Below are 57671 nucleotides of genomic sequence, written 5' to 3' on the forward strand. Positions count from 1 at the left end.
CGTCGACACGCCGTCCGCCGCTGACGAGACCTCACCCATAGAACAGCTTCTCGAAGACGCGGCGTGCCCGTCGGGACGTGCCCAGCCAGTCCTCGTCCACGGCGGTCGCGGAGCGTGGCGGATACTCCAGCAGGCGCCCGATACCGTCGAGGCGCCGCCGGTCCGTCGGAAGGACGTCGCTCGTCTGGCCGGACAGCAGCGTGTTGGCGGATCTCAGACGGCTGGCGAGGCGCCACGCTTCGGCGAGGCGGGCCGCCTGGGCATCCGGGATCAGTCCGGCCTCGACGGCAGCACCGAGCGCCTCGAGCGTCGACGTCGTGCGCAGTGCCGGGACGTCGCGGGCATGCGCAAGCTGCGTGATCTGCACGAGCCACTCGACGTCGCTCAGGCCGCCGGGCCCGAGCTTCAGATGGCGGTGGCGGTCGACGCCCTGCGGCAGGCGCTCGTTCTCCACGCGGGCCTTGATGCGCTTGATCTCGCGGAGCGCCTGGATGCCCACATCCGCCGGATACCGCACCGCGTCTGCGAGCTTCATGAACTCGCCGATGAGCTTCACGCTGCCCGCCACCCCGCGGGCGCGCAGCAGCGCCTGCGCCTCCCACGACACCGACCACCTGCGGTAGTACTCGGTGTACGCGTCAAGGGAACGCACGATCGGTCCGTTGCGCCCCTCCGGCCGCAGATCGGCGTCGAGATCGAGCGGGACGCGGTGGTCCTCCGAGTGCCGGCGCAGGGCGGCCACGAGCTGCAGCGCGAGCTCGTGCGCGCGCTGCTCGTCGACGCCGTTCGGACGGTAGACGTACAGGACATCGGCATCCGAGCCGAATCCGAGTTCCGCCCCGCCGAACCGTCCCATCGCGATCACCGAGAAGTCGAGGGCCTCGTCCTGCGGCGGAACGACCTCCCGGCGCACGGCGCGCAGCGTCGCCTGGATGGTCACCTCGGTGATCGTAGTGAGCGCCTCGGCGAGCTCTTCGAGCGACAGGATGCCGAGCACCGTCGCCATCGCGATGCGCAGGAGCTCACGGCGGCGAAGTCCGCGCACCGACCTCATGGCGTCGTCCACGGTCTGGTGACGCGTCTGGATCGCGCGGGCCTCGTCCTGCAGCGCGACGCCCGTGCGCGGCCGCAGCTGCTCCTCCGAGTCGAGCCAGGCGACAGACTCGGGGATCCACTCCATCAGCTCGCCGATGAACCGGGAGCTCGACAGCACGCGGGTGAGGCTCTCCGCCGCGCCGGACGAGTCGCGCAGCATCCGGAGGAACCATGGAGTGTCACCCAGCCGCTCGCTGATGCGGCGGAACGCCAGCAGACCGTAGTCCGGGTCGACGCCGTCGGCGAACCAGCGGATCATCACGGGCATCAGGTGGCGCTGGATCGTCGCCGTGCGGCTGAGGCCGCTCGTGAGCGCCCCGATGTGACGAAGCGCGCCGGCCGGGTCGGTGAATCCGATCGCCGCGAGACGATCGTGCGCCTGAGTCGCCGACAGCGTCCGCTCCTCCTCCGGAAGCGCGGCGACGGCGGAGAGGAGCGGCCGGTAGAAGAGCCGGACGTGGATCTCACGCACCTCGCGCTTGATCGACTCCCACAGTGCCCACACCGCCGCACCGTTCTCGGCGAGGCCGGACGCGCGCGCGAGCACGCGCTGCTCCTCGGGCCGCGACGGCATCAGGTGCGTCCGGCGCAGGGCGCTCAGCTGCATGCGATGCTCGAGGACGCGCAGCATCCGGTAGTCGCGCGCGAAGGTGCCGGCATCCGCCCGCCCGATATATCCCTCCGTGACGAGCGCGTCGAGGGCCTCGAGCGTGCCGCGTTGTCGGATGCGGTCGTCCGAGAGTCCGTGGACGAGCTGCAGCAGCTGCACGGTGAACTCGACGTCCCGGATCCCGCCGGGGCCGAGCTTGATCTGGAACGGGACCTCGGCTGCCGGAATGTGCTCGGTCACGCGCTCGCGCATGCGCTGCACGCTGTCGACGAAGTTCTCCCGCGCCGCACTGGTCCACACCTTCGGCTGCACGGCGGCGACATAGCGGTGGCCGAGCTCGGGGTCTCCCGCGATGGGCCTCGCCTTCAGCAGCGCCTGGAACTCCCAGCTGCGCGCCCAGCGGTCGTAGTAGGACAGGTGGGACTCGAGCGTGCGCACGAGCGCGCCCTGTTTGCCCTCGGGCCTCAGATTGGCGTCGACCTCCCACAGCGGGGGCTCTCGCTCGACGCCCGAGATGCCGCGCATCGTGTGGGACGCCAGCTTCGTGGCGATGTCGATGATGCGGCTCTCGCCGACTTCCGCGAGCGTCTCTTCGTCGGCACCGCCCACGAAGATGACGTCCACGTCGCTCACATAGTTCAGCTCACGGGCACCGGTCTTGCCCATGCCGATGATCGCCAACCGCGTGGCCGCGACCTGCTCTCGGGGGAACTTCGCCCCCGGGGCACCGCCCGAGATGCGGGTGCGCGCGACGCAGAGGGATGCTTCGAGCGCCGCGCCCGCCGCATCCGCGAGTCTCGCCGAGACAGCCGGCAGAACCTCGACAGGATCCTCGCTGAGGAGGTCGAACGCGGCGATCCGGGCGAGCAGTCCCCGGTAGCGGACCCGCAGGGCGACCCAGGCGTTCTCGCTGCCGTCGGCAGCGAAGTCGTCCTTCGCCCCGACGGCGTCCAGGAGCTCGGCGGTCAGAGTCTGCGCGCTCGGCAGCGAACCGCCAGCCGTCGTGAGATCGGCGAGCTCGTCGGGATGGCGCAGGTAGAAATCCGCGAAGCCCTGCGACGCGCCGAGGAGCGCCCACACCGCGGGTCGCCCGCGATCGTCCGCGAGCACCGTCCGCAGCGGCTCGGTGCGTCGCCGCGCGATCCGCAGCAGCGCGTCGAGCGCGGCGTCGGGGTCGGCGGCACGCGCGGCGCCCGTGAGGAGGATGCCGCGGCTCACACCGAGGGTGGACTCCAGCTCTGCCAGGGCGACTTCAGCCGCCTCCAGCCCGCTGAAGCCGAGGCGGGCGAGGCCGGTCAGCCCGCTGGTTCGATCACCCGTCGTCATCCGCCGGTCAGAGCATCTCGAGGTTGCGCTTGAGCTCGAACGGCGTCACCTGTGCGCGGTACTCCTGCCACTCCTGCCGCTTGTTGAGCAGCACATAACTGAACACCTGCTCGCCGAGCGTCTCGGCGACGAGCTCCGACTCCTCCATGTACTCGAGGGCGTGATCGAGGCTCGCCGGCAGCGGCTCGTACCCCAGGGCGCGGCGCTCCGCATCCGTCAGCGACCAGACGTTGTCCTCCGCCTCCGGAGGAAGCTCGTAGCCCTCCTCGATGCCCTTCAACCCGGCCGCGAGGATGAGCGCGTACGAGAGGTACGGGTTGGCGGCGGAGTCGAGCGCGCGGTACTCGACGCGCGAGGACTGGCCTTTGCTCGGCTTGTAGAGCGGGACGCGCACGAGCGCCGAGCGGTTGTTGTGACCCCAGCAGACGAAGCTCGGCGCCTCGTCACCGCCCCACAGGCGCTTGTACGAGTTGACGAACTGGTTCGTCACTCCCGCGATCTCATTGGCGTGGCGCAGCAGCCCGGCGATGAACTGGCGGCCGACCGTGGAGAGCTGATACTGGGCACCCTCCTCGTAGAAGGCGTTCGTCTCACCCTCGAACAGCGACATGTGCGTGTGCATGCCGCTGCCCGGATGTCCGCCGAGGGGCTTCGGCATGAACGTCGCATACACGCCCTGCTCGATCGCCACCTCCTTGATGACCGTGCGGAAGGTCATGATGTTGTCGGCCGTCGACAGCGCGTCGGCGTACCGCAGATCGATCTCGTTCTGGCCCGGGCCGCCCTCGTGGTGGCTGTACTCGACCGAGATCCCGAGATCCTCGAGCATGCGCACCGAGCGCCGGCGGAAGTCGTGCGCCGTGCCACCGGGGACGTTGTCGAAGTACCCCGCGGAGTCGACGGGCTCGGGGCCGTCGGGGCCGTACTGCGAGGACTTCAGGAGATAGAACTCGATCTCCGGGTGGGTGTAGAACGTGAACCCCGCGTCGCTCGCCTTCGCGAGGGTGCGCTTCAGGACATGCCGCGGATCGGCGACAGCCGGTTCGCCGTCGGGCGTCGTGATGTCGCAGAACATGCGCGCCGTCGGGTCGACCTCCCCGCGCCACGGCAGGATCTGGAACGTCGTCGGATCCGGATGCGCCAGCAGGTCGGATTCGTACGAGCGGGTGAGGCCTTCGATGGCCGATCCGTCGAAGCCGAGGCCCTCGCTGAAGGCTCCCTCGACCTCGGCGGGTGCGATGGCGACCGACTTCAGGGTGCCGACGACGTCGGTGAACCACAGGCGGACGAACTTCACCCCCCGCTCTTCGATCGTACGCAGGACGAAGTCGCGCTGTTTGTCCATGTATGCCCTCTCCCGGGGTGCGGTCGGCCGTCGCCGATCCAGCGGTCAGTCGTCCTCGTCGGCCCAGTCCTGCGAGCGCCGCTTGATGATCTCGGGTGCTCGAGCGGCTTCCTCCGCCGTGTCGAACGGACCCGCCCGGTCGGGCGCGGGGGTCTTGTATCCGAACTCGACGTCACCGGTCTTGAGGTTGTACCAGTACTTCTCGTCGCCGTCGAACGTTCCGCTGGTCATGACGTCCTCCCTCGTGGACCGTGTCCGTGTGGTCGATCCTAGCGACCCCGAGCCGCTGGATAGGCTGAGGCCATGGCAGCGAAGGCGACTCTCGCAGTGGGCGTTGACATCGGCGGAACGGGGATCAAGGCCGGTCTCGTCGATCTCGACAAGGGGGAGCTGGTCAGCGACCGCGTGCGCGTGTCGACGCCGGAGGGCGCCCGACCGGACGATGTGCTCGCCGCCGTTCGCGAGGTCGTCACGACACTGGGAGTGGTCGACTCGTCCGTGCCGCTCGGCGTGGCCTTCCCGGCGATCATCAAAGAGGGGCGAACCCTCTCGGCCGCGAACGTCTCGCACGAGTGGATCGGCTTCGAGGCGGAGGACTTCTTCGAGAAAGGTCTGGGGCGCAGCATCCACTTCGCCAACGACGCCGACGTCGCCGGGATCGCCGAGGTCCGATACGGCGCCGCGAAGGGCGCGAAGGGGCTGACGATCCTCACGACGCTCGGCACCGGAATCGGCTCGGCCATGATCTACAACGGCCTGCTCGTTCCGAACTCCGAACTCGGACACCTCCAGCGTGCCGGGCACGACGGCGATGCGGAGAGCTACGCCTCCGTCTCGGCAAGGGAGCGCTCCGACCTGTCGTGGGAGGACTGGGCGGAGCGCCTGCAGTGGTACTACGACTACCTGGAGTTCCTGTTCAGCCCCGACTTGTTCGTCGTGGGCGGCGGCGTGTCGAAGAACCCCGAACGGTTTCTCCCCCTGCTCACGCTGAAGACCCCGATCGTCCCGGCGAAGCATCGGAACAATGCGGGGATCATCGGGGCCGCTGCCTTGGCCGCCGACTGAACTCCGGATGCGCGATTCGCGGGGGAACCCCGCGACAGACGAACACCGGGCGGCCGCCTTGGCCGCCGACTGAGGCGAATGGGCCGGCCTGTACGCCGGGTTCTGTTCCGGGGCCGGAGCCCCTTCGACGGTCATCTCTCTCGGCGACACGTTGCCGTGCCGCTCCAGCGGCCTACCCGGGGACTCGGCGGGCCGCGTCGTCATCCCCTGTCTGGCCTTGCTCCGGGCGAGGTTTGCCGTGCGGATCGTGTCACCACGATCCCGGTGGTCTCTTACACCGCCCTTTCACCCTTACCCCGGCACAGCCGGGGCGGTCTGCTCTCTGTGGCACTGTCTCGCGGATCGCTCCGGGTGGGTGTTACCCACCGCCCTGCCCTGTGGAGCCCGGACGTTCCTCGGCGCGGAATCCCGCGACGCGACCGTCCGGCCGACCCATTCGCCCTTCGATTCTACGGGGCGGGTCCGTCAGTCCTTGGCCGCGGTCTGCGAGATGCGCAGGTCGAGCGGAAAATCGACGGGAAACCGCCCGAACAGCAGGCGCGCGGCGGAGGCCGCCGCATCCCGCACCGCCGCGGCCACCTCGTCCGCCCGCTCGAGAGGTGTGTGGACGATGATCTCGTCGTGCAGGAAGAAGGCCAGGTGCGGCCGGGTGGAGAAGACGGCTCCGGATGCGGGCGCGCCGCGATCCTCGTCGACCGGGTCGATCGCGGCGAGGCGCGTGCGGAGGTCGGCGAGCCAAGCCAGCGCCCATTCGGCCGCGGTCCCCTGCACGACGAAGTTCCGCGTGAAGCGTCCGCGATCCGCAGCGCGCCGCCGCGCACGGGCCTCGTCGGCCCCGGATGCTTCGGGCTCGGCGGCCGCGGCCTGGACGTCGCGCCAGCCGGAGGAGGTCGTGGGAGAGGTTCGCCCCAGCCACGTGGACACCACCCCGCCCTGCTCCCCCACCCGGGCTGCGTCGTCGACGAGCGCCATGGCCCGTGGGTACGTGCGCCGCAGCGCGGGCAGGAGCCGTCCGCTGTCTCCCGTCGTCGCTCCGTACATGGCGCCGAGCATCGCCACTTTGGCCTCGGCCCGCGTCGGCACGGCGCCACTGTCGACGATCCCCGCGTAGAGGTCCTGCCCGCGGGCCGCGCGGGCGAGCGCCGTGTCTCCCGACATCGCCGCGAGAACGCGAGGCTCCAGCTGCGCCACATCCGCCACGACGAGGGCCCATCCCGGGTCTGCGCGCACGGCGGGACGCAGCTGCCGTGGGATCTGCAGAGCTCCCCCGCCGGATGAGGCCCAGCGGCCCGTGATGACTCCCGCGGGGACGTACACCGGCCGGAACCGCCCCTCGTGCACCCACTCGGCGAGCCACCCCCAGCCGTTCGCGGCATGCAGGCGCGCGAGCCGCTTGTACTGGATCAGCGGCTCGATGACGGGGTGGTCGTAGCGCGCGAGTTCCCAGCGGCTGGTGGAGTCGGCCAGGATGCCCACGCGGTGGAGAGAGCGCAGCAGCTTCGGCTGCGAATCGAGGCTCGCGGCCGGGTCGCGCAGTTCGGCGCGCACCTCGGCAGCCAGCTGCTGCATCCGGAGCGGCATCCCGCCGCCCGCGGGACGCGAGCCGAGGACCTCGCTGAGGAGGCGGTCGTGCGCGTCCGAGTCCCAGGGGAGGCCCGCCGCGCGCATCTCGACGGCGACGAGAGCGCCCGCCGACTCGGCCGCGAGGAGCAGGCGCAGGCGCCCGGGATCGTCCGACGCGTCGAGTGCGGCGCGCTGGCGGGCGAATTCGGCGAGGACGGATGCGACGTCGTCCGGAGGCCCCGCGACTCCCGCATCGAGTTCGAACAAAGCGGCCTGGGCCGGTTCGACGACGGCCGCCGCATCCCAGTCCGAAGCCGCGCGAAGCCCGTGGTCATCGGCCACGAGCGCACTGTCGCGCAGGATCGCATGACACAGCCGGAGATCGTGGATGCGGGCGACGCGCACGCCGGCATCCAGCAGCTGCGGGTACCAGGTCGGCGTGTCGTGCCAGACCCAGCGTGATCCGGCGTCCTCCTCCGCGATGAGCGACGGCAACTCGCCGGTCGGCAACGACGTGCGCGACAACTCGTCGCCGTGGGCGTCGAGCCGGACGGCGACGATGTGCGCGTCCTCGCGTCCGACGACGATCCAGGCCGCCGGCAGCGGGTCCGCGCGCGGGCTCAGAGCCCCGATTCCTCGGTGCGCACGAGGATGCAGCCGCATTCCGGGCAGGTGGCCACGACATCCTCGGCGGTCTGCCTCAGGGCGGCGAGATCGGTGCCCGAGAGCACCATCCGGCAGCCCTCGCAGGTCTGACGACGCAGCAGGGCCGCACCCGCATTGCGCGTGACGAGCTTGTCGTAGAGCGCGACGAGCTCGGCGGGAATGGTCGCGACGACCGCCGACCGGTCCCTGGTGGATGCCTCGACCCGCGCAGTCGCCTCGGCGACGTGCTGCTTCGCCGCTGCGGACAGCGCCGCGCCCTCCGCGTTCGTCTCGGCGATGAGCGCCTCCTGCTCGGCGACGGCGACGTTCGCCGTCTCCAGCCGCTCCATCACCTCGAGCTCGGTGTCCTCGAGATCGCTCTTGCGGCGAGCGAGCGAGGCGAGCTCGCTCTCCAGCCCCTGCGCATCCTTCGGATTCGAGACCGTGCGCAGCCGCTCGGTGTCGCGGGCGGCGCGAGCATCGACCACCGCCACGTCCGCTTCGATCCGCTTCAGCTCCGCCGTGGCGTCGTCGCGGAGGCCGAGACGGGTGGACAGCTCCTGCGAGAGCGTCTGCCGCTGCGCGATCAGCTCCTGCACGCGGGCGGCCTGCGGTGGCGACGTCCGCGCGGTCTCCGCCTGGCGGATGCGGACGTCGAGCTCCGCGAGCTCGAGGAGACGGCGCTGGTCGGCGGGGCTGGCGTTCACGTGGACCCGGCCGGGCTCGAACCGACGACATCCACGGTGTAAACGTGGCGCTCTACCAACTGAGCTACAAGTCCTCGCTGCCAGTCTATGGGGCGAGATCCGGGTGGCATCGGTACTGGGTAGGCTGATCAGCGCGGTGTTTGTCGAGACCGTACAACCCGGACCCGCCGCAAAGATCACCCCCTGGCATGATCTGCCAGTCGACGAAAGGTCACCCGTGACTGTCCACGATCAGGATCCCTACTCCCAGGAGCCCCTCGACAGCGACCCCGAGGAGACGTCGGAGTGGCAGGAGTCGCTCCAGCAGCTCGTCGCGGCCAAGGGCCACGAGCGCGGGCGCGAGATCATGCTGAGCCTGCTGTCCACGTCGCGCGAGCTCCACCTGGGCGTTCCGATGGTTCCGACCACGGACTACATCAACACGATCGCGCCGGAGAACGAGCCCGAGTTCCCGGGCGACGAGGAGATCGAGCGCCGCTACCGCGCGTGGATCCGCTGGAACGCCGCCATCACGGTGCACCGTGCGCAGCGCCCGGGGATCGGGGTCGGTGGGCACATCTCGACCTACGCGTCGTCAGCCGCGCTCTACGAGGTCGGCTTCAACCACTTCTTCCGCGGCCAGGACCACCCGTCGGGCGGCGACCAGGTGTTCATCCAGGGTCACGCCTCCCCCGGCATCTACGCCCGATCCTTCCTCGAGGGGCGTCTCACGGAGGCGCAGCTCGACGGCTTCCGTCAGGAGAAGTCGCAGGCGCCGAACGGCCTCCCGTCGTACCCGCACCCCCGGCTCATGCCCGACTACTGGCAGTTCCCGACGGTGTCGATGGGCCTCGGCCCGATCAACGCCATCTACCAGGCGATGTCGAACAAGTACCTCACCAACCGCGGCATCAAGGACGTCTCCGACGCCCACGTCTGGGCGTTTCTCGGTGACGGCGAGATGGACGAGGTCGAGAGCCGCGGTCAGCTGCAGGTGGCGGCGAACGAAGGGCTCGACAACCTCACCTTCGTCATCAACGCGAACCTGCAGCGCCTCGACGGGCCTGTCCGCGGCAACGGCAAGATCATCCAGGAGCTCGAGAGCTTCTTCCGCGGCGCGGGCTGGAACGTCATCAAGGTCGTGTGGGGCCGCGAGTGGGACGAACTGCTCGCTCGCGACACCGACGGCGCGCTCCTGAACCTCATGAACGTCACGCCGGATGGCGACTACCAGACGTACAAGGCCGAGAACGGCGCGTACGTCCGGCAGAACTTCTTCGGGCGCGACGAGCGAGCGCTCGCACTCGTCAAGGACTACAGCGACGAGCAGATCTGGAACCTCAAGCGCGGCGGCCACGACTACCGCAAGGTGTACGCGGCCTTCAAGGCGGCGCTGGAGCACAAGGGCCAGCCCACCGTCATCATCGCGAAGACCATCAAGGGCTACGGCCTGGGCCCGCACTTCGAGGGGCGCAACGCGACGCACCAGATGAAGAAGATGACCCTCGACGACCTGAAGCACTTCCGCGACGCGATGCACATCCCGGTCACGGACGCGCAGCTCGAGGAGAACCCGTACCAGCCGCCGTACTTCAACCCCGGCGCGCAGGACGAGACCATCCAGTACATGCTCGAGAGTCGACGCGCTCTCGGCGGCTTCGTGCCCGAGCGGCGGTCGACGAACGTCCCGATCACCCTCCCCGACGAGAGCGCCTACGCCATCCCGCGCAAGGGCTCGGGCACGCAGGAGGTCGCGACGACCATGGCCTTCGTGCGTCTGCTGAAGGACCTCCTCCGCGCGAAGGACTTCGGCAACCGCATCGTGCCCATCATCCCGGACGAGGCTCGCACGTTCGGCATCGACGCCTTCTTCCCGACGGCGAAGATCTACAACCCGCACGGCCAGCACTACACGTCGGTCGACCGCGAGCTGCTCCTCGCCTACAAGGAGAGCCCGCAGGGCCAGATCGTCCACGTCGGCATCAACGAGGCCGGCGCGCTCGCGGCGTTCACCGCCGCCGCCACGTCGTACTCGACGCACGGCGAGCCGCTGATCCCGATCTACGTCTTCTACTCGATGTTCGGCTTCCAGCGCACCGGTGACGCGCAGTGGGCAGCGGGCGACCAGATGGCGCGCGGCTTCGTGATCGGCGCGACCGCAGGCCGCACGACGCTCACGGGCGAGGGGCTGCAGCACGCCGACGGACACTCGCAGCTGCTCGCGGCGACGAATCCGGCGACCGTGTCGTACGACCCGGCCTACGGTTACGAGATCGCCCACATCGTGCGCACCGGCCTTGACCGCATGTACGGCGGCCACCACCCGGATCCGAACGTCATGTACTACCTCACGGTGTACAACGAGCCCATGGTCCAGCCGGCGGAGCCGGAGGGTGTCGACGTCGACGGGATCGTCCGCGGCATCCACCGCATCTCGACCGGCGAGGGCGAGGGTCCCCGTGCCCAGCTCTTCGCGTCCGGAGTCGGCGTTCCGTGGGCTCTCGAGGCGCAGAAGCTCCTCAAGGACGACTGGGGTGTCGTCGCCGATGTCTGGTCCGTCACTTCCTGGACCGAGCTGCGCCGCGACGGTCTGAATGCGGACGAGCACAACTTCCTGCACCCGGGCGAGGAGCGCCGCACGGCGTACCTCACCGAGAAGCTGCGCGGGGCCGAAGGTCCGGTGGTCGCCGTCAGCGACTACATGCATGCGGTCCAGGACCAGATCCGCCCGTGGGTGCCGAACCGCTTCGTGACCCTCGGCGCGGACTACTTCGGATTCTCCGACACGCGTGCGGCCGCGCGACGGTGGTTCAAGATCGACGGTCCGTCGATCGTGGTCCGCACGCTCCAGGCCCTCGCCGAGGACGGCGTCGTGGACGCAGGGCTCTCGGCGCAGGCGATCGAGAAGTACCGCCTGCACGATGTCAACGCGGGCACGAGCGGCAGCGCCGGCGGGGAGAGCTGACCCCCCTGTGAGCGCCGGTACGCCGACGATGGACAAGGCCGAGACCCTCGCCTGGCTGCGACGCATCGCGGGTGATCTGGCGACGGCCACCATCAAGCGCCTCGACGATACGCTCCCGTGGTACGCCGAGATGCCGCCGGCCCGACGGTCCGCCGTCGGGCTGGTGGCGCAGGCGGGCATCACGTCGTTCATCCAGTGGTACGACGACCCGGCTTCCACGCCGTGGATCGCCGCGGACATCTTCGCCGCCGCTCCCCGCGAGCTGCTGCGCAGCGTCAGCCTCACCCAGACTCTCCAGCTGATCCGTGTCACGGTGGAGATCACCGAGGAGCGGGTGACGGGCAAGGGCGAGCAGCTGCGCGAGGCGATCCTCCTGTACTCGCGCGAGGTGGCGTTCGCCGCCGCCGACGTCTACGCCCGCGCCGCTGAGGCGCGCGGCCTGTGGGACGCGCGACTGGAGGCTCTCGTCGTCGACTCGATCCTGACGGGCGAGGCCGACGAGGAGCTGCCGAGCCGCATCGCCGCGCTGGGATGGCACGGCCATGGCGAGGTCGCCGTGCTCGTGGGGACGACTCCCCACCAATTCGACATCGACCAGGTGCGCCGCACGGCCCGCAAGCTCGGCGTGGACGTCCTCATCGGCGTGCACGGCTCGCGACTCGTGCTCGTCATAGGCCGCTCCGACCCGCCCGCGCGCACCGGGGAGGAACCCGTCGACCTCCCGTTCCCGGACATCGCCCGGCACCTGGAGCCGAGTTTCGGCCCCGGTCACCTCGTCCTCGGCCCGACGGTGCCGGCGCTCGTCGATGCGAGCCAGAGCGCCCGCGCCGCGCTGGCCGGCTTCGCCGTGTCCCAGGCGTGGCGCTCCGCGCCCCGGCCGGTCGAGGCGGACGACCTCCTGCCCGAGCGCGCGCTCGCCGGAGACCCGCTGGCCAAACAGACCCTCGTCGAGAAGGTATATCGGCCGCTCAAGGACCACAGCCCGGACCTCGTCGCCACACTGTGGAGCTACTTGGACAACGGCCGCTCGCTCGAGGCGACGGCCCGCGAGCTGTTCGTGCACCCGAACACCGTCCGCTACCGCCTGAAGCGCGTGTCGGAGGTGATCGGATGGGATGCCACGGGCCCCCGGGAGGCGCTCATCCTCCAGACGGCGCTCATCCTGGGTGCGGTCGGGGCGGACGGCATGCGCCGGCGGTCGCCAACGAACCGGCGACCTCGCTGACGTTTCTGTCGAATCAGTACAAACGTCTGCCGGATTCTTGTGACCAGATAGCCAGCCGCCGCCCGCAATCCTTGACAGGATGGTGAGGTGATCGTCGCCGTCTTCCCTGGACAGGGCTCTCAGACCCCCGGCTTCCTCTCGCCCTGGCTCGAGCTCGAGGGGACCCGCGAGCGTCTCGAGGTCTTCTCCGAGCACGCTCAGGTCGACCTCGTCGCCGCCGGCACCGAATGGGGCGCCGACGACATCAGGGACACGAGCGTCGCCCAGCCGTTGATCGTGGCCGCCAGTCTTCTGTCGTGGGGCGCGCTCGGCGAGCGGACGGCCGCGACCCCGTCGGGCGTCGCCGGGCACTCGGTCGGCGAGTTCGCCGCACTGGCTGCGGCGGGCGTGCTCTCCCCGGACGACGCCATGCGGCTCGTCGGCATCCGCGGCCGCGCGATGGCGGATGCCGCTGCGGTCGAGGGCAGCGGGATGAGCGCGGTCCTCGGCGGCGACCAGGAGACGGTCGTCGCGCGCCTCACCGAGCTCGGCCTGACGCCCGCGAACTACAACGGCGGCGGTCAGATCGTCGCGGCGGGCAGCCTCGTCGCCCTGGCCGCGCTCGCAGAGCAGCCCGTCACGGGCACCCGCGTCATCCCGTTGCAGGTGGCGGGCGCCTTCCACACGAGCTTCATGGCGCCTGCAGTCGAAACGCTGCGTGATGCCGCCGTGGAGACGGAGGCGTACGACCCGCAGCTGACGCTCTGGACGAACAGCGACGGTTCGATCGTCGACAACGGACGGCGCGCGCTCGATCTCCTCGTGGGGCAGGTCGCGTCCCCCGTGCGATGGGACCTCTGCATGGAGGGTTTCGCTCGGGCCGGTGTGAGCGGCATCATCGAATTCTCTCCCGCGGGCACGCTCGTGGGTCTCGCCAAGCGCGCGCTTCGCGGCGTTCCCTCGGTCGCGGTCAAGACGCCGGATGACCTGGATGCCGCGGCCGCCCTGCTCTCGGAAGGCAATGCATGACCGCCACACTGAACCAGACGACCGGCCCGGCGCACACCCGCATCTACGCGTACGGCGCCGCCCGCGGTGAGAACTACGTCCCCAACGACGATCTCGTCGGGCCGATCGACTCGAGCGACGAGTGGATCCGTCAGCGCACCGGCATCGTGACCCGCGTTCGCGCCGACCACGACACGACCGCCGTCGACCTCGCGACGGATGCCGCCCGCGAGGCCGTGGAGCGATCCGGTGTCGACCCGTCTCTGATCGATGCAGTCATCGTCGCGACGATCAGCAACCCCAAGCAGTCGCCCTCGGTGGCCGCGATCGTCGCCGATCGCATCGGCACCACGCCGGCCGCCGCCTACGACGTCAACGCGGCCTGCGCCGGGTTCTCGTACGGCGTGGCCCAGGCGGATGCGCTCATCCGCAGCGGCGTCGCGAACTACGCCGTCGTGGTCGGCGCCGAGAAGCTGAGCGACATCGTCGACCCCACGGACCGCAGCATCTCCTTCCTCCTCGGCGACGGCGCCGGCGCGGTCGTCGTCGGCCCCAGCGACACGCCCGGAATCGGCCCCACGGTGTGGGGCTCGGACGGCTCGAAGGCCGACGTGGTCGGCATGAACCACACCCTCACCGAGTTCCGCGACGGCGAATCGCCGTGGCCGACGCTCCGGCAGGAGGGTCCGGCGGTCTTCCGCTGGGCGGTCTGGGAGATGGCGAAGGTCGCGCGGCAGGCGCTCGAAGTGTCGGGGATCGAGGCATCCGATCTCGCCGCCTTCATCCCCCACCAGGCCAACATGCGCATCATCGACGAGTTCGCCAAGCAGCTGAAGCTTCCGGACACCGTCGTGATCGGCCGCGACATCGAGACCACCGGCAACACATCCGCGGCCTCGATCCCGCTGGCCACCCACCGGCTTCTCGAGGAGCACCCAGAGCTGAGCGGCGGACTCGCCCTGCAGATCGGATTCGGCGCCGGACTCGTCTACAGCGCACAGGTGGTCGTCCTTCCCTGAGCGGCGGACCCCCGACCCTAAACTGAACACCGGCCTGCCCCAGGCCTCAGATCCCCTACGAACAGGAGAACCCCATGGCATACACCAACGACGAGGTCCTCGGCGGACTCGCAGAGCTCATCACCGACGAGACGGGCATCTCGGCCGACGAGGTCAGCCTCGAGAAGTCGTTCACGGACGACCTGGACATCGACTCGATCTCGATGATGACCATCGTCGTCAACGCCGAGGAGAAGTTCGGCGTCACGATCCCGGACGACGAGGTCAAGAACCTCAAGACCGTCGGCGACGCCGTCACCTACATCACGTCGAACCAGGCGTAATCACGACCGGTGGGGGCTTCGGCCCCCACCCACGATCCCGAGGATCCTCCACCACATGAGCAACTCCCGCATCGTCGTCACCGGCATCGGCGCCAGCACGCCCCTAGGCGGCACCGTCCCCGACAGCTGGTCTGCGCTCCTGGACGGCGAGTCCGGGACGCACACCCTCGAGGTCGACTGGATCGACGAGTATCAGCTGCCCGTCAGCTTCGCCGCCACGGCGAAGGTCCGCCCCGACACAGTCCTCGAGCGGCCCATCGCCAAGCGCCTCGACCCGTCGGCGCAGCTGGCGCTGGTCGCCGCCCGTGAAGCGTGGGAGGACGCCGGCAGCCCCGACGTCGAGCCCGAGAGACTCGGGGTCGATTTCGCGACGGGCATCGGCGGCCTCTGGACGCTGCTGGACGGCTGGAAGACGCTGCAGGAGAAGGGGATCCGGCGCGTCATGCCGATGTCGGTCCCGATGCTCATGCCCAACGCGGCCGCTGGAAACCTCTCGCTGCAGTTCAACGCCCGTGCCTACGCCCGCACCGTCGCCAGCGCCTGCGCGTCGAGCACCGAGGCGATCGTGAACGCCATCGAGCACATCCGCGAGGGCAAGGCCGACGTCGTCATCGCCGGCGGCACCGAGTCCGTGATCCACCCGGTCACCATCGCAGCCTTCTCGGCGATGCAGGCGCTCTCGCGCCGCAACGACGACCCCGAGACCGCGTCCCGTCCGACGAGCGTCGACCGCGATGGCTTCGTCATGGGCGAGGGTGCGGCCGTCCTCATCCTCGAGACCGAGGAGCACGCGCGTGCGCGCGGTGCGAAGATCTACGCCGCGGTCGTCGGCGGCGGTGTCACCGCCGACTCGTACCACATCACGGCCAACGACCCCGAGGGCCACGGGGCGGCCCGTGCCGTCAACCTCGCGCTCGACATGGCCGGCGCATCCGTCGACGACGTGACGCACATCAACGCCCACGCGACGTCGACGCCCGTCGGCGACCCCAACGAGTACCAGGCGCTGAAGGCGGTGTTCGGCAACCGGGTCGACGACATCCCCGTCTCCGCAACCAAGGCCTCCACGGGACACCTGCTCGGCGGAACGGGCGCACTGGAGGCGATCTTCACGATCCTCGCGATCCGTGACCGGGTGGCTCCCCCGACGATCAACATCTCGACGCAGGACCCGGCCGTGCCGTTCCGGGTGTCCGGCTCGGTCCAGGAGCTCGGCTCGGGCGACCAGCTGGCGATCAGCAACTCGTTCGGCTTCGGCGGCCACAACGCCGTCGCCGCGTTCACGAACGTCTGATCCGCGTCCGCAGACGGAAGAAGCCCCCGGTTCCCCGGGGGCTTCTTCCGTGTCAGGCAGGCGATACGTGTTGTCGGCTTCCGGGAATGTCGTCCTCCGACTGCCGATACTGGCGCCTCCACCTTCCTGAATCCTCGTGACGTTCGCTCGATATCCGCTGTGTGTGGGCCTAGCCCACCTTGTGAAGCCAGACGACGGGCGCGTCATCGCTCGCGTGGCGGAATGGCTCGAGCTCCTCATCCCAGGCGGCGCCCAGCGCGACGTCGAGCTCCCGCTCGAGCTCGCGCATGTCGCCCGCCGCGACCTCCATCGCGTAGCGGATGCGGTCCTCCCCGATCACGACGTTGCCCGCTGTGTCGGTCTGGGCGTAATGGATGCCGAGCCCCGGCGTGTGCAGCCAGCGGCCTCCGTCGCTGCGCGGCGTGGGATCCTCGGTCACCTCGAACCGCAGATGCTCCCAGCCGCGGATCGCGGTGGACAGCGCCGCTCCGGTGCCGGAGGGGCCCTCCCAGTAGAACTCCGCGCGTCGACTGCCCGCCAACACCGGTTGATCGGCCCACTCGAAGCTGGTGCCCCGGCCCAGCACCCGGCCGACGGCCCATTCGAGGTGCGGGCACAATGCCTTCGGCGCGGAGTGGATGAAGATCACGCCGCGCGCTGATGTCGTCGCCATGTTCCCTCCTTGTGTCAGGTGCGTCTTCCCCTACGACCTGATCGGAGTCACGTGGCGTTGTTCGGTTCTCGCGGCCATTATCGCCCAAGAGCCGCACGAATCACAAGAGTGTAGTTCCGTCCCTATGGAAATGCCGAGACTCCTGAATGAACTCGCCGCATCGGCGTACCGTCGCATCGTCGTGCACCCGCGCGACGGCACAGGGAACATCTGGAGGATCCTGGATGCGCAGAACCATGATGGGAGGGGCGCTCGTCGCGGTCGCGGCCGTCGTCGCTGCCCTCTCCGTACCGATGGCGGCGAACGCCGCTCCGACCGAGAAGACCATTCCCAACTCGGCTCCGGGTTGGCTCAGCCACGGCAAGAAGACCGGCGCTCCTTCGGCCTCCGCCGCGGTCCAGGCGCGCGTGTACCTCGCGCCGAACGGCGGACTGGCTGATCTTGCTGCCGCTGCCACCGCGGTCTCGACTCCCGGCTCCCGCAGCTATCACCACTACCTCTCCCCTGCCGCATTCCACGCACGCTACGACGCCACGTCGGCCACGGTCGACGCCGTACGCGCCTGGCTCACCGGTGCGGGCCTCAGCGTCGTCGCTGTCGAGCCGAACTCGCGCTACGTCGACGTCACCGGGAACGTGGCGGCCGCGACCAAGGCGTTCAACGTCTCGATGGCGAACTACACCCACGATGGGCTGAGCGTCCAGGCGCCGACCGGTCCGCTGCAGGCGCCCGACTCGGTCGCCGACGCCGTCCTCGCGGTGTCCGGATTGGACACGACGCCCGAGACGAACGTTCCGCACACCCAGAAGCCGTCGCCTCCGTCGGACGGATTCCGCAACGCAACACCGTGCTCCCAGTGGTACGGATCGGCGACGCAGACCAATACGCCGACACCGGACGGCACGACGCTTCCGCTGTTCAACGGCGTTGCGCTCGCTTTCGCGCCGTGCGGATACACCGGACCGCAACTGCGCGGCGCGTACGAGGCGGGCGCTGCATCCGGCGCCGACGGTGCGGGTGTGACCGTCGCCATCGTCGACGCGTATGCATCCCCGACCATCGAAGCGGACGCCAACCGCTACGCGAGGGACACCGGCGACAGCCAATTCGCCCAGGGTCAGTTCACGCAGAGCCTGCCAGGCTCGTTCACGCGTGTGAACACCGGACAGCGCCAGTGCGACGCCTCGGGCTGGTACGGCGAGCAGACCCTCGACGTCGAAGCCGTGCACGCCATGGCGCCGGCAGCCAACGTGCGGTACTACGCATCCAAGAGCTGCTACGACACCGACTTCCTCGACACCTTCGCGCGCATCAACGACGAAGCCACGGCGAGCGTGGTGTCCAACTCGTGGGGCGACGCCGGAGACAATGTCAAGCCGTCGACCGCGCTCGCTTACGAGGCCGCGTTCCTGCAGGGCGCCCTGGAGGGCATCAGCTACGTGTTCTCGACCGGCGACAACGGCGACGAGGCAACATCGCTCGGCTCGCCACAGACCGACTACCCGGCATCCGACCCGTACGTGACGGGCGTGGGCGGCACGTCCACCGAGATCACCCGCGCCGGCGTCGTCGGTGAGACGGGCTGGCAGACGAGCAAGTACTCGCTCCCCAAGGGCGCCACCGGCTGGTCACTCGTCACGAGCTTCCTCTACGGGGGCGGCGGCGGCTACTCGTCCAACTTCGCGGAACCGAAGTACCAGAGCGATGCCGGCATCGTCAGCCCGAACGGCGGGCGCGCGCTTCCGGATGTCTCGATGGATGCCGACCCCACGACGGGAATGCTCGTCGGCCAGACGCAGTCCTTCACGGGCACGGCGGCCTACGACACCTACCGCATCGGCGGCACGAGCCTCGCTGCGCCCCTCTTCGCCGGCATGACGGCGATCAAGGTGCAGGCGAGCGGAGGCGGACTCGGCCTCCTGAACCCGCTCATCTACAAGAACCACTCCGGATTCCAGGACGTGACCGGCGCGGGGGTCGACCAGGGCAACATCCGCGTCGACTTCGCGAACGGCCTGGATGCATCGGGCGGCTACCTCTACTCGGTGCGCACATTCAACGGGGCCGACACGTCGCTGAAGGTCTACACCGGGTGGGACCCCTCGACCGGCTGGGGCAGTGCGCGCGCCGGATGGCTCACCGCGGCTCCGTAGTCCGCACCTCACATGGAACAACGGCCCCGGTCCTCGGACCGGGGCCGCTGTTTGGCGCGGGATGCGAGGCTCAGGCCTCGCTCATGGCCTGGACCTCGGCCTGGCCCTTGGCGGCGTAGTACGCGGCGCGCGCCGCATCCTTCCGCGCCTGCTCGGCGTAGCCGGCATCGAGGATCTCCTGCGCCACGGGGTAGCTCTCCACCCGGCTCACACCGTGGTGCTTCTCGATGTACGCGTCGAGCTCGGGGCCTGAGGTCCACGAGGTGATGAGGCAGTAGCGCGGGTCGGGACCCGGATGGGTCGCGGCGTGCCACAGACGCTGCGTGTCGACGATGAGCTGCGCCCCGGCCGGAAGCGCGATGCGCACCTCGCCGGCGGGGTCCGTGCGGTTCTCGCGCAGGACGAAGTAGCTGTCCTTGTCGTCGGTGAGGTTGAAGAACCCGCGCACGACCCAGCCGGTGCCGTCCGGGTTCAGACGGTTGTTGTCGTCCTGGTGGAGGTTGTAGAGGCACTCGCCGTAGGTGTTCGGCTGCAGCTCGATGACGCGGCACCGGCCGACATTAGCGCCCGGCTCCTGCGCGCGACGCGTGAGGTTCGGCGCCTTCTCGACCTGCGAGGGGATCCAGACGCCGTCCTTGTCGGTGCGCGGCGGCTTGTGGTTCCAGAAGCCGTTGCACTCGATCTCGCCGAAGGCGCTGGCCAGCGGCGCGAAGCGCGTGTCTCCGGAGGACTTCCAGTCGTTGTACTCGATGTCGAGCCACTCCTGGGGGTCCAGCTCCTGGTTGTAGCTGTCGAGGACGACGTAACCGGTCTCCTCGAGAGCTGCGGACTTGATGTAACCCATGTGCGGATCACCTTTCGTCGGGGGCGAGCGAAGTTTTTACACGCCCCGGGTAAGGCAAGCCTATCCCGGGCACCTTTCGGGCCCTGGGACGGGGAACCGTGAAAAAGGCCGCTCGGACGGGCTCGGGAATGCCCCCGAATAGACTGGGAGGCGGCATGGCCGGCGCGAGCGGGCACGGAGAGCACACACGAGAGCCGGGAGACGAGCACCACGATGGCCACTGCTGCGAATGTCGATGCCACCGCTGTCAACACGATCGGATGGCTCGCAGCAGGCCACTCGACGATCGTCGTCCCGGTCTATCAGCGCCAGTACAGGTGGGACATCGGCGGGTGCGAGCAGCTCCTCGCGGACATCCGCGCCGTGGGCGACTCCGACGACGCGCACACGCACTTCATCGGCTCGATCCTCTCGACCGAGAGCGCCGCGAGCGGCACCACCGAGCTCGTGCTCATCGACGGCCAGCAGCGGATCACCACGCTGATGCTGCTGGTCGCCGCGCTGCACCACACTGTGCGGGAGCACGATGTGGCGCTGGCGGCGGACCTCGCTCGGGTGCTCGTGCACGACGGGGACAACGGCACCAAGCTGCGTCCGCACCGCGAGTGGGCGGACGTCTTCCGCAGCGTCGTCCTCGACGTCCGGGACGACGGCGACGACCTGCGCGACTCGCGCTTCGACGACAACTACGCGTTCTTCCGCAGTCAGGTGGGCCTCGACGAGGTGCCCCGCATCTGGCGCGGCCTGCAGAAGCTCGAGCACGTGTCGATCACCCTGGGCGCGGATGCGAACGCCCAGCAGATCTTCGAGAGCCTCAACTCGACGGGCGCACCGCTGCGCGACCACGAGCTCATCCACAACTACGTGCTGATGGGCCTCTCGCACGCCGAGCAGAGCGAGATCGAGGACGAGTACTGGATCCCGATCGAACGCAACACCGGTGACGCCATCGGCCCGTTCTGGCGTCACTACCTCGTCATGAAGACGGGGCGCGAGGTGGCCGTCGCCGGCGAGCACGGAGTGTACGACGCGTTCCGCCACGAGTTCCCGCGCCTCGACCTGGACACGCTGCGCGGGCACGCCGCCGAATGGCGGGAGTACTCCGAGGCGTACCGCATCCTGTCCGACCCGACGCAGGAGAGCGACCCGGACATCGCCCGCCAGCTCGCCTACGTGAACACCTTCGGGCGCGCGATCTCGCCTCTGACTATGCGCGGCTACCGCGACCATGCACGCGGCCGCCTGTCGAAGGCGGATCTCACCGAGCTCCTCGAGCTCGTGCAGTCGCTGCTCCTGCGGCGCACGGTCGTCGGGATCGGGAACGAGCGGATCGTCGCGCGGCTGTGCCGCGCCCGCATGGAGAGCCCGTCCCAGCTGGTCCGCGCCATCGCGCGCATCACTCCGTCGGACGAGCGCGTACGGATGGCGCTGAAGTACGGTGAGCTGCCGCATCCCGCGTACATCCTCTCCCGCCTGAGCGACGTGGCGGATGCCGCAGACCTCGAGGTCGCGCACATCCTCCCCCTCGCCCCCAGCGACGGATGGTCCCCGGACGGCGTGCACACCTGGGGCGAGTACACCGAGGACGAGCAGAACAGCCACCGCGCGCTCGCCCAGACCCTCGGCAACCTCGTGCTCCTCGAGGCTCCTCTCGCCGAGCGCGCGTTCGGCGCGACGTATCCGGAAGCCCGCGGTCTGTACGGGCGGAGCGCCATCGCCGCCTCCCGTGAGGCCGTCGCACCCGAGAGCTGGGGCACCGCAGCCATCTCCGAGCGCACCTCGCGCCTCGCCGACCGCTTCGTCGAGGTGTGGGCGCGTCCGGCGATCGACGGCATCGACGACGACGGCCTCACCCCGGTCCTGGATGCGGTGCGCCGACGCGGCTGGCCGCGCGGCTGGCAGCGCGAGTTCGAGTACACCGAGTATCGGGGCGAGCACTGGGAGGTGCACGACGTGAAGGCCCTGTTCAACCGTGTCTTCAAGCGGCTGTGGGCCGACTCGCGCAGCGACGTCGAGGCCTTCAGCGCCCGGCGGGGCGGCCCCATCTATGAGGCGCAGGCCTGGAACGGCCATTGGGACACCCTCGACGACACCCACTTCCTCTACATGGGCTGGGACGCGAAGTACATGCTGACCGCCGTGCAGGGCGTGCTCGAGGAGGCGGGGCTCGCCGCGGAGGTCTTCGTCAAGTACTCGTACATCGCCGCTCACATGTGACGACCCTCTCCGGCGTCCCCGGTAGGCTCGAAGCACAGGGGGCGGTGGCCAAGCTGGTCAAGGCAGCGGGCTCATAACCCGACGATCGTGGGTTCAAGTCCCACCCGCCCTACATGGACGCCATCGCCTGGATGGTCGCGGCTGCCGCGCTGATCGCGGTGGTGGTCGCCGTGGCGATCGCCCCGCGTGTCGCGCGCGTGGAGCGCGAGCGCCGGATCTCCGGCGGCGGCATGGGCGGTCTCGGCGCGGGCTTCGATGCCGTATGGCGCCCGAGCGCCGAGGAGGCGAACGCGGAGTGGCGCGCTCAGGTCGAGGTGCCGGCACCCGCCCCCACGCCGGGCGACAAGGGCCGCGAGCCGGGCCGCATCGAGGGCGGCCGGATCACGATCGACGCACCGCCTCTGCGGGATTGAGGCGTCAGCCCTTTCCGCCGCCCCGCGGAAGCGGGATCTCCTGGCTGTCGCTGATCACCTGAGGGTGGTACCGCGCGAGGGTGATGACGCCATAGACGGCGACCGCACCCGCCAGGAGGAATCCTCCGAACGCCCAGAGGGGCGCGTCAGCTGCCTCCTGCAGGATCGTCAGGCCGATCGTCACGGCCACGATCGGGTCGACCACCGTGAGCCCCGCGATCACGAGGTCGGGCGGGCCGACCGAATAGGCCGTCTGCACGAAGTACGCGCCGAGCACGACGGCGACGATCAGGCCGATGACGCACAGCAGGGTCAGCCAGTTGAAGTCTCGCGCCTGAAGGCGTGAGATCACGACCTTCGCAAGGGTCGCGACGAAGCCGTAGATGATGCCGGCGGCGGCGATGTAGAAGAGCGGGTGCCCGCGCTTGCGCAGCACGAGCCACAGCACGAGAAGCGCGATCAGGACGATCAACAGCAGGCTCAGGATGATGATGAGCTGCAGGTTCGACACCGGCGTCTCCGTGGCGAAGAGCGCCGCGATCGTCACGAACACGACGATGCCTGTGATGCAGGCGACGATCGAGCGGATCGACTTCCGGGTCGGCTTGTGGCCGGAGATCCTGGCGTTCAGCAAAGTCGTGATGACAAGGGAGACCGCGCCGATCGGCTGCACGATGATGAGCGGCGCGACGGCGAGCGCGGACAGCTGGCAGGTGATCGCCGCGGCGAGCATGAGCGTGCCGAACACCCATGACGGGCGCTTCAGCAGGTTCACCAGCTGGCGCCCGTTGAGACCCGCGCTCCCGGAGGTCCCCGTGAGCTGCTCCACTTTCGTCACGCCGCGGTACTGATACTGCGCACCGAACGACATGAACACCGCGCCGAGAAGCGCGAGCGGAATGCCGAGGAGAATGGCGGGGTCACGGAACACGCCGACCAGATGATCGGTGACGTCGCCCAGCGGAACTCCCTGCGCAATCACCCTTAGACCCTATCGGCAGGCCGCTCGATAGGCTCGAGACGTGGCCGTACTTCCCATCCGCATCATGGGCGATCCTGTTCTGCACGCCCCCGCCTCCCCCGTCGGCGAGATCACGGACGAGATCCGCACGCTCGTCGCCGACATGTTCGAGACGATGGATGCCGCGCCCGGCGTCGGGCTCGCCGCGCCCCAGGTGGGCGTCGGCCTGCGGATATACACGTACACGTACCAGGACGACGACGGCGCGCCCTGGCGCGGCGTCATCATCAACCCCGAGCTGTGGATGCGGCCGCTCGAACCCGGCGAGCCCGATCCGGACGAGGAGTCCGAAGGGTGTCTGTCGTTCCCGGGTGAGCGCTTCCCCTTGCGACGCTCGGACGCGGTGCTCGTGACCGGCACCGATCTCGAGGGCGAGGCCGTGCGCTTCGAAGTGGACGGCTGGCGCGCGCGCATCATGCAGCACGAGTTCGACCACCTGGATGGCATCCTGTACATCGACCGTCTGAGCGACAGCGATTGGAAGACCGTGCAGAAGCTCGCCCGCAAGCGAGGGTGGGGGCGCCCAGGACAGTTCTGGACGCCCGGCATCGACGCCATCGACGCCTGACCGGCGCGTCGCCGGAGAGGCTCCGACTCCCCTGATCCGGATGAGGCCGTCCGCTCGGGCATGACGCGGGGGGCTGCACCGGTCGCCCGACCGGGCGGATGAAATCCGTCCCGATCAGTCCACCCCGCTTGGAACCGGGATCTCCGCCGGCGCGTGCACTCTTCCGATTGCCCTCCGTACAAGCGCTTTCCGAGCTGAGGTTGCATACTTGTTTTCAAGAGGCTGCTGCATCGCCTGCCGTTCACACCGACGACGGAGCACACATGACCGCGATTGACGGCGACCGTTCGGAACGATCCATCGAAGGGTCGGATGCCGACCTGGTCGAGGCGACGCGAGCGGGCGACGACTCGTGCTTCGCAGAACTGTGGCGGCGCCACTACTCGGCTGCGCTGGCCGCGGCTCGCACGACGACGTCGAAATACGACGCCGACGATCTCGCGCAGGAGGCGTTCGCGACCACTCTCGCCGCCATACAGAGAGGGGACGGCCCCCGCGCGAGCTTTCGCGCCTACCTCCTGGCCGCCGTCAGGAACATCGCCGTCAGCTGGTCCCGGCAGCACCGGGAGCAGCCCGACGAGCACATCGAGCTGCACGCCGACCCGGTCTGGGAACAGGCCCACAGCGATGATGCGGTGAACCGATCCCTGGCCTGCCGTGCGTTCCAGAGTCTTCCCGCGCGATGGCAGGAGGTGCTGTGGTACACCGAAGTGGAGCGGATGAAGATCCTCGATGTGGCACCGCTTCTGGGCATGACCGCGAACGCCGCCGCACAACTCGCCTTCCGTGCACGGGAGGGGCTGCGGGAGGCCTGGATCCAGGCACACCTTCGCGCCCTCAACGCAGACTCCGAGTGTCATTGGGTGCTGGGCCGGCTCGGGTCCCACGCCCGGGGCAACGCCTCTCGAAGGGACTCCGCCCGCATCGAAGAGCACCTCGACGCATGTCCCCCGTGCACGACGGCCGCCGCCGAGGCCGAGGAGGTCGGCGGCCGCCTCGCCCGGGCGCTGCCGCCGATCTTCCTCGGCGCGGGCGCAGGTGGATCCCTCGCATGGAGCCAGCATGGCGCGGCCCCGGTGACCGTAGCGATGGGAGTGGGCGGAGTTGCACCGGTCGGCGACGGGGGGATCTCGGCATCCGTCTCTGCCGGCGCGTCGTACAGTTCCGGCCTGAACGCGGCCGTCGGCGGTTTCGCCTCGCTGGGGGCGAAGATCACACTCGCCGCGGCGGCTCTCGCGGTCGTGAGCACGGTCGGCGGTGCTGCCGTCATCGGCCCGGATCGCGGATCGCACGGGAGCAGCGCCCCCGCGACGGTGCGCTCGGATCCCCCGTCGGCGGCGTGGAGAGTTCCGCCTCGGGATGCCGAGGCGGAACAGCTCCCCACCGCGTCGACGGTGCCGGGTGCGATCGCTCCGATCGCGACTCGGGATGCGTCTCCCCCGCGGGCCGCCCGCACCCCGCCAGAGCCGCCGTCTGCTCCCGTCGAACCGATCGCGTCCGTGTCCGTCTCGGTGCCCGACGTGACGCTCGTCGTCTCGATTCCGGACCCGATCGCTGCGGTGATCGCCCCTTTACCCAACGCCGCAGGCATCATCACCGGCCTCATCACTCGAGCGCCCGCTCCCGTAACGAGCGCCGCACCGGCTCCCGTGACCTCTGCGGCGCCGGCCGTCGTCGCCGTGGCTCCCGCGCCGACGACCGCCCCGACTGCACCGGCGGTCGCGGGTGGAGGGGGCAGCACCCTCATCGTCACGATCCAGTCCACCACCGTGATCCCCGCCGGGGGGCCGAATGGTCGGACTCAGCTGCTCGTGAACGGGGTTCCGGCGGACGGCCCGACACTCTTGAAGTAGGGCATACTTCCCGATCACGACTCGACGCATCGTTGACCGCGACGTCGCGCCGCTTCGACACGGGCACGCCCCCTCGACCCGAGGGCTGAAGGGGCGCGCCCGGGCGTCGGTGCCGGTTACCCGGAGACCACCGGCAGGTGCGTGGCGCGGGCTGCGAGAGTCACGATGGAGGGGCTCGCCGACATGACCGGGTTGCTTTCGGGGTCGGTGCCGACTGCGCTGGCCGTGTCGGTGACGGACCCGAAGTTCAGATCCGGCTCCGCGGCGGTGTAGGTCGCGGCGAAGACCGCCACCTGGCCCGGCGCAAGCGTCACCGATGTGCCCGAGCATCCACTGTCTGGGCCGACGAGCTTCACACAGGTGATCGTCGACAAGTCCGCCTGGTCAGACGGTGCGGCGAGCGAGTCAAGCACTGAGACGCCGGTCAGGGTCGTGTTGCCGATGTTGGTCACTGTGAACGTGTAAGGCACCTGCTGGCCCGCCGCGGTGACCGTCGTCGTCGTGGTGCGCTTCACGATCGTCAGCTGCGACGCCACGACCGGGACCGACACCGCCGACGAGCCTGCGCTGACACTCGAGCCCACCGCGTCCACCGCCGACGCGGTCGCCTGATCGGCGACCGTGCCGTGATAGATGTCCGCCTGGGTGACCGTGTACGTCGCCGTACACACGACCTGGTCACCGGAGGCGAGATCGGTGACCGGGCAGACGACCGGCGACAGGTTCGCCGGATCGGACGGAGCGGAGACCACGTCCACGACCTTCACCCCCGTGAGCGCCTGGTTGCCCGTGTTGGTCACCGTGAACGTATACGGCACCCGCTGGCCCACCCCCGTCACCTGCGGGACGGTTGTGGCCTTCACGATGGACATCGTCGCCGTCCGGTCTACCGGGATGGACAGCTTCGCGAGGCCCGAGTTCACCGGCGCGCCCGCAGGGGTGGTGGCGTGGGCCGCCGCCGAGTCGGCGAGGAACCCGTTGTTCAGGTCCGCCCGTGTGGCCGTGTACGTCGCCGCACAGGTGGTAGACGCACTCGGGAGCAGAGTCGTGTTCCCGCACGTCACGGCCGACAGGTTCGACTGCACCGACGGCGCCGTCACGGTGTCGTTGACGCCGACGCCCGTGATGGTCTGGTTGCCGTCGTTGCGCACTGTGAACGTGTACGGTACCTGCTGTCCCACGGCGGTGACCGTCGTCGTCGATGACGTCTTCGTGATGGAGACCTGATTGATGATCGGGTCGGCCGGGATGGTCAGCGCCGACGGCGACGACTGCACCGGGATTCCGGGTACCGCCACACCGAACGCCGTGGCCGTGTCGCTCACGCCACCGTTGTCCAGGTCAGGTTGCGTGACCGTGTAGGTGGCGCGGAACAGGGCAGACTGGCCGACCGCGAGACTCGCTGTCGTGCCCGAGCATGTCGCCTGCGGCTGCGACTTGGCGACACACGTCACCGGTGACAGGCTGCCCTGAGATGCGGGAGCGATCTGCGTGTCCGTCACGAACGCGTTGGCGACCGTGGCCGTGCCCGTGTTGGTCACGAAATACGAGTACACGACCTGTTGGTTGTTCGTGCCGATGCTGGTGGCGTTCGCCGACTTCACGATTGTGAGGGCCGGAGCGATCGCCGGCGCGGGGACCGACAGGCTCGAGCCGACAGAGGCCACTGAGGAGCCGTCCGGCGCAATGCCGGAGACGACCGCCGTGTCGGCGACGGAGCCGTGGTCGAGGTCCGCCTGCGTGACGGTGTACTGGGCGTTGCACATCATCGACTGCCCGGCACCCAAGCTCGACGTGGGGCACGCGAGGGCCCCAAGGTTCGCCTGTGACGCCGGCGGCGTCTGCGTGTCTGTGATGGAAATGCCCGTCAGCTGCACATTTCCCGTGTTGGTGACAGTGAACGAGTAGCGGACGACCTGACCGACGGCGGTGATCACCGACGTGTTCGACGTCTTCTCGATCGTGATGGCCGGCTGCTGCGCGGCCGGGATCGACAGGACCGATGGAGCCGACGGAGGCAGCCTCTGGCCGAGCGGGTTCGTGCCGGAAGCGGTCGCGGTGTCGTCCACCTTGCCGTTGTTGATGTCGGCGGCGGACACCGTGTAAGTCGCCGTGCAGGTCGTCGACTGGCCGGCGGTCAGCGACGTCGCCGCGCAGACGATCGGGCTGAGCGCCGATTGGCTGGCCGGAGCCACCTGCTGGTCGGTGACCGCGATGTTGTCGACCCGGGCACCGGTCACGTTCTTCACGAGGAACGAATACGGCACCCGCTCGCCGACGGCCGTGATCTGGGCGGTCGTCGACGTCTTCACGATCGACAGCGCGGGGTTGGCGGTGATCGTCAGGGCGGCTTCGTTCGAGTCTGCGTTGGCACCCTGCGCGGTGGACGCGTGAGCCACGGCGGTGTCTGTCAGCCAGCCCTGGTTCAGGTCGGCGGCCGTGGTCGTGTACGTGCCCGTGCACGTCACCGACTGGCCCGCCGCGACCGGGCCGCTCGGGCAGGTGACCGCCGACATGTTCGCCTGAGCGGCGGGCGCCGCTTGGGTGTCGGTCACCGCGATGTTCTGGACGGGCACGTTGCCGGTATTCGTCACCGTGAACCCATACGGCACCTGCTCGCCGACACCGCTGATGATCTGCGTCGTCGACGTCTTCGACAAGGAGATCCCCGGGATCTGGCGGGCCGGGATGATGACACTCGACTGGGCCGTGGTGAATCTCGCACTGCCAGGATCGGTCGCCGTCGCTGCGGCGAGGTTCACGACATTCCCGTTCGCGATGTCAGCGGCGGAGGCCGTGTAGGTGACCGAGCAGGTCATCGATCCCCCCGGTGTGAGGGAAGATGTCGGGCAGATCACACCGCCGAGATTCGAGGCCGAGGCCGGCGCCTGTGGCGTGTCCTGCACCTGCACGTTCGTGTATGTGACCGCGGACGTGTTCGTCACCGTGAACGAGTACCGCACACGCTGCCCGATCGTGTCGAACACGTCGTCGGAGGATGCTTTGACGATCGTCAGCGGCTGCACTTCGACCGGGACGCTCGCCGCGGATTGGGGCGAGGTGATCGTCGTGCTCGCCGGGTCAATCGCCTGCGCGACGGCGTAGTCGTTGATGGAGCCGTTTGCGATGTCGGCCGCCGTCACCGTGTAGGTGCCCGAGCACGTGACGGTCGTGGCTCGGGCTATGGTCGTCCTCGGGCAGGTGATCGCGCTCATGCCGGACGCAACCGACGGCGCGACCGGGGTGTCGAGGATCGTCAGCCCCGTGAGGTTCGTGTTGCCGGTGTTGGTGACCCTGAAGGTGAACGGGATCTGCTGGCCGACTGCCGACGCGCTCGTGCTGAGCGAGGCCTTCACGATCGTCATGGACGAGGTCGGAACGAAGAGTGTCAGCGACGCCGGGACGGAATGCACGGGAGTTCCCGCGGGGTCCGTGCCGTCTGCATGTGCGGTGTCCGTGATCGACCCCTGGTTGACGTCGGCCTGCGTCACGGTGTAAGTCCCGTTGCAGGTCGTAGACGCGCCCGGAGCGAGGGGGGTCACCGGGCAGGTCGGCGCAGTCAGATTCGCGGGCAGCCCTGGCGGGGAGACGACATCGGTCACGGTGATGTTGTTGACGGTCACCGCCGAGCTGTTCGTCACCACGAACTGGTACGGCACGCTCTGGCCGGCAGTGGTGAAGTTCGCGAGAGTCGACCTCTTCACGAGCGTGAGGGCGGCCGGAGGGGTCGCCGCGATCGTCAGCGTCGACGGGTCGGAGGTGACGTTCGCACCCGCGTTGCTCGTACCGGTGGACACGGCGGAGTCGTTGATCGATCCGTTCTGCAGGTCGGCCAGCGTCACCGTGTACGTGCCGGTGCAGTCCTCGGACGCGCCTGGCGAGAGGGTCGGCTGCGGGCAGGTGACCGCAGACATGTTCGCCTGCGTCGCCGGAGCGATCTCGGTGTCTGTCACGCCGACATTGAACAGTGGCACGTTGCCCGTGTTGGTGGTCGTGAACGTATACGGGATGCGTTGGCCGACGGTTGTCGCCAGGGTCGTCGAGGACGCCTTGACCAGTGAGAGAGACGGTGCCGGAGTACCGATCGTGAGCGCTGAGGGCGGCGAGGTGACGGTGCCGCCGGTCGAGTTCTGCGCTGATGCGGTGGCGGTGTCCGCCAAGGAGCCGTTGTCGAGGTCGGCCTGGGAGACCGAGTACGTGGCGAGACAGGTCGTCGAGTCACCGGCGGCGAGAGTCGTCCTCGGGCAGCTGATCGCCGACAGGCCGCTCTGCGATGCGGGCGCCTGCTGTACGTCCGCGACGGTCAGTCCGTTCAGGGTGCCCTGCGACTTGTTGGTCACCAGGAACTTGTAGGTGACGACCTGACCGACCGCCGTGATCGCCGTGGTCGAGGAGGTCTTGACGAGGCTGATGGTTCCCGGCCCGACGACCTTCAAGGTGGCGGTGGCCGGGGCCAGCAGACCATCCAAGCCCGCGATGCCGGCAGGGAAGTTGTCCGGTCCGTTCGTGTAGGAGCCGACGGAGTCCGCAGTCACCTGCACCGTCACCTGGCACGATCCCTGGTTCAGGTTCAGGTTGCCCGTGACGCCGACCGTGGCGGCACCCGCCGCGGCGGTCACGACTCCCGAGGCGCACGTCGTGCTGCTGACGCCGGTGGCCGTCATGCCGTCGGGCAGGCTGTCGTGGAAGCTCCAGCCGTTCTTCGCGCCGAGCTCGTTCGTGTTCGTGATCGTGTAGGTCAACGTCGATGTCTGTCCGAGCGTGATGCTCGACGGGCTGAACGACTTGTCGAGCTGCGGCGTCACATCGATGACCTGCGGGTTCGTGAACGCGGCATCGTTGCCGTTGGAGTTCTGCGTGTTCGTGTTCGTAAGAAGGAGGTCGGCGCGCGCCGTGGTGCTCGTCCATTTCAGCGCCGGGGTGGTCAGGTTCGCGACGACCAGAGGCCTGTCCGTGCCGACAACGGTGTACACCCTGGCCCCCGGGGCGGTACACGGATCGAGGTTCGACGCGAGCGGGATGGCCGTTGATCCGTTCAGCAGCGCGAACGTCAGAGTCGGGTCGGAGGGCACTCCGTTCAGCGAGTCGCACCCGCTCCCCGTCGTGCCGGTGTAGGTCACCGTCGCGAACTGGGCCGACACCGTGTAGTAATGCCCCTGCGCGGTGGGGACCGCGCCAGACGTGGTCTGCAGCATGACGGTTCCGCTGTTCGCCACGTTCGGTCCGGTCATCTCCGACAATGCCGAGACAGTCCGCTCCGCGGCCGCTGTCGCGCCGTTGAAGCGGCCGAGGGCCTGCACCATTCCGGTCAAGCGGGCCCAGACCGTCGGCGAACCGCAGGCGGCGTTGTACGGGGCTTGGGGCGTGAGGACGAAGCCGTTGCAGGCGTTGCTGTCCGCCCAGTACGCGTCCGCGGTGTACGTCGCGTTGTTGGCCAACGCGCCCCCGACGTAGGAGGTGATGGGCACGGTCTGGGTGACGGTGTGTCCGTTCGCGAAGTCGTCGTAGTACACGAGGGTTCCTGGTCTCGGCGTGCCAGGGAAGCCAGGTGCGGCATCGGCGGGTTGGACGGCCAGCGCGGGAAGCGCCGACAGCACGAGCGCTGCGATCACCGCTGGAACAGTGATGCGCCGAACGCGGGCGCCGCGCTGCGGACCTCGCTGACTCTCCGAAATGCGCATGATCGCCTATTCCCCCACTCCGCGCAGGACACAACGCGTCGCTGGAGCGGGCGCCGGTTTCGCCGCCACCATCCAGTTCTTGCGGTCGCCCTTGCCGACATTCGGCTTCGTCTCCCCGGTGCCGATCACCGTACCGTGCGCCTTGGCGATGACCATCCTGATTCTCAATTCATTGTCGAAATCGGATGCGTTCATCGCCGCGCCGCTCGCCTGGCAGCCACCGCCGGATTCGTCGGCGACAGATGAGTGCGACGACGTGAGCTGAATCGGGTACCACCCACCGCGCAGCGTGCGCTCCGACGAGCTGCTGACCGCCGGACCGTCATGGTCGACGCTGCTGCTGCCGAGGTTCACCGCGACGACGACGATGCCTGCGGCGAGCAGAGCGGCGCCGGTGATCGCGCCGATGATCCATGCCATCCTGCGCCGACGATGCCGCGCACGCGCGGCAGTGCGTGCGCGACGTGTCGTCGGCTCGAGCGCATCCGACTTCCCGGACTCCACGAATCACTCCCCCTGGGGACGATGGCTGCGTTCCTCCCCGATGCCGGAGGTACACCCCTCCCATGAAGAGACGCACGACGGCGCGATCCATTACGCGACTCGAGCGGGCATTTTGCGAAGTAGCCCGCGGAGTGCATGGACGATATCGCGCCGCACCGGCTGCTCCCCCAGCGAGCGGCCAGCCCCGCCCGGCACACGCGACACGCTGTGCTCGCGTCAGTGGGTGATGGGTTGCCCGAGCGTGGCGGGCAGAGACCAAAGTGTCACCTGGATGAGCGTGTACACCCAGGAGACGGGCAGATCCCCCGTCCCGGCCTGTACACCCGGGGGTGCAGCCGGCTGTGCGACGGGGCCGTCACCAACGGCGGGCGCAGAGACCGCAGTCTGGAGTGCGGCCGGCGGGGTGACGTGGAGTCGCGCCGTTTTGACGGGCCGTTCGACGACAGGCTGCAGGGCAGGCGTCTGCACGGCAGGAGTCTGCACGGCAGGCGTCTGCACGGGCGGGGCCGGGTCCGGCGGCGTGACGGCCACGACGCGAATCGTGGCTGGCGTCGCCGGCGACACGTTGCCTGACGAGTCGGTGGCGGTGACCGTCACTGACGTGCCGTCCGCCTGGGCCGCGAAGGTCACTGTGAACGCGCCATCCGGGCCGGCGAGCGCGGTACCCAGCCCCCCGGAGGGGCCGGAGACCGTCACCGTGGATCCGGGCTCGGCGACACCCGTCAGTGCTGTCGCATCCGTGCTGGCCACGACGGGTGCGGCAGGTGCCCTCAAGTCGTGGCGGGTGATGACCTGGAGGGTTGCCGTGGTCGCCGTTTCAGAGATCACTCGAACGGAGACGCCCCCGCTCGGGGTGGTGAAGGTCGACCCCACGGGCCACGCCGTCGGCCGCATGCCGTTGGCGCCGACCGGCGCGGCAAGCAGCTGCGTGTAGCGCCCGTCGAGACGGAGCACCCGGACACCGAACTCGTATTGGAACCTCGAGTATGTCGCCTTGCCGGTGTTGCCCGCTCCGATGCCTGCGCTGTAGTTGTCGTTGCTGTTCATCTCGACGTAGTAGACCTGCGCCGTCTGCGGGTCGGTGACCTGCAGAGACTGCACACCCGTGAACAGGTCGCGAGAGCTGACCGTCACCGTCTCGTTCGCATCGACGCTGCCATTGACGGCGCGGTACTCCGACGAACCGAGCAGCCCGGTCCTGACCAACTGCGGAGTCGACAGCCCCTTGTAGATGCCGCTGAGGCTGCCCCCCATGACGTCGTACTGGTCCCAGTACTCGCGCGAGACGCAAGAACCTCCCTGGGCGACGGTCGCGCCGTCGACGACGGCCCCGGGGCAGTCGAGGATGTTGGCGTGGTTGAAGCCGAGGTTGTGGCCGATCTCGTGCGCCCACACGCCCTTCGAATACCCGCCGATCCACGCGCTGCCGCCTGAGTTCAGCGTGTTGCCGATGGTGCCGACGCCAGAGGAGGATGCGCAGTCGTCGACCACGACCAGGAAGTGCTTGTCGGCTCCACCTGTGTACCCGAGCTCAGTCTCCGCAGCCGTCCAGGATGAGCTGGCCGCATTCTGGTCGCAGACCCCCTTGCCCGGCTCGTAGTGGATGGTACTCAGTTCGAACCGCACTCCACCGCGCGTTTCGGCGTACCAGTAGTCCGAGAAGCCCTGGAACGCGTCCCGCATCCGCTGTTCGACGGCGGTCTGGTCAGCCGTGGCCGCGCTGCCCGTGGTGGTCGTCAGATACACCGTGACGGGGTGGACCACGGTGGCATTCGCTGCCATCGCCGGCACGGGGCTCGCGACCAGCGCAACAGCCAGGGCTGCCACCAGTACGGCGGTAATGGCGCGCGGCGCGCGGCGGCCCGTCTTCGCCATCAGCGGGCCGCGTGTGTTGAGCGTCATCGTGGTGTCCGTCTCCTGCGTCGAAGGCAACGTCGTCGAGTTTGTGGGGCCGGGTGCGGAGCTGTCAGCTCACGCACACCTTCTGCACGGCCTGGACGTCCGCCTGGATGTCACGAGCCTTCGCGGTGAGGTCATCGCTGATCTTGCGCAGCGCAGTGGTGTCACCCTGCGCTGCGGCCGCATCCTCGATACCGTCGGCAAGAGCACCCAAGTCGCCGACGAGCCGTTCATAGACGCGCCGCACGTGCGGGTCGCTGATCGACGTCGACTTCGCAGCCAGACGATCATGCATCTCATGAGCCGACGCCGCCGCACCATCGAGGTCGTTGGAAGAGAGTCCCGCCAGCGCCGTCGACATGTCCGACGACAGCGAGTGCAGGGCATGTTCCGCGGCGGCGCACGATTCACCGACCGACGAGGAGGCGCTGGTGCAGCCCGTGACGGCGGTGGCCGCGAGGAGAAAACCGGCCACGGCCGTGATGCCGACGATCTTGCGCATGTGCGAGGTCCTTCTCGAGCGAATCGGTCTCTTCAGACGTTGTGCCGTCGAGGCGGGCGCTCTGGGGTGCGCCCGTCTCGACGGCGGGCGGCGTGGGCTGGGGAGCCAGCCGCCCGAGTGCCGCGTGGGCCGCTGGAGACGGATCACCGACATGGGAGAGACGCAGGATCGGCCGATCCATTACGCGATCTCCGCGCTCAATCTCTCCGGAGTGATCCTGGCGAGGTCGCGGCGTCCGTGAGTTCCATGCCGCATCGCTGCGGGAACCCACCTGTGAGTTGACTGACTCACGCCCCGACCGGCGTCATAGTTCGGCCTCAGCTTCGTCTGTACTGATGACCGGCACCTGCTGAGCAGGTGATGAGGCGGTCGAAGGAGAAGAGACGCGATGTCGATGGCTTCAGCTGGCGAAGGCGGCGTGGTTGTCGCCCACGAGGAGATGTCGGATGCATCCCTCATCGAAGCGACCCGTGCCGGAGACCCCGACGCGTACGGGCAGCTGTGGAGACGCCACTACAAGGCGGCAGTCGCTGCAGCCCGTGCGACCACCGCGGCCTTCGACCCGGACGACATCGCGCAGGAGGCGTTCGCGGGCGTCTACACCGCGATCAAGCGCGGCGGGGGCCCGACCTCCGGGTTCCGCGCGTACCTGCTCACCTCGGTGCGCAACGTCGCCGCAGGCTGGGGTCGCTCCCGCCGCGAGGTCGCGAATGACCAGATGGACGACGTCGCCGCCGACATCGACCTCGCGGCGAATACCGAAGCGGAGTTGAACCGCTCGATCACGGCCACCGCGTTCCGGAGCCTCCCCACCCGCTGGCAGGAGGTGCTCTGGTACACCGCGGTGGAGCGCATGAAGCCGGCCGCGGTCGCCCCACTGCTCGGCCTGAAGCCGGTCGCGGTCGCCCAGCTGGCGTTCCGCGCCCGTGAGGGCCTGCGTGAGGCATGGATTCAGGCGCACCTGCGCACGCTGTCCGAGGACTCCGAATGCCGCTGGGTGGTGGAGCGGCTCGGCGCGTACGCCCGGAACAACTCATCTCGCCGGGACACCGCCAGGATCGACGAGCACCTGCGGGACTGCGCCTCGTGCATGATCATCGTCGAGGAGGCCTCCCTCGTCAGCGACCAGCTCGGGTCCGCGCGCCTGGGCATGATCCTCCTGCCCCTGGCTCTCGGTGTCACCGGCGCCGTCGGCTATCTCGCCTGGGTGCGCGGCGGAGACCTGCTCACGGGGATCAGCGCGGGCATCCCGGAGATGCCGGCGCGGGTGCAGCACGAGTCCTCGCCAACCGTGACACACGCGTCCCTGGTCGGTGCAGGGAAGATCCTGGTCGCCGCCACGGCCGCTCTCCTGCTCGTGGGCGTCTCGGTCACCGCTGTGCGTGCGCTCTCCGAAACGAACGTCTCCACAGCATCCGCGATGGTCTCGCCCCCGCGATCCGACGTGGCTCCGCCGCTCCCGACCGGGTCTGCAGCGGCACCGCTCCCGTCCGTGTCGGCGAGCACCTCCGCCTCGAACCCCCCGTTGCCGACGCACCCGGCGGCCCCGGTGCAGACGCCGATCACCACGGTCCGGCATGCTGTGCCGCCGTTGAGGCAGGCACGGCCCACTCCCCAGGCATCGCCTGCGATCCCTGCCCCCGCACCTCCTGCAGCTGCTCCCGGCGCGGCGCCCCCGACCGCGCCTGCGCCAGTCCCCCCACCGCCGCCGACGCCCACGCCTGCACCGACACCGACACCGACGCCGACACCCGCGCCCGCGCCCGTGTCGATACAGAGCGTCGCGCTCGACCTGAGCGGCACAACGGCGATCTTCACCGTCTCCGTGCAGGGCCAGCCGGGCTCGACCGTTCAGGTGGCAGTGACCCGCACTGGCGGCACGGGGGTGCCTGCGCTCGTCAGCACCACAGTCATCGGCTCCGACGGCTACGCGAACGCCACCATGACGACTGATCTCTCGCAGCTCACCCAGTACGTGGATGTCACGGCGCAGGCTGTCGTCGACGGCGTGGCGTCTGGGACGGTCGACTCGGTCGGGTTTCCTGTCCCGGGCGGCTTCTGATCTGGCTCCCTGGTGGCAGCAGAACGGCGATCGCACGGAACCGCCACGCAACTCGCCCTGGCGGCTTCGGGCGAGGGCTCGTAAAATATGACTGCTGCCCCAGACCCCGGTGGCGTCATCGACGTGACGACGTTGAGGTCTGGATGGTGACCACCGTCTCCCTCGGGCCTTCCCACCGCGGCACCGAGATTCGTCGATGCCGTCACCGGGCCTGGACGCTTCCCCCTCGACCTCACGGTGACCGGCAGCGGCTCCCGCTCATTGAGCGATGTTCGCAGAGCGCGCTCTGAGCGCGTCTGACGGCGAACCTGAGAGCCCGAAAACCGCGCAAACACAGCAAAAAGGCCCCGGGGTGGAGCCCGAGGCCTTCGCTCCCCCACTTGGACTCGAACCAAGAACCTATCGGTTAACAGCCGATTGCTCTGCCAATTGAGCTATGGAGGAATGTGCACCACCCTGCGGCGGACAACTCATACATCTTAGCAAGCCGTCGCAGGTGAAACGAAATCAGGAGGCGATCAGCGGGCGTTCGGTTTCGGTGCTCGGCGTCCACACGAGATCGTGGATGCCGTGGCCGAGTGCCACCGGATGTCCGGCGTGCAGGACGAGCACATCGGAGTCGAGCGCTGCGACGACCTCGGCATCGTTGGTCACCACGAGGGCGGCGAGGGATGCGGCATCCGTCCGCCTCCGGATCGCCGCCAGTACCGCGCGCCGCGCGGTGACATCGAGGCCGCGCAGCGGCTCGTCGGCGACCAGGAGCCGTGGCTCGAGCATGAGCGCACGTGCGAGGGCCACCCGCTGCCGCATGCCCGCGCTGAGCTCGTAGGGGTACTTCTCGGCGCAGCCGAGCGGAAGAGACAGTTCATCGAGAAGGCGCGCGATGCGCAGCGAGAGGGCGCGCCTGTTCACCCGCCGATCTCGGCTCGTCACGGGAGAGCCGATGATCTCCCCGACGCTGAGGCGCGGGGGCAGAGCGGAGTCGGCATCCTGCGGCACAAGACCCGTCGCATACAGACGCGCGCGGCGCGCGCGCCCGCCGCGCTCCACCGACGCGCCGAACGCCTTCGCCTGTCCACCTGCGATGCGGATGCCGGCGTCGTCCGCCCCGGCGAGGATCGTCGCGAGGCTCGACTTGCCCGCACCGGTCGGCCCCATGACGGCCAGCGTCCGGCCCGGCCGCAGGACGAACGAGACGCCGTCGATGACACGGTGCGCTGCGCCGCCGCGTGCTGAGGCGCGCAGCAGGGACAGATCGGAACAGCGGATCACGGCGTCATCGTCGGCGCGGAGCATGTGCTCATCCTGCCGGTCGGGCGGGCGCTCCGCTACTGCATCTCCTCCCGGAGGCGCTGGCGGTCGGCGTCGAGTTCGCGCAGCATGACCCGCACGCGCCGCCCCTCCTCGGAATCGGCCGGAAGGCGCTGTATCGTCCGCAGCAGTTCCGCCTTGTCGGCATCATGCGCCCGCAGCACCAGCTGGCGTGCGAGGTCCCGAGTCGAGGCCACCGCATGCTCGTCATCGCGAGCCGGGAAATCCGCGGTGAGCAGCTCGGCTGCGAGCGTCCGGTAGGGCTCGCGCACCGCGGAGACGGCATCCACGGCCCAGCCGGCGCGCCGACGATCGGCGATGGATGCCACGACCGAACGCACGGCGTCGAGAGCCGGCGTGCGGAACGGCAGGTCGACCGCCCGCTGCAGCAGGTCCGGCTCGATGCGGTGACCGTACTGGAGGAATCCCATGACGGCGTCACGCTCGAGGGCGACATCCTTCGTCTTCGGCAGCGTCGCCAGTGAGACCCGGATCGGAGGCTGATCGTCGGGCGGGTAGGCATCCGGCGGCTCGGGATGCGCGTCGTACCCGCCGTCGTGCGCACCCGGGCGACCGGCATCCGGCCGCACGTTCTGGGGTCGCGGCTCACCGGGCCGTCCCGACTCGGGTCCTCGGCTGTCGCGACGCCCCTCGTCCGGCCGGCCCGCCACTGGACGGCGGGGGTCGCGACCGGCAGCCGGGCGCCCTTCCTCGGTCGTCGCGCCCTCGGCGCGCGCGGCACGGCCGGCCCGGTTGACCGCCTCCGTCACCTCCGGGATCTCCAGCCCGATCCGGCGCGCCAGCACACGGATGTAGCCCGGCCGGAGCGCCGCGTCCCGGATCTCCGCGACGATCGGCGCAGCGGCGCGCAGCGCCCCCGCGCGCCCCTCGACGGTGCCCAGGTCGTAGCCCTTCAGCCGCTGGTCGATGATGAACTCGAACATGGGCACCTTGGTGTCCATGAGGGATGCGACGGCTCCGTCGCCGCGCTGCAGGCGAAGGTCGCAGGGGTCGAGTCCATCCGGCGCCACCGCGACGAAGCTCTGCGCCTGCTCGCCCCGCGCCTCCGCGAAGGCACGGACCGCGGCCTTCTGGCCTGCCGCATCCGGGTCGAAGGTGAACACCACCTCGGCGGCCGCCTCGTCGCCCATGATGCGACGCAGCATGCGCATGTGCTCGGCGCCGAAGGCGGTGCCGCACGTCGCCACAGCCGTGGTCACTCCCGCGAGGTGGCACGCCATGACGTCGGTATACCCCTCGACGACCACCACCCGGCGCGGGTCGCCTCGCGAGATGTCGCGCTTCGCGAGGTCGAGGCCGTAGAGCACCTGTGTCTTCTTGTAGAGCTGCGTCTCGGGTGTGTTGAGGTACTTGGGGCCATTGTCGTCGTCGAACAGCCGACGCGCGCCGAAGCCGAGCACCTGCCCGGTCACGTCGCGGATCGGCCAGATCACGCGCCCGCGGAATCGGTCGTAGACCCCGCGCTGCCCTTGCGAGACGAGCCCTGCCGCAAGCAGCTCGTCGCGCGTGAAGCCCTGCGCGGTGAGAGCGTCGAGCATCCCCGACCAGCCCTTGGGCGCGTACCCGACGCCGAAGTGCGCCGCAGCGCCCGCATCGAACCCGCGCTCGCCGAGGAAACGCCGGCCGATGTCGGCCTCGGGAGTCATGAGCTGGGCGCGGAAGTATTCGGATGCCGCGGCGTTCGCCGCGTACAGGCGCGCCCGACCCGACGTCTCGGGCGCCGCTCCCCCGTCCTCGTAGTGGAGGGTGTAGCCGATACGCCCGGCGAGCCGTTCCACGGCCTCCTGGAAGCTGACGTGGTCGATCTCGCGCAGGAACGTGTACACGTCCCCGGACTGGCCGCAGCCGAAGCAGTGGTAGAAGCCCACCTGCGGTCGCACGTGGAAGCTCGGGCTGCGCTCGTCATGGAAGGGGCACAGGCCCTTGAGTGAGCCGACGCCGGCGGACTTCAGCGCGACGCGCTCTCCGACGATGTCGGCGATGTTCGTGCGCGACTTGACCTCGTCGACGTCGGCCTGCGCGATCCGGCCGGGCATCAGACGGCCCCCGCGGACGGGAACCGACGACGGGGCTCCGGCGCCCAGATGCCGAGGGACGCGGCATCCACATCGGCGACGAGTCGCCGATGCCATGCGATCGCGAGCTGGTCCGTGAGACTCGCGACCTGATCCACGACGACACGGCGGCGCGCCGCATCCGTCTCCGCCGCAGCGAAATCGCCCGCGTAGACCGCATCGAGCTCCTCGGGCCGCTCCCACAGCGCCGTCGCGAGGCGCTTGAGCACCCGGCGCTGCTCCCGGTACAGCTCCTTGCGACCCTCGATCGTGACGACCGCCGCCCCGATGGTTCCCTTGAGCACCGCCATCTCGGCCTCGACGACGCGCGGCACGACGACGTGCGCGCGGTACCGCGTGAGCTCGGAAGTCGGGAAGGTGTCACGGGTCGCGCCCGTGGCGGCACGCGCGAAACGGCCGATGAGGTCGGAGGTGAGGTTCTTGAGCCTGGCGAGAGCCGGCCGCGAACCATCGAACGAGCCGATCCACTCCGGCAGGCTCGTCAGGCGGTGCAGCGCATCGGCGAGCTCGTCGCGCGCGAAGTCGAAGCCCACCCACGACTGGATCGCCGTGACGAGAGTGTTGTGCTCGCCGGGGGCGGTGAGCCGCGCCGGATCGAGGTAGCCGTTGACGATCGCGTCCTCGAAATCGTGCACCGAATACGCGATGTCGTCGGACAGGTCCATGACCTCCGCCTCGATGCAGCGCACGCGCCCGGGCGCACCGGCACGCATCCAATGGAAGACCGGCTCATCGTCGGGGTAGACGCCGAACTTCAGCCGCCCGCCCGGATCGGGCAGCGGATGATCGGCGGTCCAGGGGTACTTGCACGTCGCGTCGAGGCTTGCCCGCGTGAGGTTGAGTCCGGCACTCCGCCCCTCGCCATCGAAGACCTTGGGCTCGAGGCGGGTGACGATGCGCAGCGTCTGGGCGTTGCCCTCGAAGCCGCCGATGTCCTCGGCCCACTCGTTCATGGCGCGCTCGCCGTTGTGACCGAACGGCGGATGCCCCAGGTCATGGCTGAGGCAGGCCGTGTCGACGACATCGGGGGCGAGCTGCAGCGCGGTGGCGAGCTCGCGACCGACCTGGGCGACCTCGAGGGAGTGCGTGAGGCGGTTGCGCGCGAAGTCCGCGGGGCTCGCGGGGCTCAGGACCTGCGTCTTGGCCGCCAGCCTCCGCAGGGCGGCGGAGTGCAGCACCCGGGCGCGGTCGCGCGCGAAGTCATCGCGCTGCGAGCGGTGCCGTTCGGAATGGAAGCGCTCGGCGTCGGCATCGCCGTAGCCGGCGGGGCGGGATGCCGTGGACGCCGGCAGCTCAGCCGCCACTGGTGTCGAGCTCCGCTTCGAGGAGCGTGCAGGATGCGTCTTCGCCGAGCTCGCGCGAGTCGAGCCACCCGTCGGGCAGCGCCGGTCGCTTCGGGGTGCCGGCGCGGCCGCGCTGACCCTCGGCGGCGGCGCCCGGATAGGGTGCCTCCCCGTCGAGGGTGGCCAGCAGCTCGTCGATCTCGGCGAGACTGGACGCCGTCGCGAGCTGCACACGCGTGTCTCCGCCAACGGGATACCCCTTGAAGTACCAGGCGACGTGCTTGCGGATGTCGCGGCATCCGCGGCCCTCGTCCTCGAAGAATTCCACGAGGAGCTCCGCGTGGCGCCGGAAGGCCTGTGCGACGAAGCCGAGCGTCGCGTCGACGCTCACGCCCGGTGCGCCGAAGGCGGCCGCGAGCTCGCCGAACAGCCACGGGCGGCCGAGGCATCCACGTCCCACGACGACGCCGTCGCATCCGGTCTCCGCCATCATGCGCACGGCGTCGTCCGCCGACCAGATGTCGCCGTTGCCGAGCACGGGGACGCTCGTCACGGTCTCCTTGAGCTTGGCGATCGCCGACCAGTCGGCCGTGCCCGAGTAGAACTCCGACGCGGTGCGCCCGTGCAGGGCGACGGCGGCCACACCCGCGTCCTCGGCGATGCGTCCGGCATCGAGGTACGTCAGGTGATCCGCGTCGATGCCCTTGCGCATCTTGACCGTGAGCGGGACGTCGCCGGCCGCGCGGACGGCCCCCGTGACGATGTCGCGGAAGAGTCCGGTCTTCCAGGGGAGTGCCGATCCGCCGCCCTTGCGCGTCACCTTCGGCACGGGGCAGCCGAAGTTCAGGTCGATGTGGTCGGCATGGTCCTCGGCGACGATGATGCGCACGGCATCCGCGATCGTCTTCGGGTCGACGCCGTAGAGCTGGATCGAGCGCGGCGTCTCGGACTCGTGGTGCCGGATGAGCCGCATCGTGGTGGCGTTGCGCTCGACGAGCGCGCGTGAGGTGATCATCTCGCTGACGTAGAGACCGGCCCCGTACTCACGGCACAAGCGCCGGAAAGCGGTGTTGGTGATGCCGGCCATCGGGGCGAGCACGACGGGCGCATCGAGCTCGATCGGCCCGATGCGCAGGGCACGGGCGGGCGCGAGCGCAGAAGTCACCCGGTCATTCTCCCAGACGCGGGCGTGCATCGGCTGTTCGCCCACACAGGGAGGAATCGGCGCGGCGCCCGGCCCGTCCGGGCGGGCTTAGCCTGAAGACATGCCTCAGGCCACTCTCGCTGCGCTGCGCGACATCCCCTTCACCACTGCGGACGGCTCCACCGCGACCCTCGGCGACTACGCCGACGATGTGATCCTCATCGTCAACGTCGCCTCCAAGTGCGGCCTCACGCCGCAGTACGAGCAGCTCGAACAGCTGCAGCGCACGTACGGCGAGCGCGGATTCACGGTTCTGGGGTTCCCGTGCAACCAGTTCATGGGGCAGGAGCCGGGCTCGATGGAGGCGATCCTCGAGTACTGCTCCGCCACCTGGGGTGTGAGCTTCCCGATCGCGGACAAGATCAAGGTCAACGGGCCGAAGGCCGCTCCGCTGTACAAGGCACTGAAGACGACTCCGGATGCCGAGGGCGTCACCGGCCGCATCCACTGGAACTTCGAGAAGTTCGTGCTGACACCGTCGGGCGAGCTGCACCGCTTCCGCCCCCAGACGAAGCCGGACGACCCCGCGATCGTGCGGGTGATCGAGGACGCGCTGGGCCGCCAGTAGCTCTACGCGACGGCCTCGTCGTCGGCGGGATCCGCGTGCTCCGCCCACACCTGGCGGACGATCTGCGCGAACGCGTCGGCCGGCTGAGCGCCGCTCACGCCGTACTTCCCGTCGATGACGAAGAACGGCACGCCGTTGATGCCGTAGGCGCGCGCCTGCTCCTCGTCGGCGCGGACGTCGTCGAGGTACTCGTGCTCCTCGAGTGCACGGCGGGCAGCGTCCGCGTCGAGGCCGACCTCCGTGGCAAGCGCCACGAGCTCGTCGTCCGACCCCAGGTGACGACCCTCCGTGAAGTACGCCGCCATGAGCCGCTCGGCGAGGGGCAGCTGCATCCCCTTCGCCTTGGCGAAATGGAGCAGCTCGTGGGCCTTCACGGTGTTCGTGTGCTTGAGCAGGTCGAACCGGTAGGTCAGGCCCGCTTCGGCGGCCGCACCGGTGACACGGCGGAGCATCTGCTCGGCCTGGGCGGCGGTGATGCCCTTGTGGGCCGCGAGGTAGTCGACCTCGCCGCCCTCGAAGTCGACGGGGGTGTCGGGCGAGAGCTCGAAGGAGTGGTACACGACCTCCACCTGCGGGGTGTCGTCATCAGCCGCGGCGGCGGCGAGCCCGTTCTCGAGGTTGCGCTTGCCGATGTAGCACCAGGGGCAGGCGATGTCCGACCACACGTCGATCTTGATGGCATCCGTCACACCTCCGTGCAACGCGACCGTCTGCGCGAGGTATTCCCCCGCCGACGGGCTCAATCCGGTGGATTCGCGTCGGGGAAGAACCGGAAGCGGACGCGGATCTCGTCGCCGATCGGCATCACGAGGGTCGACGCATCCTTCGACCAGCGATCGGGCACGAGGAACAGGTAGTCGCCGCCGCGCACGAGAAGCCGCAGCCCGAAGTAGCGGTACAGGTACTGGCCGGCGTTGTCCTTCGTATCGGGTGCGAGCGAGGTGACGGTGATGGCGTCGTTGCCGGGGAAGATCCGCTCCTTGGTGTCGAGGACGACGGCGGGCAGCGTCGCGAGGTCGGCGGCGAGCATCCGCGCCTGGCCCCTCCCCCAGAACTCGGCGACGGTGGCCGTCGCCCAGAATGTGCCCGCGACCATGACGGCCACGAGCAGGACGACGACGGCGCGGCCCTGCGTTCCGCCGGCGACGGCCCGGGACGTGGAGACGGCATAGGCTGCGAGTCCTGCGCCGGCGGCGAGGCACACGGAGGTCGCGAGCGCATACAGGTTCCACGTCCCGATCCACGCGTAGCTGAAGGCGAGCACGAGCCCGATCGCGAGGAGGATGCCGCCCGCCCACGCGAAGGCGCGCACCGCTCGCCGACGGGAGGCCTCGGGGCGTCGCAGCAGGCGTCGGCGCAGCAGATGGTGCGCCAGGATCAGCAGGGACGCCAGGAGCAGCAGCACCATCACCGGGATGAACAGCGCACCGGGGCTGCGCATGACGAACTGCTGCGTGCTGAGGCCCAGCATGTCGACGTCCACGCCGAAGTACAGGAAGAACGTGCGCGACGAGACGTAGCCGAAGTAGAACAGCAGCGCGGTGATAAGCGTGGCGGGAGCGACGAACGTCGACAGGAAGCCCATCCACTTCTCGAAGCCCAGTGCAGGCGGGGGCTGGGGCTCTTCCGCGACGGTCGCCGCGACCGGCTCTGCTGGAGCAGGGGATGCCGACCCGCGGCCCCGCGTGCGGGCCATCACCCAGTGGCCTTCCAGGTACCCGCATCGCACTGCCGCGTGTCGTCGGCCTGCAGCCAGGCCGGACTGCAGACGAACACCGCCGGTCCTTGCTGGGCATCCCTCGTCTCCACGGCGTGGCACGTGCCCGCGTCCGGACAGGTGAGCGTCCCCACGAACAGCAGGGCGGTGCCCTCGTGCAGTGACGAGTCGACGCGGACGACCACGCTGCACGCGCCGGGCTGCCCCTTCGCGTCCAGGGTGGTGCTCAGACAGTCGGGCGACCCCTGGTCATCGCACGGTCCGGGCTCCGCGTGCAGACCGCCGACTTGGACCGGACGCGCCCCGGTGACATCGGCTCCGACGGCGGAGTCGATGCGATAGGTGACACCTGCGGGAATGTCCGCACCCCAGAACAGGGCGACCGTCTTGCACACACTGTCATCCGAGAGGATCGTCGTCCCCTGGTCGCCCTGTGACGGGCCGCCGAACGTCGTCGCGATCCCGGCGTCCTTCGTGGGCTGACTCGGGTCGGCAGCGCCCTCCGTCTGACCCTGGTCCGTACCGCCCTGGTCGGAGCCGCCGGCGTCCGGATTGCCCTGCTGGGTGGCCACCGGCACATCGCGGGGGGTCGGCTGCGGCGAGCACCCGACGGCCAGCGGGAAGACCGCCAGCGCGAACAGGATCACCGCGGTCGCGCCGTATCTGCGCAGCGTCGTCATGCGGGCACCCCCCGTCTGCTGGAGCCGAGTCGCCCCGGGGCCTTCACCATGGAGAGGGCCCACGGCATGCAGAAGATACAGTCAGGGCAGAAGATACTCCGGTCGCGCGCGCGGCGGGGCGATCGTCAGAGCGCGGGTGCGTCGACAGCCCCGCCGAACCGGCGGTCGCGGTCGAGGTACAGCTGGATGGCGCTCCACAGCTCCCCACGCGTGAAGTCCGGCCACAGCGTGTCGAGGAACACGAACTCGGCGTATGCCGACTCCCAGAGCAAGAAGTTCGATGTCCGCTGCTCGCCGCTCGAACGCACGAACAGGTCGACGTCCGGCATGTCGGACACATAGAGGTTGCGCCGGATGAGCTTCTCGGTGATCGCGGACGGCTTCAGCCGGCCCGCCGCGATCTCCTCGCCGAGCGAGCGCATGGCATCGACGAGCTCGACGCGGCCGCCGTAGTTGACGCACATCGTGAGGGTGAGGCCCGTGTTGTGGCGCGTGAGCTGCTCGGCGATCTGCAGCTCCTTGACGACCGAGCCCCAGAGGCGCGGCTTGCGCCCGGCCCACCGGACCCGAACATTCCACTCGTTGAGCTGGTCGCGGCGTCGGCGCAGCACATCCCGGTTGAACCCCATGAGGAACCGCACCTCGTCGGGAGAGCGCGCCCAGTTCTCCGTCGAGAACGCGTACAGCGACAGGTGGGTGACACCGGCCTGGATCGCGCCGGCGACCACGTCGAGGATGACCTCCTCCCCCGCCTTGTGGCCCTCGATGCGTGAGAGCCCGCGGCGGTTCGCCCAGCGACCGTTGCCATCCATGACGATCGCGACGTGTCCGGGCACGGAGCCCTTGGGGAAGCTCGGCGGAGAGACCCCCGTCCAGTCGAGGGGGCGATACGGAGCCGCCTCCTTGCTGGTGAACGGTTTCGGGGTCATCCCGCCTCCACGTGCTCGAGCGAACGGATGCCGCGCTCCAGATGCCACTGGACGTAGGCGGCGATCATGCCGGATGCCGCCGCGGTCGCCTGCTCGGGCGCCGCCTCCACCACATCCCACTCCCCGGAGAGCAGCGCGCGCATGACCGCTCCCGCCTCCGGGGTAACGCGGGCCGAACCCGCGGGCGCGCAGTCCCGGCACACGATGCCGCCGAGCTGCGCGACGAACCACTCGTGCGGACCGGTCTTGCCGCAGCGTGCGCAATCCTCGAGCCCCGGCGCCCAGCCGGACAGCGCCATCGCGCGCAGAAGGTACGAATCGAGGATGCTGCGGGCGGCATGCTCACCGCGCGCGAGCGCGCGCAGGCCGCCGACGAGCAGAAGATACTGCTGCGGCGTCGCCTCGGCCTCGTTCAGACGGTCGGCCGCCTCGACCATGGCGCTCGCGGATGTGAAGCGGTCGTAGTGCGCCGCGATCTCGGCGCCGTACGAGCCGAGCGATTCGGCCTGCTGCACGATGTCGAGCGAGCGTCCCACGTAGAGCTGGACATCGGCCACCATGAACGGCTCCAGACGCGCGCCGAATCGCGACGTCGTGCGGCGCACGCCCTTGGCGACCGCGCGCACCTTGCCGTGGGTGCGGCTCAGCATCGTCACGATGCGATCCGCCTCGCCGAGCTTGTGCGTGCGCAGCACGACGATCTCGTCACGGTAGGTGGGCACACATCGATTATCCCGGGCGGGCAGGACAATGGAGGCGTGAACGAGCCGACATTCGTCATCCCGCTGTGGGCGGATCTTCTCGGTGTGGGACTCGGAGGACTCCAGGGGGCACTGTTCGCGTCCGGCTTCCGCGGACAGCGCCGCCTCGACTTCCTCGGGGTCGCGATCATCGGCATCATGGTCGGGATGGGCGGCGGTCTCATCCGCGACCTCCTGCTGACCGTGCGGCCCGCCTCCCTGCAGAGCAACTGGTACCTGCTCACAGCGACCGGCGCAGCGCTGGCGGGCATGCTGCTGGCGGGGGTGTTCCAGCGTCTCAATGCGGCGATCATCGCGCTCGACGCGGTCGTCATCGGCCTGTTCGGCGCCTTCGGCACCAGCAAGGCTCTGAGCCTCGGCCTCCCCGTGGTGCCCGCCGTGTTCGTCGGCGTCTGCGCGGCCGTCGGCGGCGGTGTGCTCCGCGACATCCTGGTCGGGCTCCCCGTCGCGATCATGCACGTCGGCTCGCTCTACGCGGTGGCGGCAGGCGGCGGCTGCATCGTCCTCACTGTGCTGCACGAGCTCGGGGCGACACCGGTGGTCGCCGCGATCGCCGGGGTCTCGGTCACCACCGTCGTGCGGCTCCTCGCGGTGATCTTCGACCTGTCGCTGCCCGAGCAGCGCATGCTCTACCGCCGCAAGGTGGCGGTAGAGACGAGCGCCATCCCGATCGTCAAGCCCCCGAAGGAGTGAGCGGAGCCGCCGCGGCCCACGACCGCGGCGGAACCTCCTGACCTTCAGACGGCGGCGAGCTCCTGCGCGGCACCGCGGCGGGCACGGATGGCACGGTTGACGGCCGAGACCACAGCCTTCAGCGACGCCGTCGAGATGTCACCGTCGATGCCGACACCCCACAGGCGATCGCCGTCCACCTGCAGCTCGACGTAGGCCGCGGCCTGCGCGTCGCCGCCGCTGGAGAGCGTGTGCTCGACGTAGTCGTACAGCGCGATGTCGAAGCCGCGCCCGCGGACGATCTCCAGGAACGCCGCGATCGGTCCGTTGCCGTTCCCCGTCGTCTCGATCCGCTCGTCGTCGTCGCGCAGCGCGACGTCGAGGCGCACATCGCCGGTCATGTCGCTCTGCGTGCGCGTGGACAGCAACTCGAAGCGGCCCCATCGATCTGCCGGGTTCGCGGACGGCAGGTACTCGTCCTGGAAGACGGCCCAGATCTGGTCGCTCGTGACCTCGCCGCCCTCGGCATCCGTCTTCGCCTGCACGACGCCCGAGAACTCGATCTGCAGCCTGCGCGGCAGGTCGAGCGCGTGGTCGGTCTTCAGCAGGTAGGAGACCCCGCCCTTGCCCGACTGCGAGTTCACGCGGATGACCGCCTCGTAGGAGCGGCCCAGATCCTTCGGGTCGATGGGCAGGTACGGCACGGCCCACTCGATGTCGTCGACGGTGACGCCGGCCGCCTCGGCACGCGCCTCCATCGCCTCGAAGCCCTTCTTGATGGCGTCCTGATGCGAGCCGCTGAACGCGGTGAAGACCAGGTCGCCGCCCCACGGGCTGCGCTCGGGCACCGGCAGCTGGTTGCAGTACTCGACCGTGCGCTTGATCTGGTCGATGTCGCTGAAGTCGATCTGCGGGTCGATGCCCTGCGTGAACAGGTTGACGCCCAGGGTCACCAGATCCACGTTGCCGGTTCGCTCGCCATTGCCGAACAGGCATCCCTCGATGCGGTCCGCCCCGGCCAGGTAGCCCAGCTCGGCGGCCGCGACTGCCGTGCCGCGGTCGTTGTGCGGATGCAGCGACAGGATGACGTTCTCGCGGTGGGCGAGGTGCCGGTTCATCCACTCGATCGAGTCGGCGTAGACGTTCGGCGTCGCCATCTCGACAGTGGCGGGCAGGTTGATGATGACCTTGCGGTCGGGGGTCGGCTCGAAGACGTCCAGCACCTGGTTGCACACGTCGACGGCGAATTCGAGCTCGGTGCCCGTGTAGCTCTCCGGCGAGTACTCGTAGTACACCTGCGTCTCGGGGATCCGCTTCTCGAACTGGCGACACAGGCGGGCGCCCTCGACGGCGATGTCGATGATGCCCTGCTTGTCGGTGCGGAAGACCACCTCGCGCTGCAGGATGCTCGTCGAGTTGTACAGGTGCACGATGGCCTTCGCGGCACCGGCGATCGCCTCGTAGGTGCGCGCGATCAGGTGCTCGCGCGACTGCGTCAGCACCTGGATGGTCACGTCCTCCGGGATCAGGTCGTCCTCGATCAGCTGGCGCACGAAGTCGAAGTCCGTCTGGCTCGCCGAGGGGAACCCGACCTCGATCTCCTTGTAGCCCATGCTCACCAGCAGGTCGAACATGATGCGCTTGCGCTCGGGGCTCATCGGGTCGATGAGCGCCTGGTTCCCGTCGCGCAGGTCGACGGCGCACCAGCGCGGCGCGGTGGTGATGCGCTTCGTCGGCCACGTGCGGTCGGGCAGCTCGACGCGGATCTGCTCGTGGAACGGCCGGTACTTGTGGATCGGCATGCCCGAGGGCTTCTGGGTGTTGTCCATGATGTCGCTTTTCTCTCGTCAGATGAGGCGGGCCAACACCGAGCTCCGCGACGAGGAAGGCCCTTAGATCGAGGCCTCGTCGCGGCAGCTAAGAAGGAGCTGGCCGAAGCGCATGCACTGATCGTAGCAGGATGCTCAGATCGGAAGCGACCCGCCCGGATATCGGGGGCATAATGCGCAGCCCGACAACACCCGTCAGAAGCCCAGCCGTCCGAGCTGCTTCGGGTCGCGCTGCCATTCCTTCGCCACCTTCACGTGAAGCGACAGGAAGACGCGCGAGTCGATGAGCGGCTCGATACCGGCCCGGGCGCGGGCCCCGACATCCTTCAGTCGAGAGCCCTTCCTGCCGATGATGATGGCCTTCTGGCTGTCGCGCTCCACGACGATATCGGCGTACACATCGGTGAGGTCGCTGTCCTCGCGCTCCGACACCTCCCTCACGACGACGGCGATGGAGTGCGGCAGCTCGTCGCGGACGCCCTCGAGAGCAGCCTCCCGGATGATCTCGGCGATGCGGTCCTCGGTCGTCTCGTCGGTCACGACCCCCTCGGGGTAGAGCGCGGGTCCCACGGGCATGAGCGCGAGCAGCTCGTCGGTCAGCACGTCGAGCTGATCGTTCGTGAGCGCAGAGAGCGGGATGACGGCAGCCCAGTCGTCGCGCAGCTTGTCGACCTCGATCAGCCTCTCGGTGATCTGATCGCGCGCCGCCGCATCCGTCTTCGTCACGATCGCGACCTTCTTCGCACGCGGATACCCGGTCAGCGACTCGGCGATGCGCCGGTCGCCGGGCCCGACCTTCTCGGTCGCCGGCGCGCAGAACGCGATGACGTCGACGTCGCCGAGCACCTGCTCGACGAGGTCGTTGAGCCGCTGCCCGAGAAGCGTGCGCGGCCGGTGGAGCCCCGGGGTGTCCACGATGACGAGCTGACCGGACGGGCGGTTCAGGATGCCGCGGATGGCACGTCGCGTGGTTTGCGGCTTGTCGCTCGTGATGGCGACCTTCTCGCCCACGAGCGCATTGGTGAGAGTGGACTTGCCGACGTTCGGCCGGCCCACGAACGTCACGAAGCCGGAGCGGAAGTTCTCGTCAGTCATGTGTGTCATCCTTCTTCGGCGTGTTGATCTCTCCCGAGCGCGGATGCCGGTCGGCCGCCGCTCTCTCGACGAACACCGTGGCGATGCCGCGGCCGCGGCCGCGCGACGCCCCTCCCGTGAGCATCAGCCCATAGGCCTCGGCGGAGGCGCCGGTCTGCGGGACGCGGCCCAGCGCCTTGCCGAGCAGCCCGCCGATCGAGTCCACGTCCTCGTCGTCGAGGTCGAGTCCGAACAGCTCGCCGACCTCGTCGAGAGGCAGGCGCGCGCTCACACGATAGCGGCCAGGCTCCAGCCTCACGACCTCGCGCAGGCGGGGATCGTACTCATCCGAGATCTCGCCCACGAGTTCCTCGATGAGGTCCTCGAGGGTGACGAGCCCGGCGATCCCGCCGTACTCGTCCACGACGATGCACACGTGCACCGCCTCGCGCTTCATCTGCTGCAGCAGGGTCTCCGCCCGCATCGACTCCGGCACGAACACCGGCGGCCGGGCGATCGGCGCGATCGGCGCGTCCCGCCATCCGGTCTCGTCGCGGAAGCCGAACTGCACGAGATCCTTCAGGTACAGCACGCCCACGATGTCGTCGGCGTCGACGACGGGCATGCGGGACACGCCGCGCTCGAGGAAGAGCGCCATCGCCTCGCGGGTGCGGGCCGCGGCATCCACCGTCACCATGTCGGTGCGCGGCACCATGACCGCCCGAACGTAGGTGTCGGTGAAGTCGAAGACCGAGTGGATGAGCTCGCGATCGTCCTCCTCGATGAGGTCGTTCGAGGCGGCCTCGTCCACCATGCTGAGCAGCTGCTCCTCCGTCGTGAAGGAGTCGCTGCGGCCACCGGGCGAGACGCGGGAGCCGAGGGCGACGAGTCCGTGCGCGAGCGGACCGAGGATGACGCGGACGGCGCGGATGACGGGGGCGGTCGCCCGCAGCAGCGCCTTGGCGTGCCGCCGGCCGGTCTGCCGGGGGCTTGCGCCGACGACGACGAACGAGGTGCCGGTCATGAGCACGACGGCGGCGAGCATCGCCCACCAGATGCTGTCGAACAGCAGCATGAACGCGACCGTCACGAGCACCGCGGCCGCGGTCTCGACGAACACGCGCATGAAGACGACCGCGTTGACGTGCGCCGGCGTGTCCTCGGCGATGCGCCGCAGGGACTCCGCATTGCGCGTGCCGTCGTCGGCGAGGTCGAGCATGTCCTGGCGGGACGTCACACCGAGGGCCGCGTCATCCGCCGCCATGAGACCGCCGAAGGCGACGAGAGCGAGTGCGGCGAGGAGGAGGAGGGCCGCGGTCATGCGCGCGGCCGGCGACGCTCCGCGGCCTGGAATCCCGAGATCAGCTCGCCCTGGAGACCGAACATCTCACGCTTCTCGTCCGGCTCGGCGTGGTCGTAGCCGAGCAGATGGAGCAGCCCGTGGGTCGTCAGCAGGACGAGTTCGTCGAGGGTCGTGTGCTTCGCGGCCGCCGCCTGCGTCTCGGCGACCTGCGGGCACAGCACGATGTCGCCGAGGAGCCCGGGCGGCGTCGGCGTGTCCTCGGTGCCCGGCCGCAGCTCGTCCATCGGGAAGCTCAGAACGTCGGTGGGCCCCGGCTCGTCCATCCACTGCACGTGGAGGGCCTCCATCGCGCCCTCGTCCACGAGCAGGATCGCGAGGTCGGCGTCGGGGCTCACGTGCAGCTGGGCGAGGTCGTATTCCATCAGCCGCAGCAGCACGGTCTCGTCGACCTCGTAGCCAGACTCATTGGTGATCTCGATGGTCATCGGCGTGGCCTTCCGGGCAGGTGATCGCGCGGGCCGGCCCCGCCCTGGTTTCGAGCATGCTGGGTGCTGCGACGCTCGGCGCGGTTGGCGAACTCCGTCGCCTCGTCGCGCTCGCGCCGCGCGGCCAGCCGGCTCTCGTCGAACTCCGTATAGGCGTCGACGATGCGGCCGACGAGGTTGTGGCGCACGACGTCCTGGCTCGTCAGGTACGAGAAGAAGATGTCGTCGATGTCCTTGAGCACGCGCGTCACGAGCCGCAGCCCGGAGGCGCCCTGCGGCAGGTCGATCTGCGTGATGTCGCCGGTGACGACCATCCGCGTGCCGAAGCCGAGTCGCGTGAGGAACATCTTCATCTGCTCGGGCGTCGTGTTCTGCGCCTCATCGAGCACCACGAACGAGTCGTTGAGCGTGCGACCACGCATGTACGCCAGGGGCGCGACCTCGATGGTCCCCGTCGCCATGAGCTTCGGGACCAGCTCGGGGTCCATCATCTCGTTGAGGGCATCGTAGAGCGGCCGCAGGTAGGGGTCGATCTTGTCGTTGAGGGTGCCGGGGAGGAACCCGAGCCGCTCGCCCGCCTCGATCGCGGGGCGGCTCAGGATGATGCGGCTGACCTCCTTGCGCTGCAGCGCCTGCACGGCCTTCGCCATCGCGAGGTAGGTCTTTCCGGTTCCCGCCGGACCGATGCCGAACACGACGGTGTTCTCGTCGATGGCGTCGACGTACGACTTCTGGCCGACGGTCTTCGGACGGATCACCTTGCCCCGCGACGCGAGGATCGCCTCGCCGAGGACGTCGGAGGGCCGCGACCCGCTGTCGGACTGCAGGATGCGGCTGGAGGAGACGACGTCGACCGGATCCAGGCCCTGACCGGCGCGCGCCATCGAGATCAGCTCCTCGACGAGGGCCTGCGCGGTCGCGACGGCCGCCGCATCCCCGCGCAGCGTGATCTCGTTGCCGCGCACGTGGACATCGACATCCGGATGCTCGCGCTCGACGACTCGGAGGAGGCGGTCCTGGGGGCCGAGCAGCTGGACCATCGCCACGCCGTCGGCGTAGACGTGCGCGACGGCAGGGGTGGAATCGTCGGACGTGTCAGGCACCGAGCCCCGCTTCGTGGAGGTCGCCCGCGAGCACGTGGGCATGGACGTGGTAGATCGTCTGGCCGGCACGCGCGCCGGTGTTGAACACGAGGCGGAAGTCGCCTCCGTCGTGATCGGCAGCGGCCTTCTTCGCCACGGAGACCACCTCGGCGAGCAGCGCCGGGTCGCCTGCGGCGAGCTCGACCACGTCGCGGTACTTCGGCGTCTTCGGGATGACGAGGAAGTGGAGGGGCGCCTGCGGCGCGATGTCGCGGATGACGAAGACATTGTCGGTCTGCGCGATGATGTCGGACGGGATCTCGCCCGCGAGGATGCGCGTGAAGATCGACGGTTCTGTCATGCGGTCAAGTCTATCCGCGGCCTTGAGACAGGCTCCGGGATCGCCGAGCCGTCACCACCGGCCGAGGCGCGCGCTCACGACGGCGAGCGCGGCGGGTCCGGCGGTCGAGGTGCGCAGCACGGTGTCGCCGAGCCGCACCAGCGTCGCGCCGGCATGTTCGAGGGTGGCGAGCTCCGCCGGCGAGATCCCGCCCTCCGGCCCGACGACGAGCACCACGTCGGCCTCGCGCGGCAGGTCGGCGGCGCTCAGGGCGTCCTCCGCCGTCGGCTCCAGTACGAGGACGGTCGCACCGCCGCGGGCGCGCTCGACGAGGTCGGTCGTCGACGCGAGCGGCGCCACGACAGGCACCCATGCCCGATGCGCCTGCTTCGACGCCTCGCGCACGATCGTCTCCCACCTCGCGCGGCCCTTGGCCGCCTTGGCCACATCCCATCGCGAGATCGAGCGTTCGGCCTGCCAGGGCACGATCTCGTCCACGCCGAGCTCCGTCGCCGCCTGCACAGCAAGCTCGTCGCGGTCGCTCTTCGCGAGCGCCTGGACGAGAAGGATGCGGGGCGCCGGCGGCTGCACGTCGCGCCGGGCGGTCACCCGCACCACCACCTGCGCGGGCTGCACCGACTCGACGACGCCGGTCAGCCACACGCCGCGGCCGTCGCCGACCGTCACCGTCTCCTCGACGCGGACGCGGCGGACGGCTGCGGCATGATGCGCCTCCGGGCCCGTGAGCATCACGGCGTCTCCCACGCCCACGTCGAGGGGCTCGTCCCGCGGAGCGCCCGCGGCTCCGGTCAGCAGGAAATGCAGGGCCACCGGCTCAGCCGTTCCGGAAGCGGTCGCGCAGCTTGGCGAACAGGCCCTGATGGAACTGCGCGAGCTGCGGCCCGGGGGCCTTCGTCCGCTTCTTGAAGTCCTCGATGAGCGCGCGCTCCTTGCCGTCGAGACGGGTCGGTGTGATGACGTGCACCCCGACCCGCAGGTCGCCGCGCTGGGAGCCGCGCAGCGGCGTGATGCCGCGGCCCTTGATCGTCAGCACGTCGCCGCTCTGCACGCCGGGGCGGATCTCGAGGTCGACCGGGCCGTCGAGGGACTGGATCGTCGTCTCGGCGCCGAGGATCGCGTCGGGCATCGACACCTCGAGGGTGGCCAGGATGTCGTCGCCCTCGCGGCTGAACACCTCGTCGTGGGCGACGGACACCTCGATGTAGAGGTCGCCGTTGGGGCCGCCGCCGGGGCCGACCTCGCCGGAGCCGGGAAGCTGAAGCCGCAGGCCCGTCTCGACGCCGGCGGGGATGTCGACGGACACCGTGCGACGCGCACGGACGCGGCCCTGGCCCTGGCAGGTGGCGCACGGGTACGGGATCGTCGTGCCGTAACCCTGGCAGACGTTGCACGGCTGGGTCGTCACGACATTGCCGAGAAGGCTCCGCACGGTCTGTCGGATGTGCCCCGTCCCCTGGCAGATGTCGCAGGTGACCGGCGACGTCCCCGGCTGGCAGCAGGAGCCTTCGCACGTGTCGCACAGGACGGCGGTGTCGACCTCGATCTCGCGATGCACGCCGAACACGACGTCGCGGAGCTCCATGGTGACGCGCACGAGCGCGTCCTGTCCGCGCTCCCGGCGAGAGCGCGGCCGAGCGCCGCGGCCACCGCCCGCGGCCGCGCCGAAGAACGTCTCGAAGATGTCGCCGAACCCGCCGAAGCCTCCGGCTCCGCCGCCGAACGGCTGGTCGCCGCCCATGTCGTAGCGCCGGCGCTGCTCCGGGTCGCTCAGCACGTCGTACGCGTGCGTGACGAGCTTGAAGCGCTCTTCGGCCTCGGCCCCGGGGTTCACGTCGGGGTGCAGCTCGCGCGCGAGCCGGCGGTACGCCTTCTTGATCTCGTCGGGTGAGGCGTCGCGCGAGACGCCGAGGACCTCGTAATGGTCAGCCACAATCGCCTTCCTGCCGCGTCGGGGCGCGGTTCGTTCGGGTGGAGCGGTTCAGCGGGCGAGCTCGTCGTCTTCGAGCAGCCGGCTGAGGTAGCGCGCGACGGCGCGGACCGCCGCGAGGTTGGTGGGATAGTCCATGCGCGTCGGCCCCAGCACGCCGACGCGGGCCAGTCCGGCCGCATCGTATTCGCCGGGCGCGTAGTCGCTCGTGACGACGGATGCCTCGGCCAGGCCGAAGGCCGCGTTCTCGCGGCCGATGCTCGCCGACAGCCCATGCTCGTCGGCGACCATCTCGCTCATGAGCCTCAGCAGCGTCACCTGCTCCTCGATCGCCTCCAGGAGCGGATAGATGCTGCCGCGGAAGTCGTCCTCGCGTCGGGCGAGGTTCGCCGCTCCGGCCATGACGAGCCGGTCCTGACGGAACTCGTCGAGCTCCTCTCCCACCATCCGCAGGAGCGCCGTCGCGATCGGATCCGACGCCGGTCTGGCTTGCTCGGCCGCCAGCGCCTCGGCCACCCGCTGCGCACCCTCGCCCACGCGGCGTCCCGTGACGAGGGCCGCGAGCTGCGCGCGCAGGCGCGAGGCATCCATCTCGCTGAGATCCTCGCGGAACGCCGCCATCCGCTGCGAGACGCGACCCGTGTCGGTCACGAGGATGACGACGACCCGGCCCCCGCCCAGACCCACGAGCTCGACGTGCGAGACCGCGGCGCGGGCGAAGGACGGGTACTGAACGAGCGCGACCTGGCCGGTGAGCCGTGTCAGCGCGCGCACCGTGCGCACGAGCACGTCGTCGAGGTCGTCGCCCGGTCCGTCGAGGAAGGAGGCGATGGCCTGCCGCTGTGCGGGCGAGAGCGGGCGAAGCTCGGCCAGATGGTCGACGAAGACGCGGTACCCCTTGTCGGTCGGCACCCGTCCGGAGGACGTGTGCGGCGCGACGATGAGCTGTTCGTCCTCGAGCTGGGCCATGTCGTTGCGGATCGTCGCCGCGGACACACCGAAGGCATGGCGATCGACGATCGTCTTGCTGCCGACCGGCTCGCGCGTCTCGACGTAGTCCTCGACGATGGCGCGCAGCACCTGAAGTCCCCGCTCGCTGACCATGCCCACCTCCTCCGTCCACGTCTGGCACTCGGATCTGCAGAGTGCCAATTCTACCCCGGCTCCACCCACTCACGACGTTGGCGGGCCTCTACGCTGAACAGCGTGAGCGACACGCATCCGTCGACGACGACGATCTCGATCAGCACCGGGACCCTGCGCGGCGCCGGGGACGACGGCATCCTGCGGTTCCTCGGCATCCCCTTCGCGGCACCGCCGTTCGGCGACCTGCGATTCGCGCGACCCGCCCCGCCCGCGTCGTGGGAGGGGGAGCGGGATGCGACCGCCTTCGGTCCCACGGCACCGCAGGACCCGTACCCCGCGGCTCTCGCCGAGCTGCTCGACTGCGTCGAGATCCCCGGGGAGGACATCCTGACGGCCAACGTCTGGACGCCGGCCGACGTCATCGGCATGGGCATGGGTCTGCCGGTCATGGTGTGGTTCCACGGGGGCGCGCTCGAGCGCGGAACCCCGGCGCTCGACTCGTACGACGGGACGACGTTCGCCCGTGACGGCGTCGTGTTCGTGTCGATCGCGTACCGGCTCGGCTCGGAGGGCTTCTCGGTGCTCGAGGGAGCGTCGCTCAATCTCGGGCTCCAGGATGCGGCGGCAGGGCTCGACTGGGTGCACCGGGAGATCGCGGCCTTCGGCGGCGACCCGGACCGGATCACGATCGTCGGCGAGTCGGCCGGCGGCGCGATCGTGGCCGGGCTCCTCATGCGCAGCGAGAGCCGCGCGCTCGTACGCGGA

The 57671-nt window shown here is 69.5% G+C and carries 46 protein-coding genes, 3 tRNA genes and 1 other RNA gene (1 of these 50 only partly in view); 17 read left to right on the forward strand and 33 right to left on the reverse strand.

Annotated elements, in window-relative coordinates:
• Positions 1-31 precede the first annotated feature (31 nt).
• The 3 genes from AC0NZN_RS01650 to AC0NZN_RS01660 are packed head-to-tail and all read right to left on the reverse strand — an operon-like array spanning position 32 to position 4607.
• Positions 32-3031: a bifunctional [glutamine synthetase] adenylyltransferase/[glutamine synthetase]-adenylyl-L-tyrosine phosphorylase gene (locus AC0NZN_RS01650; protein WP_474590525.1), complete on the reverse strand. Its 3000-nt coding sequence runs from the start codon at positions 3029-3031 to the stop codon at positions 32-34.
• Between the two features lie 7 nt (positions 3032-3038).
• Complete coding sequence (locus AC0NZN_RS01655; protein WP_474590526.1) at positions 3039-4376, reverse strand: glutamine synthetase family protein; 1338 nt, start codon at positions 4374-4376, stop codon at positions 3039-3041.
• Positions 4377-4421: 45 nt separating this feature from the next.
• A complete protein-coding gene (locus AC0NZN_RS01660; protein WP_474590527.1) occupies positions 4422-4607 on the reverse strand; it encodes an SPOR domain-containing protein in 186 nt (61 codons plus the stop codon).
• 72 nt (positions 4608-4679) lie between these two features.
• Between AC0NZN_RS01660 and ppgK the strand changes: the two genes are divergently transcribed.
• The gene (ppgK, locus tag AC0NZN_RS01665) at positions 4680-5441 is read left to right on the forward strand and encodes a polyphosphate--glucose phosphotransferase (protein WP_474590528.1); all 762 of its coding nucleotides are present in this window, start codon (positions 4680-4682) and stop codon (positions 5439-5441) included.
• Between the two features lie 75 nt (positions 5442-5516).
• Here ppgK and rnpB read toward each other — a convergent pair.
• From rnpB to AC0NZN_RS01685, 4 genes are all read right to left on the reverse strand, one after another.
• Positions 5517-5876: RNase P RNA component class A (gene rnpB / locus AC0NZN_RS01670), an RNA gene on the reverse strand.
• 30 nt (positions 5877-5906) lie between these two features.
• Positions 5907-7667, reverse strand: a complete 1761-nt coding sequence (locus tag AC0NZN_RS01675) for a bifunctional 3'-5' exonuclease/DNA polymerase (RefSeq protein ID WP_474590529.1) — start codon at positions 7665-7667, stop codon at positions 5907-5909.
• The gene (locus tag AC0NZN_RS01680; RefSeq protein ID WP_474590530.1) at positions 7625-8356 is read right to left on the reverse strand and encodes a zinc ribbon domain-containing protein; all 732 of its coding nucleotides are present in this window, start codon (positions 8354-8356) and stop codon (positions 7625-7627) included. Before AC0NZN_RS01680 ends, AC0NZN_RS01675 begins: the two co-directional genes overlap by 43 nt.
• A gap of 1 nt (position 8357) precedes the next feature.
• A tRNA-Val gene (locus tag AC0NZN_RS01685) sits at positions 8358-8430 on the reverse strand.
• Between the two features lie 143 nt (positions 8431-8573).
• Between AC0NZN_RS01685 and aceE the strand changes: the two genes are divergently transcribed.
• From aceE to AC0NZN_RS01715, 6 genes are all read left to right on the forward strand, one after another.
• Entirely contained in the window at positions 8574-11300 is a 2727-nt protein-coding gene (gene aceE / locus AC0NZN_RS01690; RefSeq protein WP_474590531.1) for a pyruvate dehydrogenase (acetyl-transferring), homodimeric type, read from the forward strand.
• Positions 11301-11328: 28 nt separating this feature from the next.
• Positions 11329-12525 (forward strand): PucR family transcriptional regulator, encoded by a 1197-nt coding sequence (locus tag AC0NZN_RS01695; RefSeq protein WP_474590744.1) that lies wholly within the window; start codon positions 11329-11331, stop codon positions 12523-12525.
• A gap of 87 nt (positions 12526-12612) precedes the next feature.
• Positions 12613-13533 (forward strand): ACP S-malonyltransferase, encoded by a 921-nt coding sequence (locus AC0NZN_RS01700; protein WP_474590532.1) that lies wholly within the window; start codon positions 12613-12615, stop codon positions 13531-13533.
• Positions 13530-14531 (forward strand): beta-ketoacyl-ACP synthase III, encoded by a 1002-nt coding sequence (locus AC0NZN_RS01705; RefSeq protein ID WP_474590533.1) that lies wholly within the window; start codon positions 13530-13532, stop codon positions 14529-14531. The genes AC0NZN_RS01700 and AC0NZN_RS01705 overlap by 4 nt, the downstream gene beginning before the upstream one ends.
• A 74-nt stretch (positions 14532-14605) precedes the next feature.
• Positions 14606-14854 carry an acyl carrier protein gene (locus AC0NZN_RS01710; protein ID WP_474590534.1) on the forward strand — a complete coding sequence of 83 codons (249 nt, stop codon included), beginning with the start codon at positions 14606-14608 and terminating at the stop codon, positions 14852-14854.
• Positions 14855-14909: 55 nt separating this feature from the next.
• Entirely contained in the window at positions 14910-16148 is a 1239-nt protein-coding gene (locus tag AC0NZN_RS01715; RefSeq protein ID WP_474590535.1) for a beta-ketoacyl-[acyl-carrier-protein] synthase family protein, read from the forward strand.
• Positions 16149-16317: 169 nt separating this feature from the next.
• Here the strand turns inward: AC0NZN_RS01715 and AC0NZN_RS01720 are convergent, their stop codons facing one another.
• Positions 16318-16821, reverse strand: a complete 504-nt coding sequence (locus AC0NZN_RS01720; protein ID WP_474590536.1) for a DUF3145 domain-containing protein — start codon at positions 16819-16821, stop codon at positions 16318-16320.
• 224 nt (positions 16822-17045) lie between these two features.
• On the opposite strand from AC0NZN_RS01720, the gene AC0NZN_RS01725 reads away from it, so the two are divergent.
• Entirely contained in the window at positions 17046-18974 is a 1929-nt protein-coding gene (locus AC0NZN_RS01725) for a S53 family peptidase (protein WP_474590537.1), read from the forward strand.
• A 70-nt stretch (positions 18975-19044) separates the two neighbouring features.
• Here the strand turns inward: AC0NZN_RS01725 and AC0NZN_RS01730 are convergent, their stop codons facing one another.
• Positions 19045-19818, reverse strand: coding sequence for a hypothetical protein (locus tag AC0NZN_RS01730; protein WP_474590538.1), 774 nt, complete (start codon positions 19816-19818; stop codon positions 19045-19047).
• A gap of 213 nt (positions 19819-20031) precedes the next feature.
• Here AC0NZN_RS01730 and AC0NZN_RS01735 point away from each other — a divergent pair, with 213 nt between their 5' ends.
• The 3 genes from AC0NZN_RS01735 to AC0NZN_RS01745 all read left to right on the forward strand — a co-directional run bounded on the left by AC0NZN_RS01735 (position 20032) and on the right by AC0NZN_RS01745 (position 22448).
• Positions 20032-22035, forward strand: a complete 2004-nt coding sequence (locus tag AC0NZN_RS01735; protein ID WP_474590539.1) for a DUF262 domain-containing protein — start codon at positions 20032-20034, stop codon at positions 22033-22035.
• Positions 22036-22073: 38 nt separating this feature from the next.
• A tRNA-Ile gene (locus tag AC0NZN_RS01740) sits at positions 22074-22147 on the forward strand.
• Between the two features lies 1 nt (position 22148).
• Complete coding sequence (locus AC0NZN_RS01745; RefSeq protein ID WP_474590540.1) at positions 22149-22448, forward strand: hypothetical protein; 300 nt, start codon at positions 22149-22151, stop codon at positions 22446-22448.
• A gap of 4 nt (positions 22449-22452) precedes the next feature.
• On the opposite strand, the gene AC0NZN_RS01750 is transcribed toward AC0NZN_RS01745, so the two are convergent.
• Positions 22453-23430, reverse strand: coding sequence for a DMT family transporter (locus AC0NZN_RS01750; RefSeq protein ID WP_474590541.1), 978 nt, complete (start codon positions 23428-23430; stop codon positions 22453-22455).
• A gap of 40 nt (positions 23431-23470) precedes the next feature.
• Here AC0NZN_RS01750 and def point away from each other — a divergent pair, with 40 nt between their 5' ends.
• Entirely contained in the window at positions 23471-24037 is a 567-nt protein-coding gene (gene def / locus AC0NZN_RS01755; RefSeq protein ID WP_474590542.1) for a peptide deformylase, read from the forward strand.
• 263 nt (positions 24038-24300) lie between these two features.
• Positions 24301-25890 carry a sigma-70 family RNA polymerase sigma factor gene (locus AC0NZN_RS01760; protein ID WP_474590543.1) on the forward strand — a complete coding sequence of 530 codons (1590 nt, stop codon included), beginning with the start codon at positions 24301-24303 and terminating at the stop codon, positions 25888-25890.
• Positions 25891-26006: 116 nt separating this feature from the next.
• Here AC0NZN_RS01760 and AC0NZN_RS01765 read toward each other — a convergent pair whose 3' ends face one another.
• The 4 genes from AC0NZN_RS01765 to AC0NZN_RS01780 form a co-directional block, all read right to left on the reverse strand.
• Entirely contained in the window at positions 26007-31502 is a 5496-nt protein-coding gene (locus AC0NZN_RS01765) for a beta strand repeat-containing protein (protein WP_474590544.1), read from the reverse strand.
• Between the two features lie 75 nt (positions 31503-31577).
• A complete protein-coding gene (locus AC0NZN_RS01770) occupies positions 31578-31991 on the reverse strand; it encodes a hypothetical protein (RefSeq protein ID WP_474590545.1) in 414 nt (137 codons plus the stop codon).
• 300 nt (positions 31992-32291) lie between these two features.
• Complete coding sequence (locus AC0NZN_RS01775; RefSeq protein ID WP_474590546.1) at positions 32292-33977, reverse strand: Ig-like domain-containing protein; 1686 nt, start codon at positions 33975-33977, stop codon at positions 32292-32294.
• 64 nt (positions 33978-34041) lie between these two features.
• Complete coding sequence (locus tag AC0NZN_RS01780) at positions 34042-34476, reverse strand: hypothetical protein (RefSeq protein WP_474590547.1); 435 nt, start codon at positions 34474-34476, stop codon at positions 34042-34044.
• Between the two features lie 418 nt (positions 34477-34894).
• Between AC0NZN_RS01780 and AC0NZN_RS01785 the strand changes: the two genes are divergently transcribed.
• The gene (locus AC0NZN_RS01785; protein WP_474590548.1) at positions 34895-36538 is read left to right on the forward strand and encodes a sigma-70 family RNA polymerase sigma factor; all 1644 of its coding nucleotides are present in this window, start codon (positions 34895-34897) and stop codon (positions 36536-36538) included.
• 371 nt (positions 36539-36909) lie between these two features.
• On the opposite strand, the gene AC0NZN_RS01790 is transcribed toward AC0NZN_RS01785, so the two are convergent.
• From AC0NZN_RS01790 to dusB, 5 genes are all read right to left on the reverse strand, one after another.
• Positions 36910-36982 (reverse strand) — tRNA-Asn (locus tag AC0NZN_RS01790).
• 63 nt (positions 36983-37045) lie between these two features.
• Positions 37046-37834, reverse strand: coding sequence for an ATP-binding cassette domain-containing protein (locus AC0NZN_RS01795; protein WP_474590549.1), 789 nt, complete (start codon positions 37832-37834; stop codon positions 37046-37048).
• Between the two features lie 32 nt (positions 37835-37866).
• Positions 37867-39906, reverse strand: coding sequence for a DNA primase (gene dnaG / locus AC0NZN_RS01800; RefSeq protein ID WP_474590550.1), 2040 nt, complete (start codon positions 39904-39906; stop codon positions 37867-37869).
• A complete protein-coding gene (locus AC0NZN_RS01805) occupies positions 39906-41249 on the reverse strand; it encodes a deoxyguanosinetriphosphate triphosphohydrolase (RefSeq protein ID WP_474590551.1) in 1344 nt (447 codons plus the stop codon). The genes dnaG and AC0NZN_RS01805 overlap by 1 nt, the downstream gene beginning before the upstream one ends.
• Positions 41239-42393, reverse strand: coding sequence for a tRNA dihydrouridine synthase DusB (gene dusB, locus AC0NZN_RS01810; RefSeq protein ID WP_474590552.1), 1155 nt, complete (start codon positions 42391-42393; stop codon positions 41239-41241). Before dusB ends, AC0NZN_RS01805 begins: the two co-directional genes overlap by 11 nt.
• A 100-nt stretch (positions 42394-42493) precedes the next feature.
• On the opposite strand from dusB, the gene AC0NZN_RS01815 reads away from it, so the two are divergent.
• The gene (locus AC0NZN_RS01815; protein WP_474590553.1) at positions 42494-43000 is read left to right on the forward strand and encodes a glutathione peroxidase; all 507 of its coding nucleotides are present in this window, start codon (positions 42494-42496) and stop codon (positions 42998-43000) included.
• A gap of 2 nt (positions 43001-43002) precedes the next feature.
• Here AC0NZN_RS01815 and AC0NZN_RS01820 read toward each other — a convergent pair whose 3' ends face one another.
• From AC0NZN_RS01820 to recO, 5 genes are all read right to left on the reverse strand, one after another.
• Positions 43003-43689, reverse strand: coding sequence for a DsbA family oxidoreductase (locus tag AC0NZN_RS01820; RefSeq protein ID WP_474590554.1), 687 nt, complete (start codon positions 43687-43689; stop codon positions 43003-43005).
• Positions 43690-43739: 50 nt separating this feature from the next.
• A complete protein-coding gene (locus AC0NZN_RS01825; RefSeq protein WP_474590555.1) occupies positions 43740-44696 on the reverse strand; it encodes a hypothetical protein in 957 nt (318 codons plus the stop codon).
• Entirely contained in the window at positions 44696-45397 is a 702-nt protein-coding gene (locus AC0NZN_RS01830; RefSeq protein WP_474590556.1) for a hypothetical protein, read from the reverse strand. The genes AC0NZN_RS01825 and AC0NZN_RS01830 overlap by 1 nt, the downstream gene beginning before the upstream one ends.
• Positions 45398-45522: 125 nt before the next feature.
• Entirely contained in the window at positions 45523-46326 is an 804-nt protein-coding gene (locus AC0NZN_RS01835) for an isoprenyl transferase (protein ID WP_474590557.1), read from the reverse strand.
• Positions 46323-47048: a DNA repair protein RecO gene (gene recO / locus AC0NZN_RS01840; RefSeq protein ID WP_474590558.1), complete on the reverse strand. Its 726-nt coding sequence runs from the start codon at positions 47046-47048 to the stop codon at positions 46323-46325. Before recO ends, AC0NZN_RS01835 begins: the two co-directional genes overlap by 4 nt.
• Positions 47049-47084: 36 nt before the next feature.
• On the opposite strand from recO, the gene AC0NZN_RS01845 reads away from it, so the two are divergent.
• Positions 47085-47780, forward strand: coding sequence for a trimeric intracellular cation channel family protein (locus AC0NZN_RS01845; protein WP_474590559.1), 696 nt, complete (start codon positions 47085-47087; stop codon positions 47778-47780).
• A 44-nt stretch (positions 47781-47824) separates the two neighbouring features.
• Here AC0NZN_RS01845 and leuA read toward each other — a convergent pair whose 3' ends face one another.
• From leuA to hrcA, 9 genes are all read right to left on the reverse strand, one after another.
• Positions 47825-49588 carry a 2-isopropylmalate synthase gene (gene leuA / locus AC0NZN_RS01850; RefSeq protein ID WP_474590560.1) on the reverse strand — a complete coding sequence of 588 codons (1764 nt, stop codon included), beginning with the start codon at positions 49586-49588 and terminating at the stop codon, positions 47825-47827.
• Positions 49589-49783: 195 nt separating this feature from the next.
• The gene (era, locus tag AC0NZN_RS01855; protein ID WP_474590561.1) at positions 49784-50683 is read right to left on the reverse strand and encodes a GTPase Era; all 900 of its coding nucleotides are present in this window, start codon (positions 50681-50683) and stop codon (positions 49784-49786) included.
• Positions 50676-51983 (reverse strand): hemolysin family protein, encoded by a 1308-nt coding sequence (locus AC0NZN_RS01860; RefSeq protein ID WP_474590562.1) that lies wholly within the window; start codon positions 51981-51983, stop codon positions 50676-50678. The genes era and AC0NZN_RS01860 overlap by 8 nt, the downstream gene beginning before the upstream one ends.
• The gene (gene ybeY, locus AC0NZN_RS01865) at positions 51980-52450 is read right to left on the reverse strand and encodes an rRNA maturation RNase YbeY (protein WP_474590563.1); all 471 of its coding nucleotides are present in this window, start codon (positions 52448-52450) and stop codon (positions 51980-51982) included. The genes AC0NZN_RS01860 and ybeY overlap by 4 nt, the downstream gene beginning before the upstream one ends.
• Entirely contained in the window at positions 52447-53490 is a 1044-nt protein-coding gene (locus AC0NZN_RS01870; protein WP_474590745.1) for a PhoH family protein, read from the reverse strand. Before AC0NZN_RS01870 ends, ybeY begins: the two co-directional genes overlap by 4 nt.
• Before the next feature lie 55 nt (positions 53491-53545).
• Positions 53546-53893, reverse strand: a complete 348-nt coding sequence (locus AC0NZN_RS01875) for an HIT domain-containing protein (RefSeq protein WP_474590564.1) — start codon at positions 53891-53893, stop codon at positions 53546-53548.
• Positions 53894-53944: 51 nt separating this feature from the next.
• Complete coding sequence (locus AC0NZN_RS01880) at positions 53945-54703, reverse strand: 16S rRNA (uracil(1498)-N(3))-methyltransferase (RefSeq protein WP_474590565.1); 759 nt, start codon at positions 54701-54703, stop codon at positions 53945-53947.
• 4 nt (positions 54704-54707) lie between these two features.
• Positions 54708-55823 (reverse strand): molecular chaperone DnaJ, encoded by a 1116-nt coding sequence (gene dnaJ / locus AC0NZN_RS01885; protein ID WP_474590566.1) that lies wholly within the window; start codon positions 55821-55823, stop codon positions 54708-54710.
• Positions 55824-55871: 48 nt separating this feature from the next.
• Positions 55872-56924 carry a heat-inducible transcriptional repressor HrcA gene (hrcA, locus tag AC0NZN_RS01890; RefSeq protein ID WP_474590567.1) on the reverse strand — a complete coding sequence of 351 codons (1053 nt, stop codon included), beginning with the start codon at positions 56922-56924 and terminating at the stop codon, positions 55872-55874.
• 102 nt (positions 56925-57026) lie between these two features.
• On the opposite strand from hrcA, the gene AC0NZN_RS01895 reads away from it, so the two are divergent.
• Positions 57027-57671 carry the start of a carboxylesterase/lipase family protein gene (locus tag AC0NZN_RS01895; protein WP_474590568.1) on the forward strand. The gene runs 798 nt beyond the window's last position, so 645 of the gene's 1443 nt are visible here — the first part of the coding sequence; the start codon lies at positions 57027-57029; the stop codon falls past the right edge of the window.

The organism is Microbacterium sp. sgz311019 (assembly GCF_056135325.1).

Excerpts from the sequence above, each read along its gene's own strand:
- AC0NZN_RS01650 (WP_474590525.1), bottom strand. The coding sequence starts at position 3,031 with ATGACGACGGGTGATCGAACCAGCGGGCTGACCGGCCTCGCCCGCCTC.
- AC0NZN_RS01655 (WP_474590526.1), bottom strand. The coding sequence starts at position 4,376 with ATGGACAAACAGCGCGACTTCGTCCTGCGTACGATCGAAGAGCGGGGG.
- AC0NZN_RS01660 (WP_474590527.1), bottom strand. The coding sequence starts at position 4,607 with ATGACCAGCGGAACGTTCGACGGCGACGAGAAGTACTGGTACAACCTC.
- ppgK (WP_474590528.1), top strand. The coding sequence starts at position 4,680 with ATGGCAGCGAAGGCGACTCTCGCAGTGGGCGTTGACATCGGCGGAACG.
- AC0NZN_RS01675 (WP_474590529.1), bottom strand. The coding sequence starts at position 7,667 with ATGCGGCTGCATCCTCGTGCGCACCGAGGAATCGGGGCTCTGAGCCCG.
- AC0NZN_RS01695 (WP_474590744.1), top strand. The coding sequence starts at position 11,329 with ATGGACAAGGCCGAGACCCTCGCCTGGCTGCGACGCATCGCGGGTGAT.
- AC0NZN_RS01705 (WP_474590533.1), top strand. The coding sequence starts at position 13,530 with ATGACCGCCACACTGAACCAGACGACCGGCCCGGCGCACACCCGCATC.
- AC0NZN_RS01710 (WP_474590534.1), top strand. The coding sequence starts at position 14,606 with ATGGCATACACCAACGACGAGGTCCTCGGCGGACTCGCAGAGCTCATC.
- AC0NZN_RS01715 (WP_474590535.1), top strand. The coding sequence starts at position 14,910 with ATGAGCAACTCCCGCATCGTCGTCACCGGCATCGGCGCCAGCACGCCC.
- AC0NZN_RS01720 (WP_474590536.1), bottom strand. The coding sequence starts at position 16,821 with ATGGCGACGACATCAGCGCGCGGCGTGATCTTCATCCACTCCGCGCCG.
- AC0NZN_RS01725 (WP_474590537.1), top strand. The coding sequence starts at position 17,046 with ATGCGCAGAACCATGATGGGAGGGGCGCTCGTCGCGGTCGCGGCCGTC.
- AC0NZN_RS01730 (WP_474590538.1), bottom strand. The coding sequence starts at position 19,818 with ATGGGTTACATCAAGTCCGCAGCTCTCGAGGAGACCGGTTACGTCGTC.
- AC0NZN_RS01735 (WP_474590539.1), top strand. The coding sequence starts at position 20,032 with ATGGCCACTGCTGCGAATGTCGATGCCACCGCTGTCAACACGATCGGA.
- AC0NZN_RS01745 (WP_474590540.1), top strand. The coding sequence starts at position 22,149 with ATGGACGCCATCGCCTGGATGGTCGCGGCTGCCGCGCTGATCGCGGTG.
- AC0NZN_RS01760 (WP_474590543.1), top strand. The coding sequence starts at position 24,301 with ATGACCGCGATTGACGGCGACCGTTCGGAACGATCCATCGAAGGGTCG.
- AC0NZN_RS01770 (WP_474590545.1), bottom strand. The coding sequence starts at position 31,991 with ATGGCATGGATCATCGGCGCGATCACCGGCGCCGCTCTGCTCGCCGCA.
- AC0NZN_RS01775 (WP_474590546.1), bottom strand. The coding sequence starts at position 33,977 with ATGACGCTCAACACACGCGGCCCGCTGATGGCGAAGACGGGCCGCCGC.
- AC0NZN_RS01780 (WP_474590547.1), bottom strand. The coding sequence starts at position 34,476 with ATGCGCAAGATCGTCGGCATCACGGCCGTGGCCGGTTTTCTCCTCGCG.
- AC0NZN_RS01795 (WP_474590549.1), bottom strand. The coding sequence starts at position 37,834 with ATGCTCCGCGCCGACGATGACGCCGTGATCCGCTGTTCCGATCTGTCC.
- dnaG (WP_474590550.1), bottom strand. The coding sequence starts at position 39,906 with ATGCCCGGCCGGATCGCGCAGGCCGACGTCGACGAGGTCAAGTCGCGC.
- AC0NZN_RS01815 (WP_474590553.1), top strand. The coding sequence starts at position 42,494 with ATGCCTCAGGCCACTCTCGCTGCGCTGCGCGACATCCCCTTCACCACT.
- AC0NZN_RS01825 (WP_474590555.1), bottom strand. The coding sequence starts at position 44,696 with ATGGCCCGCACGCGGGGCCGCGGGTCGGCATCCCCTGCTCCAGCAGAG.
- AC0NZN_RS01830 (WP_474590556.1), bottom strand. The coding sequence starts at position 45,397 with ATGACGACGCTGCGCAGATACGGCGCGACCGCGGTGATCCTGTTCGCG.
- AC0NZN_RS01835 (WP_474590557.1), bottom strand. The coding sequence starts at position 46,326 with ATGACCCCGAAACCGTTCACCAGCAAGGAGGCGGCTCCGTATCGCCCC.
- leuA (WP_474590560.1), bottom strand. The coding sequence starts at position 49,588 with ATGGACAACACCCAGAAGCCCTCGGGCATGCCGATCCACAAGTACCGG.
- era (WP_474590561.1), bottom strand. The coding sequence starts at position 50,683 with ATGACTGACGAGAACTTCCGCTCCGGCTTCGTGACGTTCGTGGGCCGG.
- AC0NZN_RS01860 (WP_474590562.1), bottom strand. The coding sequence starts at position 51,983 with ATGACCGCGGCCCTCCTCCTCCTCGCCGCACTCGCTCTCGTCGCCTTC.
- ybeY (WP_474590563.1), bottom strand. The coding sequence starts at position 52,450 with ATGACCATCGAGATCACCAATGAGTCTGGCTACGAGGTCGACGAGACC.
- AC0NZN_RS01870 (WP_474590745.1), bottom strand. The coding sequence starts at position 53,490 with ATGGTCCAGCTGCTCGGCCCCCAGGACCGCCTCCTCCGAGTCGTCGAG.
- AC0NZN_RS01875 (WP_474590564.1), bottom strand. The coding sequence starts at position 53,893 with ATGACAGAACCGTCGATCTTCACGCGCATCCTCGCGGGCGAGATCCCG.
- hrcA (WP_474590567.1), bottom strand. The coding sequence starts at position 56,924 with ATGGTCAGCGAGCGGGGACTTCAGGTGCTGCGCGCCATCGTCGAGGAC.